Origin of the sequence: Parabacteroides sp. ZJ-118 (assembly GCF_011038785.1) — a bacterium.
GTDB lineage: Bacteria > Bacteroidota > Bacteroidia > Bacteroidales > Tannerellaceae > Parabacteroides.
In genome coordinates, this window is sequence record NZ_JAAKDT010000020.1 from 1 (window position 1) to 53125 (window position 53125).

At 48.1% G+C, this 53125-nt stretch carries 43 protein-coding genes and 4 pseudogenes; 18 read left to right on the top strand and 29 right to left on the bottom strand.

The annotated features are described in order from the left end of the window. The 5 genes and pseudogenes from G7Y39_RS13510 to G7Y39_RS06925 form a co-directional block, all read left to right on the top strand. Positions 1–183, top strand: a pseudogene (locus G7Y39_RS13510) (IS4 family transposase); the annotation flags it as partial. 125 nt (positions 184–308) lie between these two features. After that, a complete protein-coding gene (locus G7Y39_RS06910) occupies positions 309–521 on the top strand; it encodes a DUF4372 domain-containing protein (protein ID WP_165156371.1) in 213 nt (70 codons plus the stop codon). Between the two features lie 450 nt (positions 522–971). Further along, positions 972–1583 (top strand): annotated as a pseudogene (locus tag G7Y39_RS06915) (UDP-GlcNAc--UDP-phosphate GlcNAc-1-phosphate transferase); the annotation flags it as partial. Between the two features lie 264 nt (positions 1584–1847). Next, positions 1848–2696, top strand: a complete 849-nt coding sequence (locus G7Y39_RS06920) for an Rpn family recombination-promoting nuclease/putative transposase (RefSeq protein ID WP_165156373.1) — start codon at positions 1848–1850, stop codon at positions 2694–2696. A 7-nt stretch (positions 2697–2703) separates the two neighbouring features. Further along, a complete protein-coding gene (locus G7Y39_RS06925; RefSeq protein WP_165156375.1) occupies positions 2704–5526 on the top strand; it encodes a pitrilysin family protein in 2823 nt (940 codons plus the stop codon). Between the two features lie 202 nt (positions 5527–5728). Here G7Y39_RS06925 and tyrS read toward each other — a convergent pair whose 3' ends face one another. The 14 genes from tyrS to mnmG all read right to left on the bottom strand — a co-directional run bounded on the left by tyrS (position 5729) and on the right by mnmG (position 18265). Next, the gene (gene tyrS / locus G7Y39_RS06930; protein ID WP_165156377.1) at positions 5729–7021 is read right to left on the bottom strand and encodes a tyrosine--tRNA ligase; all 1293 of its coding nucleotides are present in this window, start codon (positions 7019–7021) and stop codon (positions 5729–5731) included. 97 nt (positions 7022–7118) lie between these two features. Next, positions 7119–7796, bottom strand: a complete 678-nt coding sequence (locus G7Y39_RS06935; RefSeq protein ID WP_165156444.1) for a TatD family hydrolase — start codon at positions 7794–7796, stop codon at positions 7119–7121. After that, positions 7780–8001, bottom strand: a complete 222-nt coding sequence (gene yidD, locus G7Y39_RS06940) for a membrane protein insertion efficiency factor YidD (RefSeq protein WP_165156379.1) — start codon at positions 7999–8001, stop codon at positions 7780–7782. The genes G7Y39_RS06935 and yidD overlap by 17 nt, the downstream gene beginning before the upstream one ends. Beyond that, positions 8001–8387 (bottom strand): ribonuclease P protein component, encoded by a 387-nt coding sequence (gene rnpA, locus G7Y39_RS06945; protein ID WP_165156381.1) that lies wholly within the window; start codon positions 8385–8387, stop codon positions 8001–8003. Before rnpA ends, yidD begins: the two co-directional genes overlap by 1 nt. Next, positions 8387–9142, bottom strand: coding sequence for a uroporphyrinogen-III synthase (locus G7Y39_RS06950; protein ID WP_206225153.1), 756 nt, complete (start codon positions 9140–9142; stop codon positions 8387–8389). Before G7Y39_RS06950 ends, rnpA begins: the two co-directional genes overlap by 1 nt. Further along, the gene (locus tag G7Y39_RS06955) at positions 9139–9864 is read right to left on the bottom strand and encodes a DUF4271 domain-containing protein (RefSeq protein ID WP_165156384.1); all 726 of its coding nucleotides are present in this window, start codon (positions 9862–9864) and stop codon (positions 9139–9141) included. The genes G7Y39_RS06950 and G7Y39_RS06955 overlap by 4 nt, the downstream gene beginning before the upstream one ends. Positions 9865–9900: 36 nt before the next feature. Continuing rightward, a complete protein-coding gene (gene lpdA, locus G7Y39_RS06960; RefSeq protein WP_165156386.1) occupies positions 9901–11247 on the bottom strand; it encodes a dihydrolipoyl dehydrogenase in 1347 nt (448 codons plus the stop codon). 10 nt (positions 11248–11257) lie between these two features. Continuing rightward, complete coding sequence (locus G7Y39_RS06965) at positions 11258–11662, bottom strand: PH domain-containing protein (protein WP_165156388.1); 405 nt, start codon at positions 11660–11662, stop codon at positions 11258–11260. A 183-nt stretch (positions 11663–11845) separates the two neighbouring features. Continuing rightward, entirely contained in the window at positions 11846–12781 is a 936-nt protein-coding gene (deoC, locus tag G7Y39_RS06970) for a deoxyribose-phosphate aldolase (RefSeq protein WP_165156390.1), read from the bottom strand. A 4-nt stretch (positions 12782–12785) separates the two neighbouring features. Beyond that, positions 12786–13118: a nucleotide pyrophosphohydrolase gene (locus G7Y39_RS06975; RefSeq protein WP_165156392.1), complete on the bottom strand. Its 333-nt coding sequence runs from the start codon at positions 13116–13118 to the stop codon at positions 12786–12788. Between the two features lie 2 nt (positions 13119–13120). Then, positions 13121–13573, bottom strand: a complete 453-nt coding sequence (gene dtd / locus G7Y39_RS06980; protein ID WP_165156394.1) for a D-aminoacyl-tRNA deacylase — start codon at positions 13571–13573, stop codon at positions 13121–13123. After that, positions 13570–15414 carry an excinuclease ABC subunit UvrC gene (uvrC, locus tag G7Y39_RS06985; protein WP_165156396.1) on the bottom strand — a complete coding sequence of 615 codons (1845 nt, stop codon included), beginning with the start codon at positions 15412–15414 and terminating at the stop codon, positions 13570–13572. Before uvrC ends, dtd begins: the two co-directional genes overlap by 4 nt. Then, a complete protein-coding gene (locus G7Y39_RS06990; RefSeq protein ID WP_241159973.1) occupies positions 15411–16340 on the bottom strand; it encodes a hypothetical protein in 930 nt (309 codons plus the stop codon). The genes uvrC and G7Y39_RS06990 overlap by 4 nt, the downstream gene beginning before the upstream one ends. Positions 16341–16387: 47 nt before the next feature. Further along, positions 16388–18265 (bottom strand): tRNA uridine-5-carboxymethylaminomethyl(34) synthesis enzyme MnmG, encoded by a 1878-nt coding sequence (gene mnmG, locus G7Y39_RS06995; protein WP_165156398.1) that lies wholly within the window; start codon positions 18263–18265, stop codon positions 16388–16390. Positions 18266–18533: 268 nt separating this feature from the next. Here mnmG and G7Y39_RS07000 point away from each other — a divergent pair, with 268 nt between their 5' ends. Further along, entirely contained in the window at positions 18534–18770 is a 237-nt protein-coding gene (locus G7Y39_RS07000) for a hypothetical protein (protein WP_165156400.1), read from the top strand. Here G7Y39_RS07000 and G7Y39_RS13880 read toward each other — a convergent pair. From G7Y39_RS13880 to G7Y39_RS13885, 4 genes and pseudogenes are all read right to left on the bottom strand, one after another. After that, a pseudogene (locus tag G7Y39_RS13880) lies at positions 18770–18814 on the bottom strand (group II intron maturase-specific domain-containing protein); the annotation flags it as partial. The gene G7Y39_RS07000 and the pseudogene G7Y39_RS13880 overlap by 1 nt on opposite strands. Positions 18815–18825: 11 nt before the next feature. Further along, positions 18826–19410, bottom strand: a complete 585-nt coding sequence (locus tag G7Y39_RS07010; RefSeq protein ID WP_370520363.1) for a reverse transcriptase domain-containing protein — start codon at positions 19408–19410, stop codon at positions 18826–18828. After that, on the bottom strand, positions 19395–19646 hold the full coding sequence (locus tag G7Y39_RS13645) for a hypothetical protein (protein ID WP_241159975.1): 252 nt from the start codon (positions 19644–19646) through the stop codon (positions 19395–19397). Before G7Y39_RS13645 ends, G7Y39_RS07010 begins: the two co-directional genes overlap by 16 nt. Continuing rightward, the gene (locus tag G7Y39_RS13885) at positions 19643–19750 is read right to left on the bottom strand and encodes a reverse transcriptase N-terminal domain-containing protein (RefSeq protein WP_206225151.1); all 108 of its coding nucleotides are present in this window, start codon (positions 19748–19750) and stop codon (positions 19643–19645) included. Before G7Y39_RS13885 ends, G7Y39_RS13645 begins: the two co-directional genes overlap by 4 nt. A 74-nt stretch (positions 19751–19824) precedes the next feature. On the opposite strand from G7Y39_RS13885, the pseudogene G7Y39_RS07020 reads away from it, so the two are divergent. From G7Y39_RS07020 to G7Y39_RS07035, 4 genes and pseudogenes are all read left to right on the top strand, one after another. Further along, positions 19825–20190, top strand: a pseudogene (locus G7Y39_RS07020) (transposase family protein). 211 nt (positions 20191–20401) lie between these two features. After that, the gene (locus tag G7Y39_RS07025) at positions 20402–21790 is read left to right on the top strand and encodes an IS110 family transposase (RefSeq protein WP_165156402.1); all 1389 of its coding nucleotides are present in this window, start codon (positions 20402–20404) and stop codon (positions 21788–21790) included. Between the two features lie 30 nt (positions 21791–21820). Further along, complete coding sequence (locus tag G7Y39_RS07030; RefSeq protein WP_206225152.1) at positions 21821–22813, top strand: transposase; 993 nt, start codon at positions 21821–21823, stop codon at positions 22811–22813. Between the two features lie 1314 nt (positions 22814–24127). Continuing rightward, positions 24128–25234 carry an acyltransferase family protein gene (locus G7Y39_RS07035; RefSeq protein WP_165156404.1) on the top strand — a complete coding sequence of 369 codons (1107 nt, stop codon included), beginning with the start codon at positions 24128–24130 and terminating at the stop codon, positions 25232–25234. 167 nt (positions 25235–25401) lie between these two features. On the opposite strand, the gene G7Y39_RS07040 is transcribed toward G7Y39_RS07035, so the two are convergent. The 4 genes from G7Y39_RS07040 to G7Y39_RS07055 are packed head-to-tail and all read right to left on the bottom strand — an operon-like array spanning position 25402 to position 32796. Continuing rightward, positions 25402–29025, bottom strand: coding sequence for a sugar-binding domain-containing protein (locus G7Y39_RS07040; protein WP_165156406.1), 3624 nt, complete (start codon positions 29023–29025; stop codon positions 25402–25404). Between the two features lie 32 nt (positions 29026–29057). After that, positions 29058–29837 (bottom strand): radical SAM protein, encoded by a 780-nt coding sequence (locus G7Y39_RS07045; protein WP_165156408.1) that lies wholly within the window; start codon positions 29835–29837, stop codon positions 29058–29060. 33 nt (positions 29838–29870) lie between these two features. Next, positions 29871–31931, bottom strand: a complete 2061-nt coding sequence (locus G7Y39_RS07050) for a helix-hairpin-helix domain-containing protein (protein ID WP_165156410.1) — start codon at positions 31929–31931, stop codon at positions 29871–29873. Between the two features lie 13 nt (positions 31932–31944). Further along, positions 31945–32796, bottom strand: a complete 852-nt coding sequence (locus G7Y39_RS07055; protein WP_241159977.1) for a hypothetical protein — start codon at positions 32794–32796, stop codon at positions 31945–31947. 119 nt (positions 32797–32915) lie between these two features. On the opposite strand from G7Y39_RS07055, the gene G7Y39_RS07060 reads away from it, so the two are divergent. Beyond that, positions 32916–33521 carry a DUF4294 domain-containing protein gene (locus tag G7Y39_RS07060; protein WP_165156412.1) on the top strand — a complete coding sequence of 202 codons (606 nt, stop codon included), beginning with the start codon at positions 32916–32918 and terminating at the stop codon, positions 33519–33521. On the opposite strand, the gene G7Y39_RS07065 is transcribed toward G7Y39_RS07060, so the two are convergent. After that, entirely contained in the window at positions 33513–34043 is a 531-nt protein-coding gene (locus G7Y39_RS07065; RefSeq protein ID WP_165156414.1) for an RNA methyltransferase, read from the bottom strand. The two genes, G7Y39_RS07060 and G7Y39_RS07065, sit on opposite strands and share 9 nt — an antisense overlap. A gap of 567 nt (positions 34044–34610) precedes the next feature. Between G7Y39_RS07065 and nadA the strand changes: the two genes are divergently transcribed. Further along, positions 34611–35597, top strand: coding sequence for a quinolinate synthase NadA (gene nadA / locus G7Y39_RS07070; RefSeq protein ID WP_165156416.1), 987 nt, complete (start codon positions 34611–34613; stop codon positions 35595–35597). A 133-nt stretch (positions 35598–35730) separates the two neighbouring features. On the opposite strand, the gene G7Y39_RS07075 is transcribed toward nadA, so the two are convergent. Continuing rightward, the gene (locus G7Y39_RS07075) at positions 35731–36183 is read right to left on the bottom strand and encodes an HU family DNA-binding protein (protein ID WP_165156418.1); all 453 of its coding nucleotides are present in this window, start codon (positions 36181–36183) and stop codon (positions 35731–35733) included. 367 nt (positions 36184–36550) lie between these two features. Between G7Y39_RS07075 and G7Y39_RS07080 the strand changes: the two genes are divergently transcribed. Continuing rightward, positions 36551–38971, top strand: a complete 2421-nt coding sequence (locus G7Y39_RS07080) for a TonB-dependent receptor (RefSeq protein WP_165156420.1) — start codon at positions 36551–36553, stop codon at positions 38969–38971. A 13-nt stretch (positions 38972–38984) separates the two neighbouring features. Here G7Y39_RS07080 and G7Y39_RS07085 read toward each other — a convergent pair whose 3' ends face one another. Together G7Y39_RS07085 and G7Y39_RS07090 are read right to left on the bottom strand one after the other, a co-directional pair. Continuing rightward, positions 38985–41309: a two-component regulator propeller domain-containing protein gene (locus G7Y39_RS07085; protein ID WP_165156422.1), complete on the bottom strand. Its 2325-nt coding sequence runs from the start codon at positions 41307–41309 to the stop codon at positions 38985–38987. Positions 41310–41314: 5 nt separating this feature from the next. After that, positions 41315–41896: a non-canonical purine NTP diphosphatase gene (locus tag G7Y39_RS07090; protein ID WP_165156424.1), complete on the bottom strand. Its 582-nt coding sequence runs from the start codon at positions 41894–41896 to the stop codon at positions 41315–41317. A 199-nt stretch (positions 41897–42095) separates the two neighbouring features. Here G7Y39_RS07090 and G7Y39_RS07095 point away from each other — a divergent pair, with 199 nt between their 5' ends. After that, entirely contained in the window at positions 42096–43463 is a 1368-nt protein-coding gene (locus G7Y39_RS07095) for a phosphoethanolamine transferase (RefSeq protein ID WP_165156426.1), read from the top strand. On the opposite strand, the gene G7Y39_RS07100 is transcribed toward G7Y39_RS07095, so the two are convergent. From G7Y39_RS07100 to G7Y39_RS07110, 3 genes are all read right to left on the bottom strand, one after another. Then, positions 43460–44338, bottom strand: coding sequence for a YitT family protein (locus G7Y39_RS07100; protein WP_165156428.1), 879 nt, complete (start codon positions 44336–44338; stop codon positions 43460–43462). The two genes, G7Y39_RS07095 and G7Y39_RS07100, sit on opposite strands and share 4 nt — an antisense overlap. Next, the gene (leuS, locus tag G7Y39_RS07105) at positions 44335–47175 is read right to left on the bottom strand and encodes a leucine--tRNA ligase (protein ID WP_165156430.1); all 2841 of its coding nucleotides are present in this window, start codon (positions 47173–47175) and stop codon (positions 44335–44337) included. The genes G7Y39_RS07100 and leuS overlap by 4 nt, the downstream gene beginning before the upstream one ends. 190 nt (positions 47176–47365) lie before the next feature. Next, positions 47366–48340, bottom strand: a complete 975-nt coding sequence (locus tag G7Y39_RS07110; RefSeq protein WP_165156432.1) for a polyprenyl synthetase family protein — start codon at positions 48338–48340, stop codon at positions 47366–47368. 101 nt (positions 48341–48441) lie between these two features. Here G7Y39_RS07110 and polA point away from each other — a divergent pair, with 101 nt between their 5' ends. From polA to G7Y39_RS07130, 4 genes are all read left to right on the top strand, one after another. Next, a complete protein-coding gene (gene polA, locus G7Y39_RS07115; RefSeq protein ID WP_165156434.1) occupies positions 48442–51210 on the top strand; it encodes a DNA polymerase I in 2769 nt (922 codons plus the stop codon). 31 nt (positions 51211–51241) lie between these two features. After that, on the top strand, positions 51242–51850 hold the full coding sequence (locus G7Y39_RS07120) for a hypothetical protein (protein WP_165156436.1): 609 nt from the start codon (positions 51242–51244) through the stop codon (positions 51848–51850). 370 nt (positions 51851–52220) lie between these two features. Beyond that, the gene (locus G7Y39_RS07125) at positions 52221–52829 is read left to right on the top strand and encodes a hypothetical protein (protein WP_165156438.1); all 609 of its coding nucleotides are present in this window, start codon (positions 52221–52223) and stop codon (positions 52827–52829) included. Between the two features lie 60 nt (positions 52830–52889). Continuing rightward, on the top strand, positions 52890–53125 hold a 236-nt coding region (locus tag G7Y39_RS07130), incomplete at its 3' end, for a hypothetical protein (RefSeq protein ID WP_165156440.1).

Here is a 53125-nt window from a genome sequence, read left to right on the forward strand (position 1 = left end):
ATCTCCAAAGAGACAGTCCAACTCTCCGTAGCCCAACAAATATGGGACATCCTTCAGGAACTGGTCACGGCAATAGCGAGAGCCTTCGGATTGCTGGACGAAGAAGTCTATGATGCGGTGATTAATCATTCTGATGAGATAGCTCATATCGCTAAATTCTACAATATGGAATCAGCAAGTTGAACTTGCGAAACTTGAATCAATTAAATTTTTAAACATCTCTCTTATGCACAAAGGTTTACATCTGCCAAACGATGTCCGGGTTTTGAAAAGCCTACCTTTGCATCTGATTCTAAATCGAAGCAGATATGCATATAGGGAAGTTCGTTTTTGCACAGATAACCCAGTTTCTTCCGCAGAGACAATTCAGGCGCATACTCGCCAAGTACGACGACAAGACCAAAGGCTGGTCGATGTCTCATTGGAACCACTTGCTGGTTCCTATCTTTGGCCAACTTACGAGTTGTGATACGCTTCGGGAACTGACAGATATTACAATTGCACATGCTGTGTACTCCTGATTTTGGTTGACTCGTTGAAGCCTATGTTTGTAAAAATGGTTGACTTCAACATCTTTAATCTCTGCATAAGGTTGACCGGTTTCGCCATATTGCCTGTTATCCCTATCGGAAGTTGACAATTGGTTCCATCTCAAGCAGCCCATCAGTCCGTTCAAACGGATATGCATGATTCCGTCTTTTTCTTGGCAACATTTGGTGGGGCTCAAAGCCCCGTCAAATGTTTAAGCTTCAAACGGCTTACGCTGTCATCCGCCTTTTTCTTGGCAGCGCAAATGTAGCCTTTATTTCTGAATGAGGTTGACTTGTCGTCCATCATTCTTCCTCCTTTAGGTATTTTTCCCTTCTTCTATCCCATTTTGCAGCCATTGGCCCGGTCGTTTCCCGGCATTCGGCAGGCTTCATCATATCCAAGCTCATGTGTGGGCGTCGTTCATTATAAAAGGCTATCCTCTTTTTGTATGCGTCGGAATTATCAATGCCTACAATTTCATGGACGGTATCAATGGCATAACCGGTGGTTACTCGCTCGCTGTCCTTGCCCCGCTGATTTACCTTAATCGACAGCTCCATTTCATGGATATGCCGTTCCTGTATGTGACCGGGCTCAGCCTGTTGGTCTTCTGTTTCTTCAACTTCCGCAAGAAAGCCAAGTGCTTTGCCGGGGATGTCGGCTCGATCACCATCGCATTCATTTTGTTGTTCGCTCTTGGCAAACTGATACTACAAACCGGCGACTTCTCCTATATCGTCTTCCTTGCTGTCTATGGTGTGGATTCGGTGTTGACGATCTGTCACCGTATCCAACTGCATGAAAATCTTGGTAAGGCACACCGAAAACACGCCTATCAGCTGATGGCCAACGAGCTGAAGATTCCGCATGTGCAGGTATCCCTGTTCTATATGGCTATCCAGCTCGCAATATCCTTCGGCATGATTTTCTGTCAGATAAACCATTACGTTTATCTCGGCATCACAATCATTGTATTGATGATTGCGTACCTTCTTTTCATGAAGAAGAACTATCATCTCCACGAAGCCTATCTCAAATCCCGACAATCATGATAATTAACGACGAACTACTTGATGAAAAGATAGAATATGGTTTTGCCTGGCACATGAGCGGCAAGGGGGTGAACAATCCCTGCAAACCGATGAAGATCTCCGTGTCCGAATACTTCAGCAAAGTGTTCGCCAAAATCGTGCACGGATGCACCGATTACAGCAACATGCTCCCTCATGAACATGGATCTAAATGTTTTCTTATCTCACTGGCCTATAAATCGAGATTTATATCTAAATTTGCCAATGCATATAAAGAATTTAACTATGAAGTATTTAGATCCGAAAGCCGACCTGACATTCAAGCGGGTATTCGGCGAACATCCCGATTTGGTGATCAGCTTGTTGAATGCGTTGTTGCCCATAACGGAGGAGGATGCGATAACCGAGATTGAGTATCTTCCGGCAGATATGGTGCCGGACAATCCTTTGCGTAAATATAGTATAGTGGATGTGCGTTGTCGCGACAAGAAAGGGCGGCAATATTTGGTGGAGATGCAGACGGTATGGTCTGCGGAGTTTCGGCAACGAGTGTTGTTCAATGCCTCGAAAGCGTATGTGCGTCAGTTGGGTAAGGGAGAGCAATACGAGTTGTTGCAACCTGTTTATTCATTGAATCTGGTGAACGATATTTTCGAGCCAGACTTGAAAGGCTTCTACCATCATTATAAGTTTGTTCACGTGGAGCATACCGACCGGGTTATTGACGGTTTACAACTCGTCTTTGTAGAACTTCCTAAGTTTACTCCTCATACGTATTCCGAGAAAAAGATGCAAGTGTTGTGGCTTCGTTACTTGACGGAGATTGACGAGAATACCCGTGTGGCTCCCGATGAGTTGCAAGCGGATCCAGCGATCAGCAAGGCTTTGAGCATATTGGAAGAGTCCGCTTTCAGTGAAGAGGAGTTGGCTCGATACGAAGGCTTCTGGGATATGATTAGCGTAGAAAAAACACTCTATAATAGTGGATGGCGTAAAGGGGTAGCTGAAGGAAAGGCTGAAGGACGGGCTGAAGCGATCTTCCAAACTGCTTCAAATTTAAAGAATTTGGGTATCTCGATCGAGATAATTTCTCAATCGACAGGTCTATCTATAGAGGAAATCATGAATCTTTAAAATGAGTATGATAAAAAGATATTCTATCTTAACGGCAATCCTGCTCTGTTTCGTCGCTTTCACACAAGTGATGGCACAAGACATGCAGGAGCCAGAACCGCTTCCGATCGATCCAAAGGTTCGATACGGGGAATTGAGTAACGGATTGATCTACTATATCCGTCACAATGACCAGCCCAAAGACCGGGCAGACTTTTACATCGCCCAAAACGTAGGCTCCATCTTAGAGGAAGAGAACCAACGAGGTCTGGCTCACTTCTTGGAACATATGGCTTTCGACGGCAGTAGGAACTTCCCGAATAACGGGATGGACGAATATATCGAGAGCGTAGGTATGCGCAGCGGGGAAAACTTCAATGCCTATACCTCCTTTGATGAGACCGTCTATATGATTGCCAACGCCCCCGTCAACAAAAGCGGAGTGGTTGATTCTTGCTTATTGATCCTTCATGATTGGTCCGGGTTCTTAGCCTTGACTGACTCGGCTATCCAGAAAGAACGTGGTGTCATCCGTGAGGAATGGCGTACCCGACAGGATGCCCAGACCCGTCTGTGGGAGCAGCAACTACCCAAGATGTACCCGGGAAGCCGTTACGCGAACCGGATGCCGATCGGCTCGATCGACGTAATCGAGAACTTCAAGCCGGACGAGTTACGGGCTTACTACAAGAAATGGTATCGTCCGGACTTGCAAGCGATTATCATCGTGGGAGACGTAAATGTAGATCAAGTGGAGACAACGATCAAGAAGATGTTCGCCGATGTCCCCACCCCGGTTAATCCGGCAAAACGTAAACAAGTACCGGTTCCCGACAATGATCTACCTCTGATCTCGATCGCCAAAGACAAGGAGGCATCCAATACAATCCTTTATATCTTCTATAAACACGATAAATTGCCCGACGACTTGAATCGTACGATTGCCGGATTGGTAAAGGATTATATTCAGCAAATATGCGCATCGATCATGGACGAGCGTTTCGACGACATCTTGCATCAAGCAAATCCTCCGTTTATCTATGCCCAAGCCTACGACGATGACAATTTCATGATCGCAAAGAGCAAGGGGGCATGGACTGTAGCCGCTCTTGCCAAGGAAGGTGAAATCGATTCCACATTGACCACGCTTGTCAATGAGACTCAACGGGTAAAACAATATGGCTTTACGCCATCCGAATATGAACGGGCACGCATCAACGTGTTGAAACAATACGAGTCTGCTTACAACGAGCGGAATAACCAAAAGAACGACGCTTATGTCCGTGAATATGTGAACCATTTCACCAACGGCGGTTATATCCCGGGCATTGAGATGGAATACACACTGTTGAACCAGATCGCCCCCAATATTCCGGTAGAGCAAGTCAACCAATATATCCAAGATATGATCGGAGAGGATAATATCGTGATCGGGTTAACCGGACCGGATAAAGAGGGTATCAAATACCCGACTGAGGAGAGCCTGCTCCGTACATTTCTCAAAGCGAGACAAATGCCGGTAGAACCGTATAAGGAAACCGTCTCCAACGAACCTTTGGTCCCAACCTTGCCAACTCCGGGCCAGATCACGGAGACAAAGACCGATCAGCGTTTCGGAGCGACAGTATTTACCTTAAGTAATGGTATCAAGGTGGTATTAAAGCCTACCGAATTCAAGAAAGACGAGATCATCATGACCGCTACCAGCCCAGGAGGAGGCACTTTATTCGGCACGAAGGATATTGATAACTTAAAAGTTTTCAATGACGTGATCGAGATAGGTGGATTGGGCAATTTCTCCGCCACGGATCTAAGTAAGCGTTTGGCCGGGAAGAAGGTATCTTGCGCCCTATCGCTCAGTCAAGATAGTGAGAACGTGAACGGAATGGCCGCTCCTTCCGATTTGCAAACCTTATTCGAGTTAATTTACCTCGGCTTCACGGCTCCTCGTATGGATGAGCAGGCCTACGCTTCTTTCGAGACACGGACAAAAGCGCAACTGCAGAACATGGAATTAAATCCGATGGTGGCTTTCAGTGACTCTTTGTCTAAAGCGGTTTATGGAGATAATCCTCGTGCGTCACGTCTTCGTCCACAGGATTTCGCGCATATCAGTTATTCTCGTATCATGGAGATGCGCAAGGAGCGCTTCTCGGATGCTTCCGATTTCGTATTCACGTTTGTAGGTAATATTCGGATCGATAGTATCCGTCCGTATATAGAGCAGTATTTAGCGACATTGCCATCTCAGGGAACAATTGAGAAGGGAAATCCCGCGAAGGTTCCATCAATGCGTAAAGGAGACTATATAAATCATTTCAACCGCTCCATGGAAATCCCGAAAGTGACGGTAGCCAACCTCTATACCGGACAGATGGAGTACAATCTGGAGAATATCATCACCGCTACTGCATTGAAACAAGTAATGGACTTGGTATATTATGAGAAAGTACGCGAGAAAGAAGGGGGAACGTATGGCGTCAGTGTATCCGCCAGAATCTCTCCTTTCCCGGAAGGAAGAACGACTTTACAGGTATTCTTCGATACGGACCCGGCTAAGTGGAAGCAGATGAACACGATTGTCCGCAATGAGTTGAAACGGCTTTCCGAGGTAGGTCCTCGTCAGGAAGACTTCAAGAAAACACAGGATAATCTGCTGAAACGTCACGCAGAAATCTTGCAGGAGAACAGCTATTGGTTGAACGTATTGGATAATTATTATTATAAGGGATTTGATACTGATACGGATTATGAATCGATTGTTAAGGGGCTGACTCCAGAAAAGATAAAAGCATTTGCCCAAAAACTTTTGGGACAGGATAACCAAGTAGAAGTTATCATGCAGCCCTGAGACCGGATACTTTCTCAAAAAAGAGAGAGGTCAAAATTGACCTCTCTCTTTTTTGCTGAGTTGTCTCACGAGGATTCGAACCTCGACAGACAGAACCAAAAACTGTAGTGCTACCATTACACCATGAGACAATCCGACTGCTCTATGAAAGCGACGCAAAGGTAAGAATAAAATCTTACCTCGCAAACTTTTTCGTTATTTTTTACTTAGCGATCAACAAATAATAATTTTTCTTACCCCTTTGAACCAATAAATACTTATCGTCAAGCAGTGAAGAGCAATCCATTACAGTATCAACCTCCGCTAATTTCTCTTTGTTAAAACTTACACCACCACTTTGTACCAATTTACGCATCTCACCTTTTGAAGGAAAGATAGCGGCTTTCTCAGTACATAAATCAACAGCCTTGATTCCCGCAGCCAATTCATCACGGGAGATATCGAAATGAGGAACACCTTCGAATACGGCTAGCAACGTATCCTCATCCAATTTCAACAAAGCCTCGTGAGTGGAGTTACCAAACAAGATATTGGAAGCCTCTACAGCGGCCTCATAATCTTCCAAAGAGTGAACCATGACAGTCACCTCTTTCGCCAAACGTTTCTGCAACGGCCGCAAATGAGGAGCAACCTCTTGCTCCGCCTCCAAAACGGCGATCTCCTCTTGGCTCAAGTCCGTGAAGATCTTGATATATTTGGCGGCATCAGCATCGCTTACGTTCAACCAGAATTGATAGAATTTATACGGGGAAGTATAGCGACGATCCAACCAGATATTACCGGATTCCGTCTTTCCGAACTTACCACCGTCGGCCTTCGTGATCAACGGACAGGTCAAGGCATAAGCCTCCCCTCCCAATGTACGACGGATCAATTCCGTACCGGTCGTAATATTACCCCATTGATCGGTACCACCCATCTGTAGGCGGCAACCCTCATGCTTATACAAATACAAATAATCGTAGCCTTGTAGCAATTGATAAGAAAACTCGGTGAAAGACATGCCTACACTAGACTCGCGGCTCAAACGCTTCTTCACTGAATCCTTAGCCATCATGTAATTCACCGTAATATGCTTACCGATATCGCGGATAAAATTCAAGAAAGAATAATCCTTCATCCAGTCATAGTTGTTCACCAACTTAGCGGCATTAGGAGTGTCGGAGTCAAAATCAAGGAACTTAGCCAATTGTTTCTTGATGCATTCCTGATTGTGACGGAGGGTAGCCTCGTCCAGCAAATTACGCTCGGCAGACTTCATAGACGGGTCACCGATCATACCGGTAGCACCACCCACTAAAGCGATAGGACGATGACCGGCACGTTGGAAATGCTTCAGCATCATCACACCCACTAAGTGTCCAATATGCAAAGAGTCCGCTGTCGGGTCGATTCCTACGTAAGCCGATGTCAACTCTTTCTGCAATTGCTCTTCCGTCCCGGGCATCACATCAGCGATCATGCCCCTCCATCTTAGTTCTTCTACAAAATTCATCGTATTAATTTATATCGTATTACGTTAATATAGTTGCCATTTTATCTCGTACGAGGCAAAGGTACTATTTTTTAATCGAGAATCGAAAATTGATAATTCATAAATATCCCTTTAGGCGGAAGATAGAACTATTTTTAGCGATTTGAATCCGTAACTTTTCTTCCGGAATATCCAACGCTTCCGCTACATTTCGATAGACCTCACGAATATCTATCGATTTATCATCGGTCTCCAAGAAAAGGGAATCAGGCCATGCCACACACAAAGCCGATGGATTAAAGCGATCTCCGAAAGAGAGATAAAACCCCAAACGAACCAATTGGGAGGCAAGTTCACTATTCCCGCGAAAACCATGGATAATCCAAGGCACCTCCGGTTTTACGGCTTTTTTACAGGCAATGAGATCCCCCCATGCTTTTACACAATGAATAATTAATGGCTTATGCGTTTCCTCCGCTAAATTGGCTTGTGCCAGAAACACCTCTTTTTGCAAATTCACTGGAGATTCAGCCAACGGATCAAGTCCGGCCTCCCCAATCGCCACGACTCTTGGACCGTATGCCAAGACCCTAAGTCGGTCTATCTGTTCCTTTGCATTATATATATACCACGGATGGATACCATATGAGCGAATAAACGTATCAGGAAGTGAGCCCGGCTGAATATCACCCATTGGATTCACGCTCCTATTTATAATCGCGATATCCTCCTTATGGAAAGGCATCTGATGCGTATGTATATCATAATAACCCATAGCGTTACGGAACCGGATCATAGCCGCTCCCACCCCAAGGATGGCAACGAAGTATTCGTCTAATCGCAAGATACACCCCCTTCACGGGGCCATGCTTCTTCAGAGCCTGCACCGCATATTCGGAACAAGTGGGAGTATACCTGCACGAAGCCGGGGTCATAGGAGAGATACAATATTTATAGAAATAAACCGGCAATAAGAGTAATGTGGTGAAAAAGCGTCTCATTATTCTTTATCCCGAAGGATATGGATCGCTCTCTTCATTGCCTTTTCCATCGTAGCGTATGGATGGATTTCTTTATCGAGGTATAGGAATGCGATTAACATGCCCTTATTCTTCGCTTCCAGCAGTTCTAGTAAATCATATTTACGAACCCGGTAAGCCTCACGTACCTGTCGTTTGATCAAGTTACGTTTTACGGCTCTCTTAAATCTTTTCTTCGGTACACTCACCAAGAAAGAGGCACGGACAGGCATCTCTCCCTCCATCGGTAAATAAATGACCCGCAGCGGAAACGCCACGAAGGACTGTCCTTTTTCGAATAATAGGTCTATGTAACGTTTCCACGACAGGCGTTCTTCCTTTGAAAGGGTATACCTTTTTGTCATCATTATTTTTTACCGTCTTGCTGTTTTTTCAGATATAAATCCAAAGCAGCGGTCATAGAAGGGGCTTCCACCGTGGGAGCCTCAACGTCCAAACGCAGACCTGCGTCTTTAACAGCCTTTGCCGTAGTAGGGCCAAAACAGCCGATCTTTATATCGTCTTGCTTGAAATCCGGGAAATTCTTCAACAAGGAAGAGATACCCGATGGACTAAAGAAAACCAACATATCATAATCGAATTTCTCGTCCTTCGTAAAATCATTGCTCACCGTTCGAAACATCACCGCTTTTGTATAGTTGATTTTCTTCGCGTCTAACAAAGCGAACAGATCGTCTTTATGTACATCAGAAACAGGTACCAGATATTTCTCCTTTGCATGTTTAGCGATAACAGTCACCAAATCATCTGCCTTGCCGGTCTGACCATAAAAAATCTTACGTTTTCTATAAATGATGTACTTCTGGAGGTAAACAGCGATCGCCTCTGTCATACAGAAATATTTCATCGTTTCGGGGATAGCCACACGCAAATCCTCACATAAATGAAAGAAATGATCGATAGCCGTACGGGCCGTGAAAATAACGGCGGTATGATCCAAAACCGAGATTCGTTGCTGCCTGAACTCCTTGGAAGATAAAGGTTCAACCTTGATGAACGGGCGGAAATCTATTTCCACACCATACTTTTCTGCAATATCGAAATATGGTGATTTCTCTGATGCAGGCTTCGGTTGTGATACCAATAATTTTTTAATATTCAATGCCATAGAGTACTTGACTCGATAAAGTTATACAAATAAATAATACCTTCATACAGAAAAACTAAAGGCAATACTTCCTGGCCACAAAGGTACAAACTAATATATAAAAAATGGCTATTTTTCCTGTGAAATATCCGTATGGTCTTATAAATTATCACAAAACGACACAAAATATAGAAAAATACAAACAATAAAACAGGAACCTGTATACCGCTCCCCACGAATACCAACCAAAATGCCGGAATGTATAAACAGATCCCCCATGTTCCTATAATAGCGTTATAATTAGTCTTCCAAAATTTGTATTTCAGAGCGTCCGTAAAAACAACGCCCAATAAATAATAGAAACAGCGCTTGCACCAATAAAACAGCATCAATACTATCATTATCAGCCCAATAGATAACAACATCGTATTTTCTGGTAAATGGTTCAAATACCCATATGCCCTAGCGATAGCGAAAAGACAAACGCTACAAAGGAATAAGGCTTGAAACGTCATGAAATTCCGGAATAGCCATTCGCTACCCCTCGTTACCTCAAATAAATTTTGACGTTCTTTTACATATACCACATCACGCATCATCTTCAGGAATAAACGGTAATTGGTACGAAACACCAGCGCAAAACACACAAATAAGACGAACAAAAGGCCAAAGACTACATCGTCCACCAATTGCCCGTCCCACAAACGAATCCCTACATATCCTTCAAATGTACCCATGTGCCGCTATTATCGGCACAAAGGTACATAATTATTTCAATAAAGCGCTTCCTTAATAATCTCTCCTACCGTAGGATGTGGGAACACAAACGACTTCAACTCATCCACTTTCATTCCCTTCTCAATAGCGATTCCGGCGATCACGATCAACTCCGAGGCCGGATTACCCAACATATGGGAGCCGATCAACGTCTCATCCTCCGACAAGATCAACTTACAAACTCCGTTACCCATCTCATTTTCAGCCATAAAACGCCCGGAGAATGCCATCGGTATTTTCTTCACGGTATAAGAAATGCCTTCCGCCTGCAATTCCTCCTCTGTCTTCCCGACACCGGCGATCTCCGGATTCGTATAAACGACACTCGGAATAGCCTTATAACTCATCGGGCGCGATTTACCCAAGAGATGATCCACGGCCACCTCCGCCTCGCTAACTGCCGTATGCGCCAATAAGGAGAAAGCAGTAATATCACCGCAAGCATATACATTTGGCAGAGAGGTCTGCATGTACTCATTTACCTTCACCCCATTACGGAAAGTCTCCGGAGCCAATGTCTCCAAACCAAAACCTTTCGTAACCGGACGACGCCCTACGCTCAAAAGAACCTTATCGCCACGCAACGCGAATGTCTCCCCGTCTTTCTCTACAGAAACCTCGGTTCCATGTACCCCGGTCACTTTATGACTCAGATAGAACTTGATCCCCCGTTTAGCGTATTCCACTTGCAATATCTCAGACAGTTCACGATCCATCGGGCCTAATATCTTATTCAACATCTCCACGACGTGTACCTCTACCCCAAGGCTATTGAAGAAAGAAGCGAACTCCATACCGATCACACCTCCACCAATTATCACCAAAGAGGCCGGAAGCTCCTTCGACCGCAACGCCTCCCGGCTCGTCCAATACTCCGTCTCCGCCAATCCGGGTATCGGAGGAATCACCGTTTCCGATCCCGTACAGATCAAAAGGTTGGCAGCCTCGTATAATTCCTCTCCGGCGGCAATCGCAATCGTCCCATCGGCTGCACGCCCTTGAATACAAGCTTCCGCCGTAACCATCACCACGCCGTGCTCCGTCATTTTCATACGGATACCGGCTGTCAGTTTTTTCACGACCTTATTCTTGCGGGCAATAATTTTAGGGAGATCAAAAGAAGGGTTCTCCGCTTTCACCGCATACTTTAAGGCATGCTTAATATTATCATACATCTTAGCGGAATAAAGAAGCGTCTTCGTAGGCACGCATCCCTCATTCAAACAAACCCCGCCCAATGCGTTTTTCTCAAAAAGAATCGTGGAAAGCCCACCCTGTGCCGCTCTCTCTGCGGCAGTATAACCGGCAGGACCCCCACCGATTATAGCGACATCGTATTTCATACTATTAGATCTATTTAAGTTGTATATTAGGATTAATCTTTCTCAACTGTTTGATAAAATCAGCCCGGTTGGTCGGAGATATGAGCATCCAAGGTTTCCCGTTGCTCCAAACGATCAGCCGGTCCAACGAAAGGGCGTAGCTGGACACCGGCATCACAGTAGATTCCAACGCCTCTATATCAGCGATAGCGATCTTCTTCTCCGGGAAAATACTACAATGCGCTATCAACATATCATCTCCCGTTACCCGATAATACGTATTAAAGAAAACATGAAGCACTCCCAACGCAGCGATCATCATGCCCACTATAGCCGATATATTGGTACGCAAAAACGCGACCACGCAACCAATTATCACCAGGATAATCACCAGATGATACCACCATCCCACTTTTGATTTATATTCTCTTTCCATTTTTCGGAATTTGCCGCAAGTTAACGAAAAACGTCAAACAAAAAGAAAAAAGATTCAATTTATACTCGTCCGTTTGATAAGACAAGAATGAGGTCAAGGAGTAATTGATCGTCTTTTGGATCGGGGGAAACGAGGCATGCGCCCTTCCATGTGCTCTGTGGATTGTCCGGAGCCTGTCGATTATTAATCCAGCCTTTTCTCGATATCGCCAACCAAGCTGCTTGCCCCGATGCGGAACAGGTCCTTGTTCAACCATTCGTCGCCCAGTATTTCCTTGACGATCGTGTAATATCGAACGGCGTCCTCAGCCATGCGAACACCGCCGGCGACCTTGATGCCTACCTTGTTTCCCGTGATGGAATGATAGGTTTTTATAGCCTTGCACATGGTATAGGCGGCCTCGAAAGTGGCTCCCGGATATCCTTTTCCGGAGGAGGTCTTGATGAAGTCCGCCCCAGAATACATGGCCAAGATGGAGGCCTTTTGGATGTTCTCCGCGGTGGCTAAAGCTCCAGTCTCTAGGATTACCTTTAGATGGGCGTGTCGGCAACTCTCTTTGATCTCTTGTAATTCCTCCGTCAATTCCTCGAAATTGTCTTCCATGAAGTAGCCCAGGTTCATAACAACATCGATTTCATCAGCTCCTTGCATGACCGCCATGGCCGTCTCTGCGATTTTGACTTCCGCAAATGTCTGTGAGGAAGGAAAACCTCCGGCAACCGACGCAATCTTGACCTCTTGTGCGGTAAGTGCCTGCTTAACCGTTTCCGCGAATAGAGGATAGACACAGATAGCGGCTACATTCGGGACGTCCGGACGAGTTCCCTCGAAATCATTTACCGTATCTACCATCTTCCAGATGCTTTCTTTGGTGTCCAGGCTAGTCAATGAGGTCAAGTCGATGCAGCTATGAATCGTTTTCAATACTTCCGGTGTAAAGTTCTCTTGGAAATGTTTCTCTAAAAGAGCGTTCACGACCTCGGTGATCCGGGTATCCGGCAGGGTTGGCTCAAACTTATTGAAAGCTTCATGATAACGATCTATCTGTACGGAATTGGATTCGTGTTCCTGTTCATGGTGATGATCATGTCCACATTTGCAATCGTGATGATGTGCCATATACTTATAATTTTTGATTGTTTATATGTCGTTCTTTATCTCGGTCTGTTTTCTTTTGGAGATTCTTCTCGAAAGCGGCGGTAAGATCTACTCCGGTCTGGTTGGCGAGGCAAAGCAGTACCCATAAGACATCCGCCATTTCATCGCCCAAATCCCGGTGTTTGTCACTTTCCTTGAAAGACTGCTCGCCGTAGGTACGTGCCATGATCCGGGCTAGCTCGCCCACTTCCTCGGTGAGGATGGTCATATTGGTAAGCTCATTGAAATAACGAACCCCGTAGGTCTTGATCCAGGCGTCTACCATTTGCTGGGCTTGTTGTAAAGTTAGATCTGCCATACTTATTCTTTATTTTGGGAGTCGATTATAATGGTAATCGGTCCGTCGTTTAAAAGTTCAATTTTCATATCCGCTCCGAATGCCCCAGTTTGTACGGGTTTTCCGAGTTGAAGCCCTACCTCTTCGCAAAAAGCCTCATACATCGGAATGGCGATACCCGGTTTAGATGCCTTTAAGTAGGATGGGCGGTTTCCTTTTTTCGTGGAGGCGTGCAAGGTAAATTGGCTGACAACCATGATCTCGCCTCCCGCTTCAATAACCGAGCGGTTCATGACCCCGTTTTCATCGTCAAATATTCGTAGGTTGGTAATCTTTTTTGCCAACCATTCGACGTCTTCTTGCGTATCTTTATCCTCGATACCGACGAATACCAATAGCCCCTTTCCGATCTTGGATTTAAGCTGTTCGTCTATCGTGACGGAAGCGTGCCGCACACGTTGTGTAACTGTTCTCATCTTGTTAGCTTATGTTCTATTTTTGTTCTATTTCCGCCCAGTCCCTCTTGTAGCGCCTTGGCTTTCGCCTCGCCAATCACGGATTTCAGTTCCTCGAAGCTTGCTTCCCTGATTCGTTTTACGCTTTTAAAGTGATGTAAAAGTAATACTTTTGTCTTCTCGCCGATACCCTTTATGGCATCTAATTCGGATTTTGTTTGGTTTTTACTCCGCTTATCCTTGTGGAAAGTGATGGCGAAACGGTGTACCTCGTCTTGCATCCGGGTAAGCAGATGGAATAGCGGGCTATCTAAACGCATGCCAACGGTTACAGGCGGGAACCCGAATAATAACTCCGAGGTACGGTGCTTGCTATCTTTCGCCAGCCCGGCGATTGGAATGGACAAGCCTAGCTCATCTTCTACCACCGAGCGAACCACTTCCATTTGCCCCTTTCCGCCGTCTGTTATAATTAAGTCGGGTAAGGGAGATCTCTCTTCAATCGTCCGTCCGTAACGCCTACGAACCACTTCTTTCATGGAGGCATAATCATCCGAGCCGACTACGGTTTTTATGTTATATTTACGATACTCCTGTTTAGACGGTTTCCCCATTTTGAATACCACGCAAGCCGCTACCGCATCGCTCCCATGTATGTTTGAATTATCGAAACATTCGATATGGGCAGGCAGTCTCTCTAGATGCAAGGCCTCTTGGATCTCTTTCAGGATCCGGGTATTCCGTTGTTCCGGATTCAACTTCTCCGCCTGCTTCAAGCGGTCTACCTTAAACTGTTTGGCATTCATCTCGGATAAATCGAGCAGTTTCTTTTTATCACCTCTCTGGGGAATGGTGAAAGTGACATTCTCCAGTTGCATATCCAGCTTGAAAGGCACGATAATCTCCCGAGCGGTGCTTTTAAAACGATTCCGCATCTCGATAATGCCTAGGCTTAACAATTCCTCCTTGCTCTCATCCAGTCGTTTTTTATACTCAAATGTATAGGCTTGTACGATCGCACCGTTTCCAATATGCATAAAGTTTACATAAGCGGAACGTTCATTCTCTATAATCGTGAGTACATCTATATTATGCAGCGTCGGGGTCACGACCGTAGATTTAGAACGGTAGTTCTCGATGACTTCGTATTTTTCCTTAATCTTTTGTGCTTCCTCAAACTTAAGTTCGGCAGCGAACGATTGCATCTCCTCATAGAGGTGCTTACTGATTTGCGAGATGTTTCCTCTCAGGATCTCTTTGATCTCGGAAATGTTTTGCTGGTATTCTTCCAAGGATTGCAAGCCTTCGCAAGGACCTTTACAACGCTTGATATGGTATTCCAGACAAACCTTATAGCGTCCTTGTGCGATGGATTCAGGGGTGAGAGGATATTTACAGGTACGTAAAGGGTAAAGTTCCTTTAGCATCTGCAGCATCACTTTCGCCATGAACAAGGAGGGATAAGGACCGTAATATTGCGATCCGTCCCGAACGATGTTCCGGGTCTGGTATACCCGGGGGAAATACTCATTCTTTACGACAATGGATGGGTAGGTTTTATCGTCCTTTAATAATACGTTATAGCGGGGACGATACTGTTTGATCAGGTTGTTCTCCAGCAGTAACGCATCTTCTTCCGTATCGACGACTATATATTTGATATCTCGGATTTGTTTTACCAGTACACGCGTCTTATTGTTATCATGTACCTTATTGAAATAGGAGGATACCCGTCGTTTCAGGTTCTTCGCCTTACCGACGTATATAATCGTTCCGTTTTCATCGAAATACTGGTAGCATCCCGGCTTTTCCGGAATGACCGATAGAATCGTTTGGATATGTTTGTCTTTATCGGCTATCATACGAATAGGGATGTAAATTGGAATGTCTCGCTATTGAACAATCCCTTGTTACTATGTTTCAAGGACGGAATCACTTTCAATCCCATAAAAGAAAGCGTCGTTTGACAGCGATTCAGGATGACGAGTTTCAAAATATCCCGTTCTGTATCTGATTTCACAAATCCATCGAATGTATGTACAGGAGATAGTTCCTCTTTCGTGATTAATTTGCGATCTTCGCAAACAATAACACGCATCTGTTTTCCTCTCGCTTTTACTGTTAGTTTTTCTAACGTAATTAGTTTCGTGTGGAAATTATTGCGGTGTATAGGCTTTTGGAAGGGGATCGTGCATTTCTCTTCGTCATATACACAGGCCTCTTGTATATGAGTTGCCTGTATGGTTAGATTCTTTAAATTGTTTACTTGAATGATAGAACCGGCGGAGTCTCCCTCCCGCAGGATTTTATAGTGCGTGGCCGGATTATAGGAGGTGGCTCGTAATACATCATATCGGTCATATCCTAAATCCAGCGATTTTTTTACCATCCTATTTGTGTGTTCTTGGTTTAAAAAGAAAGTATGTGCATCATCCGTACAGAACATGATTTGTTCCGGATACTCTTTCAATAGCGGATGAAGTGCGTCAAAGTCCTTCACCGTGCCTCCTTCCCGAATAAGGACATGCATCTCGATCTGGCATTTCTCACGGCCTTTTTCTAGAAAGATAGTTTCATGATCGGTGAAAATGCCCGTCTCGATATATGTTTTTAACCGGAAACCTGTCACTAGGGGATAATATCTGTCGATGGGTGGTTTCCCTGCTTTTTTTACAGCTTCTATCTTGTGCGTAGCTTCCTGCTCATTATATAAGACTCTGGGGTAATTCATCATCTCTGCCAAGAAGTGTAGATTCTCCCGTATAATCAGTATTTTAGTTTCATTCATTTGAACACCTTCTTTAATATGTTTCACGTGGAACATTTTTTGCATTTTTATCTGCCTAGCAGTACCAGCAGAATATTAATGTCACTGGGGGAAACACCTGGGATACGGCTTGCTTGAGCGATCGTGTCGGGGTCTATCCAGGTCAATTTCTGGCGGGCTTCCGTAGATAAAGACTGGATCGAATTGTAATCGAATTTACCCTTGATTCGGACATTCTCTAGGCGGTTTATCTTGTCCGCTATGATTTGCTCTCGCTTGATGTAGCCGCTATACTTAATCAATATCTCGGCGGCCTCGGTGATCTCTTCCTTACGGAAGGCCGGAACTTTGTCTAACTCTGTACGAAGGGCAGGGATTAGATCCGCAAGGTTCTCCAGGGTGGTCTGCGGACGGAGTACGACATCGAATAATTTGCAACCATGGGATAGAGGGGGTGTACCCAGTTTCTCCAAACCACTGTTTATATATTGAGGCTTTACGGAATAGGTCTCCGCAAAACGGATAATAGCGTCACGACTCTCTTTTTTCTCTCGCAGTAAATCATAGCGGTCTTGTTTGGCCAATCCCATTTGGTAGGATTTCTCGGTGAGCCGCATATCCGCATTATCTTGGCGCAGTAAGATGCGGTACTCCGCACGAGAAGTAAACATGCGATAAGGCTCATCTACACCTTTGGTTACCAAATCATCGATAAGGACACCTATATAAGCCTCGTCCCTTCCGAGGATAAAAGGTTGCCCACCGTGGCAATTGATGTGGGCGTTGATACCCGCTACCAAACCTTGTCCGCCGGCTTCCTCGTATCCGGTAGTCCCGTTGATCTGTCCGGCGAAGAAAAGGTTTCGGATTTGTTTGGTCTCCAAATTAGGTCTTAGCTGAGTTGGATCGAAAAAATCGTATTCAATCGCATATCCGGGGCGATAGATTTGCACGTCGCGGAAAGCAGGGATCGCTTGGAGCGCACGAAGCTGGATATCCAAGGGCAGGGATGAAGAGAAGCCATTCAGGTAGTATTCCTGCGTGGTCTCGCCTTCCGGCTCTAGAAATAGTTGATGCTGCGTCTTGTCGGCGAAGGTAACGATTTTCGTTTCGATGCTGGGACAATAGCGGGGGCCGATACTTTTAATCTGTCCATTATAAAGAGGTGAGTCGGGGAGACCTTCCCGTAATATATGGTGGCAAGCCTCGTTCGTGAAGGTAGTCCAGCAACTCAACTGTTTCAATTTACGATGACTGGTCTCCAAATAAGAGAACTTATGGAAATCATTCTCCCCTAGTTGTTCCTCCATTTCATCGAAATGAACACTTCGGCCATCGATACGAACCGGTGTTCCGGTTTTCATACGATCTGTTTGGATGCCTAAAGAGATGAGTTGCTCAGTAAGCCCGGTTGCCGCAGGCTCAGCGATACGTCCGCCCCGTATCTGGGTTCTTCCGATATGAAGCAAGCCATTTAGGAAGGTTCCGTTCGTAAGCACCACCGCTCCGGCATGGAATGCGACATTCATTCCCGTACGGACACCACATACTTGTCCATGCTCGATAATCAGTTCCTGAACCATGTCCTGCCAAATGGATAGATTCGGTATATTCTCTAGTATGCCCCGCCAGCAATCGATAAAACGGGCACGGTCGCTTTGGGCACGCGGGCTCCACATGGCCGGTCCTTTGCTACGGTTTAACATACGGAATTGGATAGCGGTCTGATCGGTCACGATTCCCATATATCCGCCTAGTGCATCGATCTCTCGTACGATCTGTCCTTTGGCGATTCCCCCGACTGCCGGGTTACAACTCATCTGGGCGATCTTGTTCATGTCCATCGTGATCAAAAGCGTCTTTGATCCTAGATTCGCAGCGGCGGCGGCGGCTTCACAGCCGGCATGTCCTGCGCCCACTACTATTATATCGTAATTAAAAGTCATTTTTATTCCCTTTTGTTATGTAGGTCGGCGGCATTGCTGCCGCTTTCCCCATTAAGAACTGTACGTGCGACTTTCACCGCATACAGCTCCGATAATTCTGAATTTAATTCTCATAAAATTAAATCGGCTCATTTTTCCACTCTTGCGAGTAGCTGTTGTTCCGATAAAGTCATTCATTCACGCACGTTGGCGATTACATTTCTGTTTTCGCCTCTCGAAGTAGGCATCCCAAGTCAGGTCAAAAGGATTGGCTTCACACTTCACCTTTATGTGGCGTCTGATAGGAATGTCCGACAACTTCATCAGTGCAAAGATAGCTTTTCTTCCGCTATCCTCATACTTGAAACCGAATATCCAATCCCTTTTCCCGTCCTTGACGAAGTATTTGTCCTTTATCCACATCCTCGGCCTGTTGGAATGTCTTCGGTACGACCATCATTTTAGTTGGTTTATCAAGATATGGTCTATCCGACTGAACACTTCTTTCGATACCACATGGCTGTAATAGTTTCCCCATCCTCTTAATACAGGGTTGAGTTGTTCTATCAAAACCTGTTGACTTACCGCCTTTTCCTCTTGAAAATGACTTCGTGCAGCTTCTCGGTGAACCGCTTCCGGCTTTTCTTCGAGGGCTTGACAAGCAATGTCCCTCTGTATTTGCGGACATTGAAGCTGAGGAAGCCGAAGCCGTCATCGATATGCGTTATCAAGGTCTTTTCTTCGGAGAGCGTGAGACCACGTTTGCCGAGGAAGTCCGTCAACATCCCCTTTATCTCCTCCAATGTCTTCCGCTTGTCTGCGGTGACGATGAAGTCGTCCGCATATCTCACGGGGTTCACCTTCGGATAATAGAGTTTTCCGTCCACATATCTCGCCTTGTACATTTCTTTCAGCATCCTTTCCATGCCGTCGAGGGTTGCGTTGGCAAGCGTGGGAGAGATGATGCCGCCCTGTGGAGTTCCCTCCGTGGTGGGTTGGAGAAGCTTGTTGAACACCACTCCGCTTTTCAGCCATTTTTCAAGTACCTGCCTGTCGATTCGTACGTTATCGAGAAGCCATCCGTGGCTGATGTGGTCGAAACACCCTTTGATGTCGCCCTCCAATATCCATTGGGGAGAGCTGTCCTTGCTCAACCATCTGTGCAGGGCGTCAACGGCATCCGCCGTCCTCCTGTACCGTCTGAACCGTAGGAGTTGGCGTCCGCTTCCGTCTCCGTGACGGGCTCCAGTGCCATCAGATACGGGGCTTGCATAACCCTGTTCCTCATCGTGGGTATCCCGAGCGGCCTCATCTTTCCGTTGTTCTCGGATATGTTGACCCTTTTCAAGGGGAGAACCTTGTAGCCTCTCCGTTTCAAAGAACTCACTGTCTTTATCTTCATGGCATCGGTTCCCACTTTATGCGGTCGACTCCTGCTGTGCATTTCCCTTTATTGGATGTCACTTTCCTTACCACCAAAACCTTTGCCTTGATGATATCACGCACGGAGATGTGAGGGGTCAGCGGATTTTTCCGGTTGGGGGGATGACATTCTCAACTATATTGATTAACTTAGGGGCATGAAACCCGAACAATTGTTACGAGCCATCCTGCCGGATGTGCTGATAGACAACTTCGATGTTGTAGAGTTCAAGAAAACAGACGACCGCTTCGAGATCTGGTTAGATGAAAAGAAGGTGCAGTTGCGCGAGGACAGGAAGAAGAGCAAAGTCATCGCCTATGGATTTGGGGAGTATCATTCGATACAGGATTTCCCCATCAGGGGTAGGGCAACATATCTGCATGTACGCAAGCGCAAATAGCTCGATAAAGACACGGGCGAGATCTTCAGCTACGACTGGGACATATCGGAGTATGACGGCACACGGCTCAATGCGGAGTTCGTGTCTTTTTTAAAAGTGCCGACCACCGCTTCGGTGGAATAAAAGCAGGGATAACCCAATGGACAGTGCGGTTTCATACGTCGTTATACCAAATTCAAAGTAATATTCGTTATTTTTGTACGACATAAGTACACAGGCCTTGTTATTTCCTGAATGAACTTCAGTTAAAAGTCCGGCCTCGCAGTCCGTAGAATGATAATTGGCCCATAGATGCCGTATAGAAGAGTACCTATCGTGATGCGACTGCGAACTTGTGTTTCAAACCAATACATTGGATATGGCGAAGAAAGCGACAACAGAAAAGACAACAGCCGGTAAGAAACTTAAGGTGGTGAATCCCAATGCAGCAGGAATTGACATCGCAGCCTCAGAAATGCAGGTCTGCGTTCCCGAAGACAGAGATGGGGAATGCAACCGTACGTTCGGCTGTTTTACCCGGGATTTAATACAGATAGCCGATTGGCTGAAGGCCTGTCGGATTGATACGGTTGCCATGGAGTCAACCGGAGTCTATTGGCTTCCCCTATACTTCATCCTGAAGGAACGGGAATTCGACGTGGTGCTTGTCAATGCCCGCGATGTGAAGAACTACTCCGGCCGGAAGACGGATGAGGCAGACGCCGAATGGCTTATGATGCTTCACAGCTATGGGCTGCTCAAATGTAGCTTCCAACCTGAGAACGAAGCCCGTGCCATACGCAACCTCACTCGCCACCGGACCAATCTGCTCCGGTCGTCGAGCAGGGAGGCACTGCACATGCAGAAAGCCATGGAGCAGATGAACCTGAAACTCGGCAATGTCATCAGCGACCTGTTGGGCAAATCCGGTATGGCGATAATAGGGGCAATCATAGGCGGCAACCATAATCCGGCCGAATTGGCCGTTCTTGCCGAAGATAATTGCAAGGCCTCGAAGGAGGAAATAGCAAAATCTCTTGAGGGTTCATGGTCGGAAGACCATCTGTTTGAATTGGGACAGGCATATGACCTGTACAACTTCATCCAAAAGCAGATACGCGCATGTGACAGACAGATTGAGATACACCTCACACGCTATCGTGCACAGTTAGACCCTCCGGCTGACGATGACCTGCCGCGAAGCAAGAAGAAAATCGGGAAAAAGAACGCCGTTGATTTCGATGTGGAGAAATATGCGTTCGACATATGGAAAGTTAACGCCATGGCTATTCCCGGCATGAGTGCGATTTCATTGCTCCAACTCATAGGCGAGCTTGGGCACAACTTTGTAGAAAAGTTCGAGACCAGCCATTCATTTTGCAGTTGGCTGAACCTTGTGCCGAACAATAAGGTGTCCGGCGGCAAACTGCTTTCAAGCAAAGTACCCAAGCGGACAAACACGTGCGGGCAAGTGTTCAGGCTGTGCGCCAACACACTGAAGCGCAACAAAACGACCTTGGGATATTACTTCAGACGCATACAGTCCCGTTGTGGGTATAGTCAGGCGATAGTTGCCACAGCCCACAAAATCGCAAAGATATTCTACACGATGATTAAAAATCATACTGAATATGACGAAAGCAAGACCGGAATAAACGAAAGGGAACTGCTGGAACGAAAAATCACAATGACTCAGAGGAGATTGGACAAATTGAACCGTCAGTTGGAGGTCGCATTGGCATAGCTGGTTATATAGAAGAAGAAGAAGAGACGTATGGAGACGTCCCCCGTGACCTGCCGTACGCTTGAGGAGTTCTACCTTATAGACGGACATACGTTTGAAAAGCAGTATAAGGAAGTTCTGAGCGGTTTCCGCGACTGGGACCAGTTGGAACACGCGGACGAGTGGCTGTTGTTCCCCGACAACATTGGTCCAAGGGTTGCCATTGATGAATCCTCTCTATCCAATGGCGAACTGTATACGTTTGTGACCAACCGGGACGCCCGTACCAGGGAGAAGTCTCTGGTCGCCGTTGTGGCAGGCACGAAGTCAGAGGACGTAATCGATGTGCTACAGCGGATTGACGAGGAAAGACGTCTCGCAGTCGAAGAAGTCACCCTTGATCTGTCTGATTCCATGCGTAAAATCGTCCGTACGGCATTTCCAAAAGCCAACCGCGTCATTGATCGGTTTCACATCCAGAAGCTTGCCTGTGACGCAGTGCAGGAGCTTCGCATAAAGCATCGTTGGGATGCCATTCAGCAGGCCAACGACGAGATGGAGGAAGCTAATTTGAAGGGAGAGGACTATGTCCCGTTCCGATACCCAAACGGTGACACAAGAAAGGAGCTGCTTATCCGCTCACGCTATCTGCTGTTCAAGTCTGCCGACAATTGGACTGACAGACAAAAACAGCGGGCGGCGATATTGTTTGAGGAGTATCCGGATATAAAGAAAGCATATGGACTTTGCCACTCCCTGAGGATGATCTTCTCAAAGAATACAATAAAGGATGCCGCACGTCTGTCTATGGCCCGATGGTACAACAAGGTCGAAGAGGCAGGATTTCATTCATTCAACGTCATAGCCGCAACATTCTATGAACACTACGATGAGATCCTCAACTTCTACAACAACCGGGCATCTAATGCCATGGCCGAGTCATTCAATGCGAAGATCAAACTCTTCCGTGCAAATCTCAGAGGTGTTGCCGACAAGAAGTTCTTTCTTTTCCGTATAGCCAACCTTTATGCTTATCCCCACTAATTTTCTACTGAGCCGAAAAATCCGCTGACCCGATGTGAGAGGACCAGTGAACACGAAAAGAGGCGAACACTTTAAATAAGCGTTCACCTCCCACTCGATAGATTTACTAATCATAGTCAAGAGACTTTGGTTTGTAAAATCTTCACGTAAATATTTCAAGCGTTAAGGTTGTTTATCATAATTAAGGTTTTGACGTTACAAAGATCTACTTTATTTTTCAATTACACAAGCCTTCTTTGAACTTATGTTCGAAAATATGCTGTAAAACATATTTTGACCGTAATTTTGGTGTGATTACCTTGAGTTAATGCTTTAGTTATATTGATCCGGCCAAGAAATGTGCGGTTTTTATGTAGATAAAAAATTCCATACTTCCTGACTTTGACAATGGATCACCCAAATTGATTTTACCCGGGAAGAGCAACTGTACAAGTTGTCGTTCTTCGGTTGTATTGAGCAGCGTTCGAGCGTGGGTTGTGCCATCATCGAGCTTCCTGACATCATTGGGACACCAAAATCAGATGCTTGACGGCAAGAGTGGCCGAAGAGCCCTCTGTTCGTCTCGGGTCAATAGCGTTTTAAATATCTTTGAGCCATCGGACAAGATTACCGTAACCGTTGAGATGGTTTTGGCGATGTCGGGAACCTTGTCGACACTGAGGCTTATGCCAAGTAGGCGTAGTATGCGCTCAAGTTCTTTGTAGAGTTTGTAGACAACGAAGTATATGCAGATGTGGGCTTCGATTCGGCATTCGTTGAAGTGGAATATCGGTCGGGCCTCGAGTATGCCTTTGGAGATGCGGAAGCAGTTATGAGAAGCATATCGCTATGAGAAGTAAACAGAGAAGAACTATTGATTTTCAGTCTAATAGAAGAATACTCCTCTGTTAGACTTCTCATAATGATAACTACTTTTTTAAACCTTTCAGCCATTCCCGCAGATTCTTGTTTCTTTCCCATGACTTGTCTGATTCCCGACTCAGAGTAAGGTCAGCGTACGCTTTTTCAAGTGCTTCACGTTTTGCCTTCGAGTCAGCACGGGCATAGATGTCAGCTATCCGGACAGAGGCATGGCTAAGTAAATCCTCTCCACCGGCCTTCTGAAAAAACACGTATATGTTTTCGAAAATTATCGTACGTCTTTTTCCTTATAGTACTCCGTCAACAGTAGCAGGAAATACTTACTTTGCAAACGAAGTATATATTACTTTGCAAAGTAAGTATTTCCTAAACTTCCTCCCTGTATTGGCTCATTAAACACCTATTTCCATTATCTTTGGACTTTCATTGGTAACTTTTTAATCTACTAGCGATATGGCACAACAATCCGGAAGATTGCTATCCCTCGACGTGATGAGGGGAATTACGATCGCGGGGATGATTTTGGTAAACAACCCCGGGTCGTGGAAGTATGTCTATACGCCTTTAAAGCATGCACGTTGGAACGGACTCACTCCTACCGATCTAGTATTTCCCTTCTTTATGTTCATCATGGGGGTCTCCATGTTTTTCTCGCTTCGAAAATATAACTTCAAGCTGTCAAAAGAAAGTGTGACGAAAGTATTGAGACGCACGGTATTGATATTCCTCGTGGGATTAGGGCTGAATCTGTTCGGGCATGTTTGCTACAATGGATTTACCGATTTCCATAATTTACGCATCCTTGGGGTGATGCAAAGATTGGCGTTGGCCTACGGTTTTGGCTCTTTAATAGGATTAGCGGTTAATCATAAATATATCTTGCAGGTTGCCGCAGGCATATTGATATTTTACTGGGCATTGCTAGGTTTCACGCATAGTATGGAAATGTCGGAGGATAGCGTTATAGCGATTGTGGACAGAGCTTTATTCGGTACATCGCATATGTATCACGATGATATGGCGGACAACACACGGATCGCCTTCGATCCGGAAGGGCTCTTGAGCTGCATCGGTAGCGTAGCGCATGTATTACTCGGTTTCTACATAGGGAAAGTAATACTGGATTGCCAAAAGAACAATGAGTTGATTATCCGTACTATCTTCATCTTCGGTACGATTATTCTTTTTGCCGGTTTCTTATTGAGTTACGGCTGCCCGGTCAATAAGAAGATATGGAGTAGTACGTTCGTATTGGTAACTTGCGGATTCGCCTCCTTATTCCTCGCTTTATTAATCTGGATCATCGATATAAACGGAAAGAAGAAATGGACGTTATTCTTTGAGTCGTTCGGTATCAACCCGTTGTATTTGTATGTACAAGGGAATTTGCTCGCCGTATTGCTGGGAATGAGCGGTATCTCCGCCTTTATGTATATGGATTCATTCAGACCGGTATTCGGCGATTTCGGAGGATCGCTAGCTTGGGCTATCTTCTTCGTGGTGTTAAACTGGATACCGGGGTATTTCTTGTATAAGAAAAGGATTTATATCAAGCTGTAAAAAGGAGAAAGTCTCCTTGGCACCGGTAGAGGTGTAGAAACGATATTGACGTATTTGTTACCCGTAACCTCACGTTCAAGGCTTTACATAAAATGAAAAGCGGCCTGCCAAATCCACCAACGGATATTGGCAAGGCTGCTTTTCATATCAGGTATCAGCCTAGTTGACTAGTTCACGTTATAGCCGGAGATAACCACCTTCGGGGTCTCGCCTCTCGTGTCGACATCTTTCCAATGAATGTCGATCTCTTTCTTCTCGCCCGGAAGCAAGGAAAAATAGTTGTCGCTATAGAACATCGGGAGGAATTGCTCGCCATCCTTCCCGCCCACTACATTCACACGGATCATCAGAGCCGGGGTGGATGAAGTGTTCTCCAAGGTAGCGGTGGCGGTCCAAATACCGTCATTCCCCTTGTTGATTGTCACATTGGATCGTAAAGTAACCTTTGGCAGCTCACGCAAAGCTTGGTAGTTGCCTTCCTCTATGCCGCGTAGGTAGAAGTTATCCGATACGATCTTCCCATTCTCTGTCAACGTCAGCTTGATGAAATGAACGTTGGATACACTCGCTGGAAAATCCAATTTCATGCATTTATGAGTCGTATCTTCCTTGCTGTCCACGGATACCTCGTTTTCCCACGAGACAGAACCATCCATATTGATGATTTGAGCTTTCGCCGTCAATCCTTCGCGTACGCCGGCGCTATAGTTCACTACCTCGATCTCGTCCGTAACAGGATTCCATTGGATATGCAGAGGCTCGGATGCTTTCTTACAACCAAAGTAAGCGGCGGTAGGCTCAAAATAATAATCATAGGTCTGCCATACCATAGAAGGCCATGCCGGATGCGTCATCCACAGCAATAATCCCTTGCGGTTCAAGCTTCTCGATTCGAACATACCCCGGTAGCCATCATAGTTTACCCACTGAGCCAGATCGGCAAATTCCTTGGCGTTGTTCGGCTTGCCAAAGCCCTTTTCGATGATCGCATTAAAAGAAGCACAAGACTGAGCACCCTCCATCGTATAATCGTGTTGTCCCCATTGAGCGTTTTGCGGCCAAAGGGCATCCGGAGAGAAAGTACGAGTCAAGCTCTCGTAATTCATCACGTTTGGCATGCCTCGCTCACTATGGAACTTATCGCTGCCATTCTTCAAGCTAAAGTATTCCTTGACAGGAAGCGCACGGTACGGACCATGGCCACTTACCACCCCATCCGCCGAGCTGGAAATATAATGCAAGCCCGGATGAGCCTCTTTTACGATACGGCGCAAGGCCTTGTCGATTTGCTCCGGCGGGAAACCCTCGTTGCGCCCGCAATAAATACCGATAGAGGCATGGTTACGGAAACGTTTCACATAATCCTCCGCATTAGCGATAAACATCTCCGGATCATAAGGATCAGGTCCGTCAGCTGGATTCGCCAACCAGAAATCTTGCCAGATCATGATACCATGACGGTCGCAAGCCTCATACAATTCCTTATCGCCGATCTGCCCTACCCAATTACGCATCATCGTAAAGTTCATATCGGCATGGTAGGCCACGGCTATATCGTACTCACGACCCCGGTAATTCAGGTTAGACTCACCAAATCCCCAGTTACCGCCACGGCCGATAAAACGACGGCCATTGATAAAGAGACTCAAGATGTTATTATTCTCGTTGAAGGTCATTTGGCGAATACCTACCTTGAAATCCTCAGAGTCGGATACCTTATCACCTACCTTGAAGGTGAAATTGGCATCATATAAATAAGGAGAACCGTATCCTTTAGGCCACCACAGACGTGGGTTCTGAACCTTCAATTGGCTGAAGGTACTTGGGTCGAAAGCAACAGCCTTCTCCTCGTTAGCGGCCAATTCTACTGGTTGCTCGAAAGTGGTATCACCGATTTTTCCTGTCAATATACCCTTCACGGGAGTGGCATCATGGTTCTTCACGATCACTTCCGGAGTCAAGGTAGCGAAGGTCGTATCCGGCAACGGCAACACAACCTGTACGAACGGGTCTTGAATCGTTACCTTACCTGTAGAAGTCAAGTACACGTCATTCCAGATACCGATGTTACGACCACGGATCGTCGAGATCCAGTCCCAACCGATCGAAGCATGGAAAGTCGGGTTATCAGCACCTAAGATACCACCGTTGAAATCCGTGTTCTTCTCACATTTCTCCTTGATCGCACCAATATGCTCATTCTTGATGATCTCCACCGCGACAACATTCTTACCCGGTACGACCACATCTGTCACGTCGAATACACCCCGGATAAACGCTCCCTCGATACGTCCGATCTTATTACCGTTCAAATAGACATTCGCTTTCCAGTTGATACCGTCGAAATTCAAGAACAAACGGTCTTGCTTGAATCCTTCGGGTACCTCAAACTCATCCCTATACCAGAAATTAGAGTTGAAAAACGACTCGGATATCTGCATCATGTTATCTGCGTAATTCGGATTCGGGATAGCTCCGATATTCTTATAACTGCTCAATACCGTTCCCGGCACGGTCGCTACGACCCAATTTTCCGGAGAAAAAGAAGGTTTCGATATTTCCTCACCGGAAGCGGTCACCTCGGAAGCTCGTTGTACTTTCCAGTTTCCGCCCGATAAACGGATCTCGTCTTTTGTAGAAGCCGGAGCGGCAGCCGGTTGGGCAAGCAGGCCACCTCTACCCATCACCTCTATCTCGCTCAAGATATAACGTCCGTCATTAGCCGGTCGCTCCATCCATACCCGTACGTAGCGGCCTTTCCCTTTTAGCTTGATCTCATCCAGATTAGCATCTCCACCCGGAAGATTCGCTATATCAACCCATTGTTTCGCATCATCGGAAACTTGAATCTTACCCTTGATCGCTTTATTGATCCAATGTAATTTTACTTTGTCGAATTCGGATTGGCTACCCAAGTCCACATAGACCCACTCCTCTCCTGTCGCGGCACTCATCCAAGCGCTATTAAAGAATTTGGAGGGAAGCAAATCCACTAATTTATCTTGGTTATAGAAATTCATCTCGAAGAATGTCCAGTAAGCGGCACCCTCCATTTTCAGTCGCACCCGATAGCAAGCATACTCACCCGGTTGATCGAACGCCAACGTCTCGTTCAACATCCGGGTGGGTAACGTACCCGGATCCCAGCTATTCTTATTCGGGTCTGAATGGGCTTTATACTTGCTGGCTTTACCCGGCATACCTTTACCCTTTAAGGCAACCAACTCCGTCCAAGTATTTCCATCATTCGATCCCTCGCAAACAATCTCATATCCATCCTTAACCTTATTCTCGTCATAAGCCACGTTGCCGCGGAATTGTACCTTGTCGACTTTCTCTTTCCAATTATTCAGCGTGAACAGGAAATAGGCATCCCCGCCCGTAACCGCATTGCGAGAATAAGGACCTTGATCGATCATCCACTCACGCTCACGACGAGCAATATCCCCGTTTTGCGTGGAGAGAGTGAGATACTGAGGTTGTTTATCGCTAACAATACCATCCGTCACCAGTTGAGCCGTTAGATTGTAATCAAAACTGGAGGAGTTGTAAGCGCTACGCAAAAGAGCTATGTTACGATACGCGGAATCATCCGGGCGTAATGAAGGAGAGAAATCCTCTCCCGGAGCTCCCGGATACGAACCTATACCTCTGGTATAATAATCCGACCGATCGAAAGATTCCGCCGGAACACCGTTCTGCCCACATCCTCCCAGCAATGCTGAGACCGCCACCGCTCCGCAAAGCGTCAAGAGTCGAGGCAATTTTTTCTTTTTACTGAATGTTCTCATACTACTTATTGTATTTCTCTAAATTAGTTCGTTCAATAAGATACCGTCACGTCAAAACCCTCCTTTCGGGCTCGCTCCGCGATTGCGTCCAATTCTTCCTTGGTAGCTTTTTTCAAAGCTTTAACAGGGGTCTCCCTGTCTATCGTATAAATCATGACTTGTTTCGGACGAATTTGCTTTAAGGCGGATATCCAGCCCGCCACCTCCCCTTCTGTCATGTTATTAACCGACTCCCCGTTTACTTCCCCTTTCAAGAACATGGTCTGTATAATCAAATTCCCGTTAAAACGGCATAATTGCTTTAATAAGGAATCGAAATTAAACACCGGGGAATTAGGTACGTCTATCTGCCGGATCCGACTGTCTGATACGGAATCCAACTTCAGTAAGTTATCCTCTATTTTATTCAAGGCTTGAAAGACTTCCTCTTTATGGAGCATCGTAGCGTTAGAAAGTACGGCGATTTTAGCGTCAGGGAAAAACCGATCCCGGGCAGCGATCGTATCCTCAATGATTCCACTGAATTCCGGGTGTATCGTAGGTTCTCCGTTCCCGGCGAACGTAATTACATCCGGGGCGATCCCTTCCGCTCTCATGGAACTTAGTTTTTGCTCCAAGGCTTCCCTTACTTCCGTACGAGTAGGCAGCTTACTACGGGTCCTGTGATCCTCATTCAATCCGCATTCGCAATAAATGCAGTTAAAAGAGCATAGTTTCCCGTCTGTAGGAAGTAAATTCATCCCTAAAGAGACACCCAGACGCCGACTATGTATCGGGCCAAATACTATTTTATCAAAAAGAATCGTAGACATATCGCTGTTTATTTTTACCCACGCAAATCTACTCTAAAATTTCCAACGAAGCAACGTATAAAGATCTGTTTTATTGGAACCGCTTATCTCCTCCGTATCCGTACCGATCAAATCCCTGTCCCAATAATGGGTATGAGCCAGTTTTGCGGATAAGGATAAACGTTTCCAAATATCCAGACGAAAGGTGAAGGCGAACCGCATCCCATCTCCATAAAAAGAGGGCATATTAAAGGCATACAATATGTTCTTCTCATACGAACTGATCCGGCTATTGTAATCATCCGTATGAAACCACGCCAGATAACCATCCATTTGAAAAGGTAGGGTAGTGGGTTTCCAACCTATACTTTGAGAGATCATCATCCCTTTACTAAGTTTCTTGGTAGGCTCGTCGAATAGAATACCCTCCAAGGAAGTCTTGAAAATAAAAGGAGAAGAAAAGTTATAAACCTGTTGAAAACGAATACGATGTTGCTTATAAGAATTGATTCTCCATAAATTATCATTTTCACTAGTTCCGTTCTTTTCTTTTTTCCGATACTTGTAACGAAGATAAGTTGAAAAGTTTTTACTAGGGGCATGATCTATTTGAACCATATACTCCTCTCCTTCGGAGGGAGCGTCTATTCCGTATTTCAACCAAGGAAAACGGAATAAGTCCGCGTAAACGGATAATTTCCAGCGAGCGATCGGAGTCAGCTGAAATCCCATGTAAACCCCTTGCTCGTTTTGAACCGTAGATCCCTGTGAGAAGGCATTTCCAAATAAAGCTTGATAACGCCGGTCGTAATAACGGTATAATAGCAGGAAAGATATATAAGAAGCAGGAGTTAGCTGCAAGGCATTCAAGGTAGAAACAGCTCCGTTTTTCGAAAGGGCGGTCTCGCCATAAAACTTGACACGATTCGTTTTCAACATATAGTCAACACTCATGTTGAAATTATCGGAACCTCTGAAATAGAACAGATTATAAGGTTTTGGATCGGGGTCCATCTTAAACTTACCGAATGAATAAGAGAGAGCCGTCAAACCTACGTGAAAATGAGGCGTAGCATAGCGGATATTTCCTCCATATACCTGCATCGTTATCGCTTTCCTCTTTTCCCAATCCCGTTGTAAACGATGAAGTCCATCCGTTTTCAATGAGGTGAATGTCAAGCTATCTACGGCCGCGTCCATTTTTCGGTACGAATAGAAAACACTTATATCCAAGTTTTTAATCGTGATCGTACCGGCCGCTCCTCGAAAGAAATCTTGTTCATGGGTCGAGAAGTGTCTGCGGAAGCCATTGCTCCTCCGCTCCGCTTGAGCGACTACTGCCGTACGGCTCGGCGAGAAGTCATTGCTAATCACCAGGCCTTGTCCGAAAGAGATCTTATAATCCCCTATAGCCAAGCTTTTTAACCAGTTGATATCTTTTAGGAATAGATGCACGGAATAGAAATCATACCCTTTGTGATACGCGTTCCAAAAAGGTTCGCCCGCATCTTTCTCGGCTACGAAGCCTGCTTGTAAACGATCCTCGAAAGTATAAGAGTAACGGAAGGAGTGGTAGAAGGGTTCCCCCCTATAGTTACGATTCGGATATAGCGAAAGTATACTATCTGATTGTTTATCATATCCTTTTTTCTGTTGAAAACACTGATCATATCTGATTTGTAATTCATTACGACCATATTTCAACAGATTCTTAACCGTAAACAACCGTTTTTCAACAAGATTGTCACCTATGTAAACAAACGGAAGGAGAAGAGCTATCGTCTGAAAATCCATATCTTCCATATTCTTCAGCTCATAGATGCTAACCATATTCCCGTATCGTCTCCGATAAGAGAGTATCTGCCCGATTTGGCGATCAGATAGAAAAGGTAATCGCTTCAGCTGTTCTTCCGTCACGGTATTCAAATCAAAAGGATGCTCGATCAAATAAGACAGGTCGGCATACAAGCTTTCAATACGCTCCGTATCCTCGGTTTCCAAGGCTAGCTCCTCTACATACTCCATCCACTTGTCAACAGAATATTCTATTTGAGAATTAGCGTAATAACCATTTATTAACAAGATTATCGACAAGATTATAAACCATCGTTTCATAGCTACCTATCGTTTAAAAAGAGAACGATAAACCAAGACCGGCACTCATCCCTAAAACCGGATGATAAACAGAGGCCACATCTACCGTAAAGCAAGAAAAGTTATATCCAATTCCGAAAGAGGGCGAGAGAGGAGCGGTCTGTATTCCGGCACGAATAAAAAAAGAATCGAAAGCGGTGTATTCAATACCAAGGTTACCAACCACCAAGTTTTCATTTTCCGTTCCTACACTTCCTGTAATTAACAGACTGTTTAGAACATTCCATTGAAAACTTACTTGAATTAAGTAATAATTAAAATCTTCTATTTCAATATCTTTTTCTCCTATAGAAATAGAAGGAAAATTCATTATTAACATTCCTACTAACAACTTATCAATAGGAGAGAACGTGATTCCAATATCTGTTGACAGCCTGGATCTTGTATGTTCCAATCGTTCGGTCTGCAAGAAACTGTAATGAATCGCAAGCCCCAACGCCCATTTATCCCCCAGGCGTTTTCCTCCCAGTACGCGAACCATCATCTCCCTGTACGCGTCAAACCCGAAAACAGAGATATCGACACCTGCGGACAGGAGTCGGTTCGGATAATGAAAACTACCGGACATCGTACCCAGTTCTTTCAACATATATCGATTAAAATATTCTAAATGAATGGATTTCCTCTCCTTATCGATAATAAGAGCCGGATTGAATAAAACAGATTGCGTCGCTACATTCCCTCCCATTCCCACGCTACGAACATCCGGCAACCGTAAGTTGTCGGCACCATATACATAGACTGAAAACATCCCCGCGAACAGGGATAGCAATACTCCGCGCCGCGCCGCGATCCTGAATAAAACGGTAATCTCTTCTTTCTTCATAGTTAACGTATGCTTAAGTTATTGTCGATCGCGCGAATGTAGTGTTTTATATTCATTTATCAAGATATTAACAGATAAATGATACTGAGAGTCACGTAGTATTTATATTTTCGCGGTATATGATGCGAAAAGGAATCTATTGTGCTTTGACGCTACTCGCTCTCTGCGGCTTTAAAGGGGTGGCGCAGACGGTAAAGACAACGATTGTTCCGGAAGGTTATCAGAAAGCTCAGCTGTATGAGGGCGATACAATAGCTGTCGTCAACCTTCGGGAGGTTTTCGTCTATCCCCAGGTGAAGTTTAAGAATAAGCGTGAACAGGTGAGGTACAATAAACTGGTACGAGACGTAAAGCGTACTTTGCCCTATGCCAAAATGGTGTATGACACGTTGATAGAGACCTACGAATACATGGAGACCCTGCCGGACGACAAGGCCCGACAGGCCCACCTGAAACGGATGGAGAAAGAGCTGTTCGCCCAGTACAAACCGGAACTGAGAAAATTATCCTTCTCACAAGGCAAGCTGCTTATCAAACTGATCGACAGGGAATGCAATCAATCCAGTTACAATCTATTGAAAGCCTATCTGGGAAGCTTCCGCGCGGGCTTTTGGAATCTCTTCGCCGGCCTGTTCGGAGCCAGCCTGAAAACGGAATACGACCCGAAAGGCAAGGATGCCATGACCGAACGGGTCGTCGTATTGGTCGAGAATGGTTTAATCTGACAGTCGCTTGAAGAAATCCCAGATCACGATACCGGCCGCGACCGACACGTTCAAGGAATGCTTGGTACCGTATTGAGGTATCTCAATGCATATATCGCAGTTATCCACCACATTTTGTTGAACGCCTTTCACCTCGTTCCCCATGACGATGGCATATTTCCTTGTCTTGTCCAACCGCAAGTCATCCAACATCACACTACCTTCCGCTTGCTCCACGGCACATACCGTATACCCATCCCGGCGCAACTGATCAACAGCCTCCGGGGTATCCTTGAAATAGACCCAATCCACGGTCTCTTCCGCTCCCAAGGCAGTCTTATGGATCTCCGCGCTCGGAGGGCAAGCCGTGATGCCACACAGATAAATAGCCTCTACCCGGAAAGCGTCGGAGGTGCGAAACACGGAACCCACGTTGTTCAGGCTTCTAACGTGGTCCAAGACAACGATCAAGGGCATCTTCTTACTCTGCTTGAAAGCCTCGGGAGTCAGGCGGTCCAGCTCGGTTACTTTTAATTTTCGCATAACAGATCTCTTTGACCGCGAAAGTAGCGAATCTCCGCGGATATGCCGTTGAAAAACCATGAATAAGTCGTGCACACAAAATGAAAAATAGTTCTTGCTTTATTCAAATACTTGCCCATACAGCTCCCCTTCTCAAATCAGCAAATGAATCGACCCCTTATTTGTTACGCGCTATCAACCGCCTTTATACACCCATCGGCAGCCCCGCGGGAGGATCTATTTTTTCACGATCCGGGTTATCAACAATAAACACCCAACCGCTCATAAAGTCTATAACCGTAAGAACCGCAACCTGTAGACAGACCTCCCCGGCGGTTCGTATCCTTTTGATAAGCCGCCCGCGGACCTTAATAAGTCGATAACCAAAGATAACGGCGAAAAGGTATCAACCCTTTCAACAGCCTATCATATTCATCCGATTTATCTTTAAAATAAAAGAATAAAAACATATAATAGAATGATTGTGGATAACTCTTGAGCATAAATGAAGAAAGTTTATACCTTCGCGGGCAGAACCCTATCGGGAGCAGTAGAAACAGAAATCAGAAATCAGAAATAGAGAAGGCTATGTTGACAAACCAATCAATCGGGTACATGGACGCGCCCGTTCCGGAGGGGCTGGACCTCAAGGAGGCGATCGACAAGTTACGTAAGGAGAAGCGCGCGGTTATCCTGGCGCATTACTATCAGACCGGCGATCTACAGGATATAGCGGACTATGTGGGAGACAGTCTGGCCCTGGCGCGGTGGGCGGCCGGGGCGAAGGCGGACATCATCGTGCTTTGCGGGGTGCACTTCATGGGGGAGACGGCGAAGATCCTCTGCCCGGACAAGAAGGTGCTGGTGCCGGACTTGAACGCCGGTTGCTCCTTGGCGGACAGCTGTCCGGCTCCGGCGTTCGCCGAGTTCGTCGGGCGACATCCCGGCCATACGGTAATCTCTTACGTGAATACGACCGCCGCCGTGAAAGCGTTGACGGACGTGGTGGTCACCTCCACGAACGCCCGCCAGATCGTAGAGAGCTTCCCGGAAGGCACGCCGATGATTTTCGGCCCCGACCGCAACCTGGGCGACTACATCAACAGCGTCACGGGGCGGCGCATGCTGCTTTGGGACGGCGCTTGCCACGTGCACGAGCAATTCTCGTTGGAGAAGATCCTCTCCTTGAAGAAGCGATACCCGGACGCGGAGGTGATCACCCATCCGGAATGCAAGCGACCGGTTATAGCGGTCTCAGACTTCGTAGGATCGACCGCGGCCCTGCTGCGGCATACCGTCACGTCGGGCGCGAGACGGTTCATCGTAGCGACGGAAAGCGGCGTTATTCACGAGATGCGCAAGCAGAGTCCGGACAAGACATTCATCCCGGCCCCCCCGAACGACAGCACCTGCGCCTGCAACGTATGTAATTTCATGCGCTTGAACACGCTGGAGAAGCTATACAATTGCCTGAAGTTCGAGCTGCCGGAGATACGCGTGGACGAGGAGGTGCGCCGGAAGGCGGTCCAGCCGATCCAGCGGATGCTCGAGATCTCGGAGCGGCTGGGGCTTTGATCCCCGCGCCTTCGGGCGCGCCTCCCCTCCCCTTCCGGGGGCGTAAGGAAAACCAAGGGGGGAGCGGATCCACCGACGGTCCCCTCCCCCCCTGCTCGATTCTCTCGACAGCCGCTTTCCGGCTCCCGCTACCTCAGACATCCTCCGGGCTGTCAGAGTCATCCCCTCCGGGCGTCTCCTCCTCCGCGTCGGCCGGCAGCTCGATCCACTCCAGCGCCTCGCCGTCTACCAGCGAGCGGGTGTAGGAGCCGTTGCTCAGCCTCGTCCGCTCCGGGATGAACTCCACGCGGACGGCCTTCACCTGCTTGTTGAAGTCGAAATCCTCCAGGTTCTTCACCCCTACCGAGTCGAACACGTACCGGAAATAGCCCAACCCCTTGATATAGACACTTTTCCCTTGCGACATACGGTTGTGCATCACGCTCGATATATCGCCCAATACGGCCTGTACATCCGAGTTGCTCACCGTGGATATCCTCGCCAGGTCCTTGGCGATCGTATCCGTCCCTACGGGCTTACCCTGCACGATGGCGCGTGGGTAGTAAACGCCCGCTTTCTTGTTAAACATTTTCTTCCAAAAAGGCATGCGATGAATTGTTAAGTGTTAATACTCCGTGAACTGTACGAAACGAAAACCCTTCCGGTCCGACAGGCTCGCCTACTTTCCTTGGGAGCAGGCCCAATGTAAGGAAAATCGTCGGCTCGCCCATCCGCTTTAAATAAACTTTATACAATAATAAGATCTGTTTAGTATATCGGAGGGTCGCCGGAGGCTGTTTCCCGAGTCGGCGACAAGAGCGGGTCGAGTCGCCGACAAGAGCAGGTCGAGTCGGCGACTCGGGAAACGGGATTCCCCGGGGCCGCCGGCCGACAATAATTATCGCCGCGGGGCGAACGGGATCGGGCGAATTTGGTTACTTTCGCGTAGAAATCGGACAGTAATTCTCAATATCATGAAAAAGATCGGACTCATGTTGGCCTTATTCGGGATGGTTTGCGCGCTCGCGCGGGCCTCTTCGCCGGAGGCCCGTATCCAGGGGCAGTTGATAGACGCCTCTACGAACCAAGTGATTAACTACGCGGATATCTTTCTCTTCGCGACGGGAAGCGAGAAGCCTTTGCGACAGACCTTTCCCGACGACCAGGGGCGCTTCTCGTTCGCCAAGCTGGCTCCGGGCAGTTACGCGGTCATGGTCCGCTTGATGGGATACGACGTGCTCACCACGGGCGACATCCTCCTGGAGGCCTCCTCGCCGGTAGACCTGGGTCGGCTGATGATGCGCCCCCTGGAGGTAGGCATCGCCGAGGTGGAGGTGGTGGCCGAGAAGCGCCAACTGGTCTACAAGCTGGACAAGAGGGTGGTCGAGGCCTCCTCCAACATGATGGGAGAGGGCGGCTCCGCCGTGGACATCCTGGAGAATACGCCCTCCATACGGGTAGACGCGGAGGGGGCTGTCACTTTCCGCGGGAGCAGCGGCTTCTTGGTCTACGTGGATGGCAAGCCGAGTCTCTTCTCGGGTACGCAGGCCCTGGAGCAGGTACCGGCCGGGCATATAGCGAACATAGAGATTATCACGACCCCCTCCGCCAAGCATGACACGGAGGGCGACGCGGGGATCATCAACATCATCACGAAGAAGCATTCCGCGCGGGGATTGAGCGGGATGGTGAATCTCTCGGGAAGCACGTGGATGGCCAGCGCCGCGGATTTCTTGCTGACGGGGCAGGGCCGGCGCTCGCGCTGGTACGTCGGGGGGCAGTGGACCAACCGGTTGCGCAAGAGCGAGTTCGATCAGGAGAAGCGGACGGTCGTGGGCGATCAGACGACCACCTCGCATTCCGTAGGGCCTCGCACGGGCAATAATTACCGCTATTCGCTGAAAGGGGGATGGAGCCTGGAATTGCCCAAGACTACCCTCGCGCTCGATTTCGAGGGAGGCTATGGCGGCAATAAGCGGAAGGGCGAGATGACGTACGAGGAGACCCGCCGGACCGGGGAAGGGACTCCCGTGGTGGGCCATTACCGGAGCCTGGATGACTATGACAACGACCAAAACATCGGTATGGGGACCTTCACCGCCCGCCATCGGTTCAATGAGAGCGGGCACGAGCTTTCCGGCGGCGCCCATTACATCTACGGCGGACATGCCTTGGAATATTTCTTCAACGACTTGATCTCCCTGGAGGGGCAACGCCAGCAGGGGCACCGCGCCTACGAGGCCGAGCACCGCGAGACGATGCGCGTCAACCTGGATTACGCCCTCCCCCTCAAGACCGGGACGAAGCTGGAGGCCGGCTACCAATACTACTCCTACCTGGAGGATGGCGATTACAACATGGAGTGGTGGGACCCCGAGGGGCAGACCTTCTTTTGGCGCGACGACATCTACAACACCTTTTACTTCCAGGAGGGGGTGAACTCGATCTACGCGATCCTCTCCCATACCTGGAGGAACCTGGAGGCGCAGGCGGGCCTCCGGGGAGAGCATACGCATACGGTCTTGCGAAGTTCCGTGGAGGGGGCGGACCGCACGAAGAACCGCTTTGAGCTCTTCCCGTCGGTGCATCTGGGCTACACCTTCCCGGACGAGCATCGTTTGCTGGCTTCCTATTCCCGCCGTACCACGCGTCCGCAACTCTTCTACATGGAGCCCTATATCACCTATCGCGACTTTTATACGGCCGAGATCGGCAACCCGGATATACGCCCGGAGTACATCCACTCCTTTGAGTTGAACTACCGGAAGAATTTCGGGGAAAACACGGTATCCGCCACCCTCTTCCACCGGTACCGGAAGGATAAGATCGAGCGGTTGCGCGTTCCCTACTCGGCCGGTGTGACCTTGGACTCGATGGCGAACGTAGGACAGGATTACTCGACGGGTATCGAGCTGAGCGTCAGCCTGCGTCCGGCGCGCTGGTGGAACACCACGGTCAACGGAAACGTTTACCACTACAAGGTGAGGAACGAGCAGGCCGCCGGGGGGAATACGACCTCCAGCACCAATTACGATATCCTGTGGAACAACCTGTTTAATCTGGGGAAATACACCCGTGTCCAACTGGATGGCAGTTTCGTAGGCCCCTCCGTGACGACGCAGGGCCGTACGGACGCCTATTGGTACGCCAACGTAGCCCTCCGTCAGCAGCTGTGCAACCGGAAACTGACCGCCACGCTGGCTTTCCGGGATATCTTCCGTTCCGCCAAATATGTCAGCGATATCCAGACGGCGGACCTACGCTCCCTGACACGTATCAAACCCAAGTATCCGCAGATCACGCTGACGTTGAGCTGGACATTCAATAGCTTCAAGGCCCAGTCCGCCCCGGCGAAAGAGGATCGCTCGGAGATGTTCGAGGGGATAAAGCATTGACGCGCTACCTGTTTTACCGGATGACCATGATCTTGGTTACCACGCTCTCTTTCGCCTCGGGCGTGGAAGAGAGCACCAGGTAGACCCCGCTGGCGACACGGCTGCCGCCCGCGTCGCGGCAATTCCAGGTAAGTTGCCCGCCGGAAGATTGGGCTTGAAAGAGGATGTTGCCGTTCAAATCCGTGATCTTGACGTTGGAGTCTGTCATCAATCCCGTGATCGTGACCTGGTCTGCGTACTCCGGGCGTACGGGATTCGGATAAGCGTAGACCTCGGAATAATCTTCCTTGCCCTCGCTGGCGTCCGACCTATAGGAGAGGATGCCGTTTTCCGTTCCGAAGAAGACTTCCCCGGTCTGATCGTCGATAGCGATACTGTTTATCTTGTTGGAAAACAGGGGAGAGTTCTCGGTCGTGAAATTCTCCAGGGTCTCGCTTCCATCCTCGCTCACCAAAAAGACCCCGTTTCCCTCCGTACCTAACCATTTGCGGTTGCCTCCATCCACGGCGATGGCCGTTACTTTGGCGTTATCCAGGAAATAAGTGGGGTTGTCTCCTTGAATGGATCGGATGATCCGGGTACAATAGACATTTTCCGGATCGCTTACCGCTTTATCCGGCACCGGGCAAAGGATAGGGCCTCTATTGGTTCCTATCCATACGGTGCCGTTCTTATCCTCGGCCATGCAGAAATAGCCGCTGACAGAGATCGCTTCTCCCGTCGGCCTGTTCAGGTTGAAGCTCGTGATCTTATTGACTACATCATCCGAGGTATCGTCGATCGTCCCTTTATCATCGAAAACGATGATGCTTACATCTTCCCGCGGTATATTTACCCACTTGTGGCCTTTGGAGGTGATCAATAGCTTGTCTACCAAAGACTGGTTGTTCAGCATATTGTACGAATTGGATTTCAACGCGCTCCATGTACCGTCATTTTTCAATACGTTGATGCAGCTGCCTATGGCCGTATTGGTCATCCACAGATTTCCCTTCTTGTCGTAGCACAGTCCCTCCACACGCGTGTAGTTCAGGGACGCGTCGTTCGTGGCGGAGGCCAACGTGCTGTTCGTCCGGTTATGCAGCTTCACGTACTCGTTGTCCTTGAACTCATAAACCCCTTCTCCCCACGTAGACGCGAAGTAGTGTGTCGGGTCGTTGGGATCAACGGCAACCGATGTGATGTCGGAGAAACGGACTTTGCTCTTTTGTGCTATTTCCGTTTCATCGAAGTTGGTCCATTTCCCGTTTTCGTAGACCATCAACGTGCCGGGGCGTCCTTTTCTGTTCGCCCATCGTCCGCCACCGGCTACCAATAGCTTGCCTTGTTGAAAAGTCATGAAGTCGCAATAATTGCGTTTCGGACTCTCTTCCGGGGAAATCAACCGAGAGGCGAATACCTCCATCTGATCTCCTTTCAGCTTCATACCTACCAGGCCATCCGATCCGGAGGCGACCCAATAGGTGTCGGAGGTGTTTTGACAGGATATGTCGTTTGTCGTGCCCGTGGCTACTCGTATTTTTCGCGATAGCGAGGAGCATATGTAGGTATGGGTGTTTGTATACGCGAGAAGCTTGTCTCTTTGGATCGTCAGGTTGTTTATGTTACTGTCTATGCACATGTTTTGGATCGCGTTGTTCGCGTCTTGGTAATAAACTCCTTTTTTCTTTACGAAAAAGCAAAGTGCATTTTGAAACAACCCGATCTTCTCGATGTCGTCCTCATTGAATTTATCCGTGTCGAGTGAGATCTTTTTCCAAAGATTCGCGTCTAGTAAATTATCATTCGTGGAGGCGGATAGCAATCCCTCCGCGGTGGCGGCATAGATAGAATCACCTTTGATGCATACGGATCTTACCATCTTATGGAGTCTGTAAGTATCTGTAATCTCATTTTTACGCGTATTGACTACGACGATACCGAAATTCATGGATAAATAGGCGTACTCCTTGTAAAAATAGATCGAATGAACCGTTGGATCTTGGATGTTTATGCCGGTTTGGATATAAGGGAGATTATAAATGCCGGCATCGCTCAATAAATCGATATTGCCGTTGCCATAAATGATTAACAAGCTCTTGGTCTCATGATTGTAATCTATATGGGCGATGCCGTTGTCGCTCAATCCGTTTTGGCGAGAATACAATCTTAAACGCTGGTCTTCCTTGTCGTAGCTGTATAAGGAACCGTTCGCTACGGCGAAGACGCTGTTGTTAGCCTCCGCCACGTTTGTCGTGCTGTAGTATGACAGGTACGGAGTCCATGTTCCGACACCTTGTGCCTGGATCATTTGTGTCAAAGCGCACAACAGTAAGCATAGGGATAAAATACGTTTCATATGAATCAAGATAAGGAGGATAAAAATTCGGCCAACTTATGCACGGCAAGAGCACGGTGGCTGATCCTGTTTTTTAGAGCGTCGCCAAGCTCGGCAAATGTTTGCGTATAACCATCCGGCATAAAGATAGGATCGTATCCAAAGCCGGATTCACCTTTTTTCTCGGCGGTGATGACGCCATGAATGATTCCATCGAACAAATATTCCTTATCATCCAGGATCAAGGCTATTACGGTACGGAAACGGGCCTTTCGATTCTCTTTCCCTTCCATCTCGCGAAGTAGTTTCCGCATATTGGCCCGCGCGTCATGCCCCGGCCCGGCGTAACGTGCGGAATAGATACCCGGAGCGTTGTTTAATGCTTCTACCTCAAGCCCGGTATCGTCGGCAAAACAATCGAAGCCGTAGTGTTCTTTTATGTATCGAGCTTTGAGCAAGGCGTTTCCTTCCAGCGTATCGGCAGTCTCGGGAACCTCCTCTTGGCAATCGATTTCCTCCAAACTTACGATATTCACCCAATCAGCGGTGATTTGTCGTACCTCCTCCAGTTTATGTTTATTGTTGGTGGCAAATACCAATGTTTTCATATTACTTATCCATGTTTTGTTTCTATTTTTGTGCAAAAATACATATCAGTTTCTTATAAATATGAAGAATGCGCAGATACGTCTCTATATTTTTTCCTTAGTAGTAACGTTATTTTTTAGTATTTGTTTTACTTCCGCTGATTTTTTGACCATACCGGTTATTGCCGTTAAGGACTATCTGATTATAGGGGCTCAATGGATGGTTGTAACGATAGCCCTGTATTTTGTCAGTTTGCTATTAGCTGCTGATAAATACATATTCGCGATCACCTTTCCCGCGCTGGCCTTTATCAGCGCCCTGTTAGCATGGTTCCGTCTGACAATGAATGCTACATTGACACCTATGATCTTGGACGCCGCGCTAGAAAATGATTTCCGTACATCCGGTGATATGGTATCACCCGGACTTCTGTTTTTTGTGGCAGGTACTTTATCCCTGTCGCTCGCTTTGGTCTATTATAGATATAGGCACATCACGATCCGGCGATCCTTTTACCCGGCTTGTATCGGAATCGTGTTTCTATTCGCTATTACCCGAATAAACTCCTTCAAACGCCCTATATCGGAACGTATTCCCTTCACCCTTTATTATACTTTTATGAAATATCGGGAGGAAAAACAGGTAATTAGCGAGAAACGGATTGACCTGACGGAAGGCATTCATTGTGGTGACGAGGATGTAACGGTCGTATTTGTCTTAGGCGAATCCTTACGCCCGGATCATTTGGGATTGAATGGGTATGAGCGGAATACGACTCCCCTTTTATCCGAAGAGGATATAATATCTTTCCCCTACATTTATACGGAGCAGACATATACAAACCGGAGTCTCCCTCATCTCTTGACTCGTGCGGACAGCGCGGATTTCTCGAGAGCCTATACCGAGAAATCCTTTGTGAGTATGTTCAAGGCCTGCGATTTCTATACGGTATGGCTCGCCAATCAAGAGGCGGCCGATACCTATGTCTATTTTATGAATGAGTGCGATTCCCTTTTCCATATAAACATAGAGAAATCTTCTTATGTATTTGATAAATGGGTAGATGGGGATTTATTTCCTCTTTTTGATAATGCTCTCAAGGTGAACAGGAATAAAAAATTGATCCTATTGCATACGATTGGCTCTCATTGGTGGTATAACTCTCATTTTACGGATGAGTTTGCCTGTTTTCAACCACTGGTGAAGAGTAAGGTTATATCTTCATGTACAAAGGAGGAAATGATAAATTCGTATGATAATACGGTTTTGTATACGGATTATTTCTTACACGGTCTCATAGATCGTTTGAAGGATAAAAACGCGATATTGATCTATCAATCCGATCATGGAGAGGCGTTGGGAGAGGAGGGCGTGTGGTTGCATGCGGCGGAAACTCCCTATACGCATAGGGCTGCTTGTATGGTTTGGATGTCGCCTGTTTATAAAGAAAACCATTTCAAGTTTTATGAACGGGCGAAAGACAATTCTCAAAAAAGATTCAGAACCGATTACCTATTCCACAGTATCTTGGATGCGGCCGGTATCGGTTCTGAATATTTGGATGAGTCCTTAAGTATATTTCGTTAAGTCTTTATCTGATCGAACCCCTCGCCATACACCCCGCGGACGATGCTTTGGGAGATAAAGGCTTGGTGGTCTATCCGTTTCACGAGCCGGAAGATAGAGACGGATTCGGATTTCTTGGCGAGTAACACGACTACCTTGACAGGTTTGTGGGAATAACCGCCATGCCCGTCCAGTATCGTGCAGCCGCGGCCCAACTCATGGATGATACGATCCGCGATCTCGTCATACTTCTGGGAGAAGATGAGGAATTGTACGGATTGGCGATTGCCGTTCAATACCATGTCGAGGACGTAATTGCTTATGAACATCTCCACGAAACCGAAAACGATCTTATCCACGTTATGGAACAAGAGGAAAGAGGAACTGATAATGAGGAAATCACAAAACAGAAGGATACGTCCGATCGATATATTCTTGTATTTATTGATTACCGCGCCGATAATATCTGTACCTCCGGTACTGCCGTTCGCCGAGAATACCAAGCCCAATCCGGCACCACACATGAACGCTCCGATGATGATACTCATAAACGGCTGGTCGTGCAGTATAGGTTGCCCTCCCAACAGCCATTCGAAGAAGGAGAGGGAAGTGGATAATGAAAAAACTCCGAAAATAGTTTTTATCAGGAATTTGAATCCCAGGATCTTTAAGGCTACTATCAACAGGGCTACGTTGATGACAAAATAAGATACGGATACCGGGATCAATCCGTTGGAGGCAAAGAAGATCAGCGCGCAGATACCACTTACCCCACCTGTCACGATCTCGTTGGAAAGGATAAAGGCGTTGAACCCGAATCCGTACAATAAAGTTCCGAACAGAATGATCAGATAATCCTGTATGGAAAAATAGATTTTTGTGAGTTTTAAGTTCATCCCACTACGATATTAACGATTTTACCGGGAACGACAATCACCTTCTTGACGGTCTTGCCTTCCATCCACTTCGCTGAGTTCTCATGATTCAAAGCCGCTTTCTCGGCCTCCTCCTTAGAAATATCCGCCGGCAGCTCCAGGTTGTAGCGAGTTTTGCCATTGAATGAGACCGCGTAAACAACGGATTTCTCCTTGAGATAGTCTTCGTTGTATTCCGGCCATTGGGCATCGCAGATGGTCGTATCATGTCCCAATTGATGCCATAGCTCTTCCGCTATATGAGGAGCGAACGGAGCCAATACGATGATCAGCGGCTCCAAGATGGCACGCTTGCCGCATTTTAAGCTTGTCAACTCGTTCACGCAAATCATGAAGGCGCTAATGGAGGTGTTGTAGGAGAAATGCTCGATGTCGAACGTTACTTTCTTGATCAGCTTATGCAAGGATTTCAATTCGTCGGCCGTAGGCTCGGCATCGGCTACTTGCAAGGTGTCCGTATTGCCGAAGAACAGGCTCCAGAGCCTCTTCAAGAAACGGTGTACGCCATCGATGCCGTTCGTATCCCAAGGCTTGGATTGCTCCAACGGGCCTAGGAACATCTCGTACAAGCGTAGGGTATCGGCGCCGTATCTCTCGACGATCATATCCGGGTTCACGACGTTGAACATGGATTTGGACATCTTCTCGACCGCCCATCCGCAGATGTATTTACCATCTTCCAATACGAATTCCGCGTCGTTGTATTCCGGACGCCAGTTCTTGAAAGCCTCTATATCCAACAGGTCGTTGGATACGATATTTACGTCTACGTGGATAGGAGTGACCTCGTATCGATCTTTTAAGTTCAAGGAAACGAATGTATGGGTTCCGTTGATACGATACACGAAGTTCGAGCGTCCTTGGATCATACCTTGGTTGATCAATTTCTTGAACGGCTCTTCCTCGCAAACGATGCCCAAGTCGAACAAGAACTTATTCCAGAAGCGGCTGTATATCAAGTGGCCGGTAGCGTGTTCCGTACCGCCGATATATAAATCCACGTCTCTCCAATATTCATCGGCGTCTTTAGCGACCAAGGCTTTATCATTACACGGGTCCATATAGCGCAGATAATAGGCGGAAGAACCGGCGAAGCCCGGCATCGTGCAAAGCTCCAGCGGGAAGATCGTTTGGTTATCGATCTTTGATACCTCGGTGACTTTTTTGTTCACCGTATCCCAAGCCCATTCAACGGCGTGTCCCAATGGAGGCTCGCCCGTCTCGGTAGGCAAGAATTTATCTACTTCCGGCAGTAACAGAGGCAGGCATTCTTCCGGCAACATCTGCGGCAGGCCATCGGCGTTGTAATATACCGGGAACGGTTCGCCCCAATAACGCTGGCGACTGAAGATAGCGTCGCGTAAGCGGTAGTTTATTTTCACACGTCCCAGATTGTGCTCTTTCACGTATTGTTTGGTAGCGGCTATCGCTTCCTTGATCGTCAGTCCGTTTAAGGAGAGATCGCTATGAGGGGTAACGCCGGCTCTCGGAGAGTTGCATACGATACCTTCCTTGGCATCGAAGCTCTCCTCGCTTACGTCGCAACCTTCCACCAGCGGACGGATTTCCAGTCCGAAATGCTTCGCGAAAGCGTAGTCGCGGCTATCGTGCGCCGGAACCGCCATGATCGCTCCCGTACCGTAGCCGGCCAATACATAGTCGCTGATCCAGATGGGAACCGCCTCGCCCGTAAACGGGTTGATGGCGTAGGAACCGCTGAACACACCGGTCACCTGACGGTCGGCGATGCGCTCTCGCTCGGTGCGTTTCTTGGTACGATCCAGATAAGCGTCCACTTCCGCTTTTTGGCCTGCCGTGGTCAATTGTTGAACCAGTTCGCTTTCCGGGGCTAATACCATGAAGGTAACACCAAACATCGTATCGGCACGGGTCGTAAAGATCGTGAATTCCCTGTCGCTGTCTTTTACCTTGAAGCGAATCTCGGCACCTTCGCTGCGGCCGATCCAGTTCTTTTGAGTCTCTTTCAAGGAATCCGTCCAGTCGATCGTATCCAATCCGTCCAGCAAGCGTTGCGCGTAGGCGGATACACGCAAGCACCATTGGCGCATGATTTTTTGTTCTACCGGATAGCCTCCACGCTCGGAGACACCGTTCACGACCTCATCGTTCGCCAGTACGGTACCCAAAGCGGCGCACCAGTTTACCATGGTCTCGCCGCGGTAAGCGATCCGGTAGTTGAGTAATATCTCTTGCTTTTCCCGATCGCTCTTGGCTTTCCATTCCTCGGCGGTGAAACTAAGTTCCTCGCCGCAAGCTACGTCCAGCCCTTCCGTACCGCCGGTCTCGAAGGTCTGTATCAACTCGCTGATCGGGCGGGCTTGCTTCTTGTCGTTGCAGTAGTAGCTGTTGAACATCCGGATAAAGGCCCATTGCGTCCATTTGTAATATCCGGGATCGCAGGTGCGGATCTCGCGGCTCCAGTCGTAGCAGAAACCGATCTTTTCCAATTGCTCCCGATAACGGGCTATATTGTTTTTTGTCGTGATCTCCGGATGTTGGCCGGTCTGGATGGCGTATTGCTCGGCGGGCAGTCCGTAAGCGTCGTAGCCCATCGGGTGCAATACGTTAAAACCTTGCAAACGTTTGAAACGCGAATAAATATCAGAAGCTATATAACCGAGCGGGTGGCCAACGTGTAATCCCGCGCCGGAAGGATAGGGGAACATGTCCAATACATAGTATTTAGGCTTACTCGCGTCCTTTTCGACTTTATAAACCTTTTCGGCAATCCAGTAGTCGTGCCACTTCTTCTCAATCTCCCTGAAATTGTACTCCATGATCGTTTATCGTTTTTGTATCGTTTTCTATTCAAGGCAGCAAAGTTAGTGAATTTATTTATTCTACAGGAGTTATTTACAGGAACAGTTCGTTTCGCGTAGCCCATCGGGGGCGAGATCGATTTTCGGTTCGTTTCGCTTGTAACTCGGTGAGTGACTTTGAAAAAGCGCGGTTATTCCCAAAACGGGTTTATTTTGAGCGAGTCATGATGTAATCGGCCAGCCGGATCAAGGAGGTCCGTGCCTCGGATCCGGGTAATCTCAAAAGGACATCGACCGCTTTATCGCGATATTCCCGCATGCGGGCCTCGGCATACTCGATTCCGCCGCTCGCCTTGGCGAACTCGATCAAGGAATCGACATTCTCCGCCCCGAAATCCTTCCGCGAGATCATATCCAGGTAGCGGGCCGTCTCCCCTTCCCTACCCTTCCGCAAGGCATATAACAGCGGGAGCGTGACCTTACCCTCGCGGATGTCATTTCCCGTCGGCTTACCGATATCCGCGTCCCTGAAATAATCGAAGATATCATCCTTGATCTGGAAGCAATACCCCAGATACTCGCCAAACTCGCGGCAAAGAGCGATCACCTCCGCGGAGGCGCCCGATGAGATGGCTCCGATCTCCGTGCAAGCGGAAAGCAGGGTAGCCGTCTTCTTCCGGATGACTTGCAGGTAGCGATCCTCGTCCAAGATATGCTCCTCGGCGATCTCCAATTGCTTGATCTCTCCCTCGGACAAGTCTCTGCCTAAACTGGAGACAATCCCGACAATCCGCAAATCGCCGGTTTGTATGGAACGGATCAAGGCGGTGGAAAGCACGTAATCGCCTACCAACACGGAAATACGGTTATCGAAGATCGCGTTTAACGAGGGAACGCCGCGACGCTGCTTCGTCTCGTCGATCACGTCATCGTGAATCAACGTGGCGGTATGCAAAAGCTCCAGCAAAACGGCGGAATTGATCGTGTTGTCCGTAACCTGTCCACAGGCCTTGGCGGTGAGGAGCACCAATAGCGGACGCACATGCTTCCCGGTAGAATTCAGTATAACGTCGATAGCCGATTGCAGCCGGATGGTGTCGCTGCGCAGAGATGCCTCGAAATCCGTATTGAAACGTTCGAACTCAGCGGAAACCGGTCCTTCTATTTTCCTTCTTTCATCCATAATTCCATGCAAAGATGCGCAAAAGTAACAAAAACTATCGAGTAAGCGAGTTTTTTCGTACATTTACCCAGATTTTGTCCCACTAAAACGTGTTAAAAGCAATGAAGTTATTCCTTATAGACGCGTACGCGTTGATTTATCGCTCCTATTACGCCTTCATCAAGAATCCGCGTATCAACTCCAAGGGCATGAACACCTCCGCCATTTTCGGTTTTATCAACAGCCTGGAGGATGTGTTGAGACGCGAGGACCCGACGCATATAGCGGTGGCCTTCGACCCGAAGGGACCGACCTTCCGCCACGAGGCCTTCGAGCAATACAAGGCACAACGGGAGGAGACGCCGGAAGCGATCCGCCAGTCCGTCCCGATCCTCAAAGAGATCTTGGCGGCTTACCGTATCCCGATTCTGGAGGTGCCCCGCTACGAGGCGGACGATGTGATCGGCACCGTGTCCAAACAGGCGGAGAGGGAGGGCTTCGATGTTTTCATGATGACGCCGGACAAGGATTACGGGCAGCTGGTATCCGGGCATATATTCATGTACCGCCCGAGGTTCGGGGGAGACTACGAGATCCTGGGCGTACCCGAGGTATTGGACAAATACGGCCTTACGCGCACGGAGCAGGTGATCGACTTGCTGGGACTGATGGGCGACGCTTCCGACAACATCCCCGGCTGCCCGGGTGTCGGCGAGAAGACCGCGCGAAAGCTATTGACCGAATTCGGAAGCGTCGAGAACCTGCTGGCGAACACCGATAAGCTGAAGGGCGCGCAAAAGAGGAAGGTGGAGGAGAACGCCGGGCAAATCCGTTTCTCCAAGTTCCTGGCGACGATCCGGACCGACGTCCCCATCGTGTTCGATGCCGCCCGTTGCCTCCGCGAAAAGCCGGACGAGGAGCGCCTGACCGAGATATACGCGGAATTGGAATTCAAGACATTCATCGACCGGCTACGCCCCGAGCCGGCCCCGGGCGCCGCCCCGAAAAGCCCCGTTCAAGGCGATCTGTTCGCGGCTTTTACGCCCGAGCCTACGGAGGCTTCCAAAAATCCGGTTCTCACGGACTTAAAGCGCACCCCTCACACCTATCATTTAGCGGATACGGAAGAAAAACAGGCCGATTTAGCCCGCTTTTTATCGGGTCAGGAATTTTTCGCTTTCGACACGGAGACCGACGGCATCGATCCCTTGGAAGCCGGGTTGGTCGGCATGTCGTTTGCCGTGAGGGAAAACGAGGCTTGGTACGTCCCGGTGCCCGCCGACCCGGTCGAGGCGGCGAGGGTGGTGGAGCGCTTCGCGCCGGCGCTGCGAGACCCCGGCTCCTTAAAGATCGGGCAAAACATCAAATTCGATATCTTGGTGCTTCGCAAATACGACGCGAGGGTAGCCGGCCCGCTGTTCGACACGATGATCGCCCATTACCTGCTGAATCCGGAATTGCGGCACGGGATGGATTACCTGGCGGAGACCTATCTCGGGTATCGGCCCGTTCCGATCGAGGAGCTGATCGGCCCGAAAGGGAAGAAGCAGTTGTCGATGCGAGACGTCGCGGTGGAGCGGGTCGCCGAATATGCCGCCGAGGACGCGGATGTCACGCTCAAGCTGAAGAATCGCTTCGCGCCCGCGCTGGAGCGGGAGGGGCTGGAATCCCTCTTCACCGCGATCGAGATGCCGCTGATCTATGTGTTGGCGGAAATGGAGGCGGCCGGCGTCACGCTGGATACGGTGGCGCTCAAGCAATCGTCGGGCGAGCTTACCGCCTCCATGAACAAACTGGAGCAGGCGATCTACGAGCTGGCGGGCACGACGTTCAACATCAACTCCGCGAAACAGGTCGGCGAGGTCCTGTTCGACCGCTTGAAGCTGGACGAGAAGGCGAAGAAGACCAAGACAGGCGGCTACAGCACCGGCGAGGAGGTCTTGGAGAAGCTGCGCGGCAAGCATCCCATCATCGGCAAGCTCCTCGAGTACCGCGGGCTTAAGAAATTGTTAAGCACCTATATCGACGCCCTCCCCGAGCTGATCCATCCGCGGACCGGAAAGATACACACCTCTTTCAACCAAGCGGTGACATCGACCGGGCGCCTCAGCTCCACCAATCCGAACCTGCAGAACATCCCGGTGCGCGACGACCTGGGCCGCGAGATCCGCAAGGCCTTTATCCCGGACAACGCGGATTGCCTCTTCTTCTCGGCGGACTACTCCCAGATCGAGCTGCGTATCATGGCCCACCTGAGCGGCGACCCGCGTATGATCGAGGCTTTCCGGAGCGGAGCGGACATCCACGCCGCCACGGCCGCCAAGATCTACGGGATCCCGGAGGGGGAGGTGACCGCCGATATGCGCCGGAAGGCGAAAACCGCCAACTTCGGCATCATCTACGGCATCTCCGTCTTCGGGCTCGCCGAGCGCCTGGGCATCCCTCGCTCCGAGGCCAAGGAGCTGATAGAGGGCTACTTCAACACCTACCCCCGCGTCAAGGCATACATGGAGGAGAGCATCCGGATCGCCAAGGAGAAGGGATACGTGGAGACGCTTTTCAAGCGTAAGCGTTTCCTTCCGGATATCCACTCGCGCAACGCCGTCGTGCGCGGCTATGCCGAGCGCAACGCGATCAACGCCCCGATCCAGGGGAGCGCCGCCGACATCATCAAGCTGGCGATGGTGCGCATCCACGAGCGCTTCGAGAGGGAGCGGTTGAAGAGCAAGATGATCCTCCAGGTGCACGATGAGTTAAACTTCAACGTCTGCAGGGAGGAGGCCGAGGCGGTGAGGAGGATCGTGCTGGAGGAGATGGAGAACGTCGTGACGCTACGGGTCCCCCTGATCGCCGATTGCGGCGAGGGGGCGAACTGGCTGGAGGCGCATTAAACGCATCGATCACCCATAAATAATAAAGCTTATGAAAACGACAATTTTCTTTATCCTTCTATCGCTCTTCCTCTCCGGCGAGGCTCGGAGCCAAGGAGTAGACTCGACCTCGCGCATCGAGACGGAGCATTTCATCATTGACCGCTATTTCGTGGGTAAGCATACGACCGATTACCTGACCCTCAAGGGGGGCAATCCGCTCGCGAAATGGGAGAAGGGCATGAACAATATGTATTCCGTCCGGTTCGAGAATAACTTGAAGCAACAAGATTTCATAGACACATTACGAGAGGAGCTAATCAAGCCCTACCTCGGAGCGTTCCTGGACACCTTGCCGCCCGACTCCCTCAAAGAGATGAAAATGGTAATACTTAAATACCAATTTGATATCCATCAAAAGCTCATCGGATGTTCCTTACAGATGCCCGGCGGATTGTTCGACCGTTACCCGCAGCTCGAACCCCTGCTCTATCAGTGGGCGGAAGGCGCGAAAGCGTTTGACTTTACAAGATACAAGGTCACATTCTGGGATAAGGAGAAGTTCGGATACGGCGAGCTTATCATACTAGCCGGATATTATGTCAACTGGCTGAACCGGGAACGGAGGAAGCAGTCCGTTGGTGGACCCCTCTCCCGCTGAGTGGCTTTCCGGGATGTATTTGGCGGCCGATCCTCTTTTCTCCCGTAAAATCCCGTAAAATCATCGTCATCCCGGATTTTTTTCAGGCATAGCGCTTGTTTATATCAAAAAAACTGATACATTTGAACCGGGAGAATGTATCGGTAATCCACTTGGAGCGAGGCTCTTTCTCCGGGTCGGTTTCTGTTCATAGCCATACTTTTGGAATTATTGTTTATCTATTTACCAACGTTAAATCTACCGCTCATCATGAAACAATCGAAAAATACCCGACAAATTCGGCTCGGGTTATTCCTGTACCTTATCGCGTGATACTACGAAGGCCGCGGCCTCCTTTGAAACAGTAATAACACTTAAAACAGTAAAGCTTATGAAAACGACAATTTTCTTTATCCTTCTATCGCTCTTCCTCTCCGGTGAGGTTTGGAGCCAAGGAGTAGACTCGACCTCGCGCATCGAGACGGAGCATTTCATCATTGACCGCTATTTCGTGGGTAAGCACACGGATGACTACCTGACCCTCAAAGGGGGCAATCCGCTCGCAAAATGGGAGGAGGGCATGAACAATATGTATTCTGTCCGGTTAGAGGGTAGCTTGGAGCGACAAAATTTCATAAACACATTATGCGATGAGCTAATCAAGCCCTACCTCGGAGCATTCCTGGACACCTTGCCGCCCGATGTCCTCGAAGATATGGAAATGGTAATACTTAAATACCAATTTGATATCCATCAAAAATACATCGGGTGTTCCTTAAGTGTGCCCGGTAGATTGTTCGACCGCTATCCACAGCTCGAACCCCTGCTCTATCAGTGGGCGGAGGGCGCGAAAGCGTTTGACTTCACAAGATACAAGGTCACATTCTGGGATAAGGAGAAGTTCGGATACGGCGAACTTCCCGTCGTACTTGTATATTATATCAACCGGCTGAACCGGGAACGGAGGAAGCAGTCCGCCGATGGACCCCTCCCCCGCTGAGTGGCTTTCATAACCTCCTTGTGTCACGCCGGAGTTGATCCGGCACTAACAAATACAAATATGAAAACGACAATTTTCTTTATCCTTCTATCGCTCTTCCTCTCCGGCGAGGCTCGGAGCCAAGGAAAGAATCCATCCATATGGATCGAGACGGAGCATTTTATGATCAATCGCTATTTTGGCGACTACTTCACGACCGATTACCTGACCCTCAAAGGGGGCAATCCGCTCGCGAAATGGGAGAAGGGCATGAACAATATGTATTCCGTCCGGTTAGAGGGTAGCTTGGAGCGACA

Coding starts and splice junctions, on each gene's coding strand:
- G7Y39_RS07065 (WP_165156414.1), bottom strand. CDS start 34,043: ATGCGAAAATTAAAAGTAACCGAGCTGGACCGCCTGACTCCCGAGGCT.
- G7Y39_RS06935 (WP_165156444.1), bottom strand. CDS start 7,796: ATGATCCGGTTCCGTAACGCTATGGGTTATTATGATATACATACGCAT.
- mnmG (WP_165156398.1), bottom strand. CDS start 18,265: ATGACTTTTAATTACGATATAATAGTAGTGGGCGCAGGACATGCCGGC.
- uvrC (WP_165156396.1), bottom strand. CDS start 15,414: ATGATAGCCGATAAAGACAAACATATCCAAACGATTCTATCGGTCATT.
- rnpA (WP_165156381.1), bottom strand. CDS start 8,387: ATGATGACAAAAAGGTATACCCTTTCAAAGGAAGAACGCCTGTCGTGG.
- G7Y39_RS07095 (WP_165156426.1), top strand. CDS start 42,096: ATGGTTGTAACGATAGCCCTGTATTTTGTCAGTTTGCTATTAGCTGCT.
- G7Y39_RS07045 (WP_165156408.1), bottom strand. CDS start 29,837: ATGTCTACGATTCTTTTTGATAAAATAGTATTTGGCCCGATACATAGT.
- lpdA (WP_165156386.1), bottom strand. CDS start 11,247: ATGAAATACGATGTCGCTATAATCGGTGGGGGTCCTGCCGGTTATACT.
- G7Y39_RS07050 (WP_165156410.1), bottom strand. CDS start 31,931: ATGAAACGATGGTTTATAATCTTGTCGATAATCTTGTTAATAAATGGT.
- G7Y39_RS07080 (WP_165156420.1), top strand. CDS start 36,551: ATGAAAAAGATCGGACTCATGTTGGCCTTATTCGGGATGGTTTGCGCG.
- G7Y39_RS07085 (WP_165156422.1), bottom strand. CDS start 41,309: ATGAAACGTATTTTATCCCTATGCTTACTGTTGTGCGCTTTGACACAA.
- G7Y39_RS13645 (WP_241159975.1), bottom strand. CDS start 19,646: ATGAAGATAAAGACAGTGAGTTCTTTGAAACGGAGAGGCTACAAGGTT.
- G7Y39_RS06975 (WP_165156392.1), bottom strand. CDS start 13,118: ATGGCAGATCTAACTTTACAACAAGCCCAGCAAATGGTAGACGCCTGG.
- G7Y39_RS07030 (WP_206225152.1), top strand. CDS start 21,821: ATGGAGACGTCCCCCGTGACCTGCCGTACGCTTGAGGAGTTCTACCTT.
- G7Y39_RS07040 (WP_165156406.1), bottom strand. CDS start 29,025: ATGAGAACATTCAGTAAAAAGAAAAAATTGCCTCGACTCTTGACGCTT.
- G7Y39_RS07035 (WP_165156404.1), top strand. CDS start 24,128: ATGGCACAACAATCCGGAAGATTGCTATCCCTCGACGTGATGAGGGGA.
- G7Y39_RS06955 (WP_165156384.1), bottom strand. CDS start 9,864: ATGGGTACATTTGAAGGATATGTAGGGATTCGTTTGTGGGACGGGCAA.
- deoC (WP_165156390.1), bottom strand. CDS start 12,781: ATGGCACATCATCACGATTGCAAATGTGGACATGATCATCACCATGAA.
- yidD (WP_165156379.1), bottom strand. CDS start 8,001: ATGAGACGCTTTTTCACCACATTACTCTTATTGCCGGTTTATTTCTAT.
- leuS (WP_165156430.1), bottom strand. CDS start 47,175: ATGGAGTACAATTTCAGGGAGATTGAGAAGAAGTGGCACGACTACTGG.
- G7Y39_RS07055 (WP_241159977.1), bottom strand. CDS start 32,796: ATGAAGAAAGAAGAGATTACCGTTTTATTCAGGATCGCGGCGCGGCGC.
- G7Y39_RS07120 (WP_165156436.1), top strand. CDS start 51,242: ATGAAAACGACAATTTTCTTTATCCTTCTATCGCTCTTCCTCTCCGGC.
- G7Y39_RS06925 (WP_165156375.1), top strand. CDS start 2,704: ATGATAAAAAGATATTCTATCTTAACGGCAATCCTGCTCTGTTTCGTC.
- G7Y39_RS07100 (WP_165156428.1), bottom strand. CDS start 44,338: ATGAACTTAAAACTCACAAAAATCTATTTTTCCATACAGGATTATCTG.
- G7Y39_RS06910 (WP_165156371.1), top strand. CDS start 309: ATGCATATAGGGAAGTTCGTTTTTGCACAGATAACCCAGTTTCTTCCG.
- G7Y39_RS06990 (WP_241159973.1), bottom strand. CDS start 16,340: ATGAATGAAACTAAAATACTGATTATACGGGAGAATCTACACTTCTTG.
- G7Y39_RS07110 (WP_165156432.1), bottom strand. CDS start 48,340: ATGGATGAAAGAAGGAAAATAGAAGGACCGGTTTCCGCTGAGTTCGAA.
- nadA (WP_165156416.1), top strand. CDS start 34,611: ATGTTGACAAACCAATCAATCGGGTACATGGACGCGCCCGTTCCGGAG.
- tyrS (WP_165156377.1), bottom strand. CDS start 7,021: ATGAATTTTGTAGAAGAACTAAGATGGAGGGGCATGATCGCTGATGTG.
- G7Y39_RS07090 (WP_165156424.1), bottom strand. CDS start 41,896: ATGAAAACATTGGTATTTGCCACCAACAATAAACATAAACTGGAGGAG.
- G7Y39_RS06920 (WP_165156373.1), top strand. CDS start 1,848: ATGAAGTATTTAGATCCGAAAGCCGACCTGACATTCAAGCGGGTATTC.
- G7Y39_RS07125 (WP_165156438.1), top strand. CDS start 52,221: ATGAAAACGACAATTTTCTTTATCCTTCTATCGCTCTTCCTCTCCGGT.
- dtd (WP_165156394.1), bottom strand. CDS start 13,573: ATGAGAACAGTTACACAACGTGTGCGGCACGCTTCCGTCACGATAGAC.
- G7Y39_RS07000 (WP_165156400.1), top strand. CDS start 18,534: ATGTGGCGTCTGATAGGAATGTCCGACAACTTCATCAGTGCAAAGATA.
- G7Y39_RS07060 (WP_165156412.1), top strand. CDS start 32,916: ATGATGCGAAAAGGAATCTATTGTGCTTTGACGCTACTCGCTCTCTGC.
- polA (WP_165156434.1), top strand. CDS start 48,442: ATGAAGTTATTCCTTATAGACGCGTACGCGTTGATTTATCGCTCCTAT.
- G7Y39_RS06965 (WP_165156388.1), bottom strand. CDS start 11,662: ATGGAAAGAGAATATAAATCAAAAGTGGGATGGTGGTATCATCTGGTG.
- G7Y39_RS07075 (WP_165156418.1), bottom strand. CDS start 36,183: ATGCCTTTTTGGAAGAAAATGTTTAACAAGAAAGCGGGCGTTTACTAC.